Source organism: Hydrogenophaga aquatica, assembly GCF_054780915.1.
On record NZ_BAAGVK010000010.1, the window covers coordinates 1 to 56,910 of the forward strand.

The window sequence follows — 56,910 nt, forward strand, 5'->3', positions numbered from 1 at the left end:
GCGTGGCCGATGGCATGAGCGCCGACGGCAGCAAGAAAGCCGCCGAAGGCGGTGAAGCCGTGAACCAGACGGTGGGTGCCATGAAGGACATCGCGCAGAAGATCGGCATCATCGACGACATTGCCTACCAGACCAACCTGCTGGCCTTGAACGCAGCCATCGAAGCAGCACGCGCCGGAGAACACGGCAAGGGCTTTGCGGTGGTGGCCGCCGAGGTGCGCAAGCTGGCAGAGCGCAGCCAGGTGGCGGCGCAGGAGATCGGTCAGTTGGCCAGCAACTCCGTGGGGCTGGCAGAGCGCGCGGGCAAGCTGCTCGACGAGATCGTGCCGGCGACCAAGAAGACGGCCGAGCTGGTGCAGGAGATCACGGCGGCGTCGCAGGAGCAGAGCGCGGGGGTCACGCAGGTGAACTCGGCCATGGGGCAGTTGAACCAGATCACGCAACAGAACGCCAGTGCGTCCGAAGAGCTGGCCGCCACGGCCGAGGAGATGAGCTCCCAGGCCAACAACCTGCAGCAGCTCATGAGCTTCTTCAACCTCGGCAACGGGCAGGTTCGCTGAAGTGGGAGAGGGGTGAAATGAGGGCGACAGCGTCACTGACCGGAGTGGAACTGCACCATGTCGAATGCCTGGACCGCTTCAGCCACGCGAACACGAACTCCTTTCGGGCCAGCCTGCTGCTGTCTTTGCTGGTGGTCTTCGGTTTGTGGGGTCATCTGCCGCATGAGGGCCTTTTGATATGGCTGTTCACCGTCTGGGGGGTGCAGGCCGCGCATGAGGCCTATTCAAGGTACTACCGAAGGCACCGGGGTCAAGGCGCGGATGGGTACCGCCGTTGGCTGCACGGCTTCTGGCTGGGGGCGACAGCGGTGGGCGCTGCGTGGAGTCTGCCGTTCTACCTCTTCGGGGCCGTCAACAACGACGTGATCCTGCTTCTCGTCTTCGCCATCGCGGGTGTGACCGCCTATGGCGGGGTGGCACGGGCCAACGTGCTGTCGGTTGCGCTGATCTTCGAGTTCGCGGCGGTTTTGCCCATGTGCGCCTGGTTGTTCCAGCAGAATTCGGCCATCCAGCGCATCATGGGCGTCGCGTCGCTGCTGTACCTTGCCCTGCTTGTGCCGCTGCTGCGAAAGATGAACCAGATGGTGACGCGAACGCTGTTGCTGGACGGCGAGAACCACCGTTTGAGCGACGAGCAGAAAAGCCATCTCGAAAAACTGCGTCAACGCGAAGAGGAATACCGGACGCTGGCGGCCAACCTGCCCGTTGCGGTGATCCGCTATGACCTGGAACAGCGCCGCCGCTACATCAACCCGGCGGCGGAAAAGATGTTGCACGGTAACGTGAAACAGATGCTGGGCCAGGCTCCGGGCGAGGGTGGCGTTCCTGCCACGCCTGGGATGATAGAACGTTACCGCAGCACGATGGCAGAGGTGATGCTCAAGGGCGACACCCGGGAGTTCGAATTCACCCTGGATGCCCTGCCACAAGGTCAGCATGAACACTATCAGGTTCGCATGGCGCCGGAGTTCAGCGATGACGGACAGGTCGTGGGTGCGCTGGCCATCTGGTTTGACGTTACCGAACGAAAGCGCATGGAGGAAGAGCTCCGGTTGAAGGAGCGGGTGCTCGATCAGGCGCAGGAAGGGGTCTACCTGATCGACGAGCACGCACGTTTCGTCTATGTGAACGATGAAGCCTGCCGCGCCTTGGGCTACAGCCGGGAAGAGTTGCTGGGCATGGGGGTGCAGGACATAGACCACGCCTATTCAGTCGAAGACTCAAACGCCGTGGGCAAGCAAACCCGCGAAGAGGGCTCGTTCGTGTTCGAGACCCAGCACCGCAGGCGCGACGGCAGTCTGTTCCCGGCGGAAATCCAGGCATCGGCCCTGGTGTATCAGGGCAAGCACCTGGGCCTTGCCATGGTGCGCGACATCAGCGAACGCAAACGGGTCGAAGCGGCCATGGAAGCCTCAGCCCGTTTGCTGCGCGACGTGCTGCAGGGCATACCCGACCCGGTCTGGATGAAAGACGCCGACGGCGCTTTCGTGGTGTGCAACCAGGGAGTTGCGCGTCTGTTCAACATGCCGGTGGAAGAGATCATCGGCAAGGATGATTACGACTTCTTCCCGCCTGAGCAAGCCGAGTTCTACAGGAACAAGGACCGCTCGGCGCTGGAGGCTGGGCGCGTCCTCGTCAACGAGGAATGGTGGACCTTCGCGGACAACGGCGAACAGGTTTTGATGGAAACCCGCAAGACGCCCGTCAGGAGCCCGGAGGGCAAGCTGCTTGGCGTGCTGGGCGTGGCGCGAGACATCACCGAGCGCAAGGAAGTGCAGCGGCAGCTGGAGATGCTGAACCTTGCCATCAACCAGTCGTCCGATGCCCTGTTCGTGCAGGACGATTCGTTCCGCTTTGTCCGCGTCAACGATGCGGCCTGCCGGTCGCTCGGTTACAGCCGCGAAGAGCTGTCACACATGACACCGGTGGACATCGACCCCAATTTCACCAGAGAGCAGGTGGTGCATGCCTTTGTCACCGCCGAGCTTGGGAAACCCAACTGTTTTGAAACGCAGCATCGCGCCAAGGACGGGCGCACCATTCCTGTAGAGATCACGGGCACATTCTTCGAGATCGATGGCGTCCGTCACGTTGTGACTGTGGCGCGCGACATCACGCAGCGCAAGGCCATAGAAAAAGCGATGCGCGACAGCGAGAACATGTTGCGGGAAGCCCAGCGCATAGCGCACGTGGGCAGCTGGGACGTGGACATGGTCAACGACAAGCTCGTCTGGTCCGATGAGATCTTCCGCATCTGGGAGATAGACAAGACGAGCTTCAAGGCGGACTTTGCCGCGTTTCTTGAAACGGTGCACCCGGAGGACAGGGACCGGGTCAGCCTCGCTTACAACGAGGCGGTTGCCAACCACACGCTCTACGAGGTCGAGCACCGTCTGCTGTTCCCGGATGGGAGGATCAAACACATACTGGAGCGCGGGGAGCCCCAGTACGACGCGCAGGGCAAGCCTGTGCGGTTCATCGGCACGTCGCTGGACATCACCGAACGCAAGCGCCTGGAAGATGCGCTGGCCGGGCGCGAGCGCGAGTTCCGCAGTCTGGCGGAAAACCTGCCAGACAACATCGCGCGCTGGGATACGCAAGGGCGTTACCTCTACGTCAACCCCACGCACGAGCGCTTGCTTGGCATGTCGCTGGACGAGCTCATCGGCAAGTTCATCCCCGAGTCCCACGAGCACGTCAAGGCTGGGATTCAGCAGGTAGCATCCACAGGCCAGGCCATTCACGCCATGCGCCAAGCGGTGGTGGTCAATGGCGCAGAGGAACTGCACGATGTGAGCCTGGTGCCGGAGTTCGATGCGTCTGGCAATGTCGTCAGCGTGCTGGGCATGGGCCGCAACATGACGGCCATATACCGCATGCAGGAGGTAGTGGCCAACGAACGCGCGACGTTGCGGGCCTTCTTTGAAGCGATGCCCGATCTGGCCTGGATGAAGGACACCGAGGGCCGTTACCTGGCTTGCAATCCGATGTTCGAGCAGCTGTACGGTGCGTCAGAGGCAGCCATCCTTGGCAAGACAGATTTCGACTTCGTGGACGAGGAGCTTGCGGCATTCTTCCGGGAGAAAGACGCAGCGGCGGCCGCTGCAGGCCAACCTTGCGTCAACGAAGAGTGGGTGACGTTCGCCAGCGATGGCAGGCGCGCGCTGATTGAAACAGTGAAGGCGCCGGTGTTCAATGCCGATGGCAGGGTGATAGGCGTCATCGGTGTGGCGCACGACATCACCGAACGCAAGCAGGCGGAGACCCTGCTGCAGGAACGCTACGAGCGTATCGTCGAGCTGCACGCACACGTGCAAGAGAACGCCTGCACGCTGGAAGAACAGGCGGTGGAGCTGGAAGCGTCCAAGGAGCAGTTGATGCGGACCGAGGCGTGGTACCGCGGCATTCTGCAATCGGCACCAGACGGCATGGTGGTGGTGGATGGGCAAGGCGTGATCCGTCTTGTCAACGCGCAGCTGTGCCGGATGTTCGGTTACGAGGACCGCGAACTGACCGGGCAAGCCATCGAAATGCTCGTGCCTCTTGACTCACGCAACGGACACGAGGCCTTGCGTGCCAGTTTCATCGGTGCCGGCTCGTCACGACGGCCCATGACCAGCGGTGCGAGCAATTTGCGCGGCTGCCGCAAGGATGGAAGCGAGTTCTTTGTGGACGTCAGTCTGGCGCGTCTGCCAGACATGGATGGTGCCGTAAGCACCATCTGTGCAGCCATACGCGACGTGACCGAGCGCAAGCGCATGGAACAGGCCCTGGCGGAGCGCGAGCAGGAGTTCCGCACGCTGGTCGAGAACTCGGTGGATACGGTTGCCCGCTATGGGCGCGATCTGCGCCGGGTGTATGTCAACCCGGCCTTTGCGGCGCTCGTCGAGGGTGGTGCAGCCAGTTTGTTGGGGCGCACACCGTCGGAGTGCCCGGGCGGCGCCAATGCCGCGATGTACGAGAAGAAGCTGGCCGAGGTGCTTGCCGGAGGGCGAGGGGTGGAGTTCGAACTGAGCTGGCCAGACGGCTCGGGCCGGCAGATGTGCAGCCTGATCAACCTGACGCCGGAGCTTGACGCGCAGGGCCAGGTGGCCAGCGTGCTGGCGGTGGGGCGCGACATCACCGAGTTGAACGCCTTCCGGCAAAAGATCCACCAGATGGCGTTCTACGACCCGCTCACGTCGCTGCCGAACAGGGCCCTGTTCAACGACCGCCTGCGCCAGATGATCACCGATGCGGCGTGGCATGGGCAGCAGGCGGGCGTGATGATGCTGGACATGGACCGCTTCAAGGCGGTGAACGACACGCTGGGGCACCCGGCGGGCGACGAGCTGCTTCGTGAAACGGCTGCACGGCTGGGTACGTGCGTACGGGCTTACGACACGGTGGCCCGGCTGGGCGGAGACGAGTTCGCCATCCTGTTGCCTGAGATCCGTTGCGGCGACGACCTGGGACGCATCGCCAGCAAGGTGCTGGCGGTGTTCCAGAAGCCCTTCGTGCTGGAGGGCAAGGAAGTGTTCGTGTCTTGCAGCATCGGTATCGCGCTCTACCCGGGTGACAGCAATGAGCCGGACGACCTGCTGAAGTACGCCGATTCCGCCATGTATTTCGCCAAGCGTTCCGGCCGCAACAACTTCCGCTTCTATTCGCGCGACCTGACGGAAAGCGCGCATGAGCGCCTGTTGCTGGAGTCAGACCTGCGGCGGGCCATTGAGCGCGATGAGCTGGAGTTGTATTACCAGCCCAAGGTGAGCCTGGGCGATGGGGCGTTGACCGGTTCCGAGGCCCTGTTGCGCTGGAAGCACCCGGAACGCGGCATGGTGCCGCCGGATGTGTTCATCACCATCGCCGAGGACAGCGGACTGATCGTCGAGATCGGAGAGTGGGTGTTGCGCGAGGCGTGCCGCACGGCATGCCGCTGGAACGGCGACGGCAAGCCGCTGCACAAGGTGGCGGTCAATCTGTCGGCGCGCCAGTTTCAGTGGGGCGATCTTCCAGGCACGGTGTTGCGCGCGTTGCAGGAGAGCGGTTGCCGGGCGGAATGGATCGAGCTGGAGATCACCGAGAGCCTGTTGCTCGACGAGGAGAGCGAGGTGCTCGAGATGCTGAACACCTTCAGGGCGATGGGCATCACCATTGCCATCGACGACTTCGGCACCGGGTATTCGGCACTGAGCTACCTGGCGCGCTTCCCCATCGAGACGCTCAAGATCGACCGCTCATTCATCAGCCGTGTCACCACCGATGAATACCGCGCTGAGTTGGTGAAAGCCATTCTCTCCATCGCGCGCTGCCTGGGGCAGCAGGTGGTGGCAGAGGGCGTGGAGACGGAGGAGCAAGCTGCCTTCCTGCGTTCCCACGGATGCCAAGTGGTGCAGGGATATCTCTACGGCAAACCCATGCCGGTGGCGGATTTCGAGCGTTTGCCAGCGTCCTTTGAGTGGCTGGTCGCGAAGCTGTAGGGCGATTCCTACGCCGCTTGCCGACTGTCTGACGGAAAAATCAGGCAGGGACGATTTCGCCGAAAGGGCTTTGCACGCATCCTAAAGGGGGTGTGCAAGTGAGACCAACGACGGGAGACCCCCATGACCCTTACCCTGGGCGCAGCGCCCGGAATCAGCGTCCCTGTGTCAGGCATGACGCTGAAGCAGAGACTGACCACTGCCTTTGCCATCGTGTTGCTGTCCTTCATGGGCGGGCTGGCGTTGCTCGGCTGGAGCGTGGCAAGGCTGGTGGACAGTTCCACCTACCTCAAGGACGTGACGCTGCCTGCCGTGATGACCGTGGACGACATGAATGTCCAACGCGTCGACCTGCAGCAATACCTGACAGACGTGGCCGCCACGCGGGAGCGTTCGGCATACGAAGGGGCGCGTGCGGCCTCCGAGGGGTTTCTGGCCGGGGTCGAGTCATACCGGGCACGGTTCCGGCGCGATGGTGACGGTGCCGGACTGGCAAGGCTTGACCTGATCGAGTCCGAGTTCCGGCGTTTCGATGCTGCTGGCCGTGACATGGCGGAAACCTACATCCTGCAAGGGACCGAGGCGGGCAACGTCAAGATGCGGGAGTTCGATGCGGCCAGTCAGGCCATCGCAAAGACGCTGACAGCATTCCGCTCGGCGCAGTTGTCTGATGCCGAGTCCCGCGCGACCGCGACCGTGGCCGACGCGCGCTTCACCATGTGGATGCTGGCCGCCTGTGGCGTCTTCTCGTTGCTGCTGGCCTTGGGGGCGTCTGTGCGGATGGTGCGCACCCTGCAGAGCCAGCTGGGCGGAGATCCCCGCCAAGCCACTCTCGTCGCCCATGCCATCGCAGGCGGTGATCTGGACGTGCAGATCCACACCACGGACAACGACCATTGGAGCCTGATGGCGGCCATGAAGCGGATGGTGAACCACCTGACGGCATGCGAACGCGATGCAGCCCATGCCCAGCGCATCAAGGCCGCACTGGACTGCACGCCTGTGAACCTGATGATGGCCGACAACCAGGGGCACATCTTCTACGCCAATCAGTCGGCACTGGCACTGCTGCGCCGGGCTGCGCCCAATTTGCGCACGGTCATTCCCGATTTCGATCCCGAGCACATCGTCGGGCAGAACATCGACCGCTTTCACCGCAACCCTGCGCACCAGCGAGGCTTGCTGGCCAACCTGAATGGTGTGCTGGAGGCCAACATTCCGATTGGCAGCATGACGCTGCAGATCATTGCCAACCCGGTACGTGACGCTCGCGGCGAGCGCATGGGCATTGTGGTGGAGTGGGTGGACCGCACGGCCGAAGTGGCCGCCGAGCGCGAACTGGCCACCATGGTGCAGGCCGCGGCGAACGGCGACTTCTCCCTCAGGGTCGAGGCGGCGGGCAAGAAGGGGTTCTTTCTGCAGGTGGCCGAAGGGTTGAACCGCATTGCCGCCAGCGGACAGCAGGGGCTGGACGATGTCCTGGCCGTCATGCGCCGTCTGGAGCAAGGGGATCTCACTTCCCGGATGCAGGGTGAGTACCATGGCGCCTTTGCCGGCTTGCGTGACGCCGTCAACAACACCGTCGGCCGTCTGGGGCAGACCATGGCAGAAGTGACCATGACCGCCAACACGATAGCGGGTGCCACGTCGCAGGTGTCGTCCACGGCCCAGTCCTTGTCCCAGTCGTCCAGTGAGCAGGCCGCTTCGTTGGAAGAGACCACCGCCTCCATCGAAGAGATGGTGGTTTCCATCGGACGCAACACCGAGAACGCCCAGGTCGCCAACGGCATTTCCGCAGACGGGCTGGCCAAGGCCACCGAGGGCGGGGATGCCGTCAGCGAAACGGTGCGCGCGATGAAGGAGATCGTGGGCAAGATCGGCATCATCGACGACATTGCCTACCAGACCAACCTGCTGGCCTTGAACGCCGCGATTGAAGCAGCGCGCGCGGGCGAACACGGCAAGGGCTTTGCGGTGGTGGCCGCTGAGGTGCGCAAGCTGGCAGAGCGCAGCCAGTTGGCGGCACAAGAGATTGGGCAGCTCGCCGCCGACAAGATGCTGCTGGCCGAACAGGCCGGCCGGATCCTGGCGGAACTCGTACCCGCCACGCGTCAGACAGCTGATCTGGTCAGCGAAATTGCCAACGCGTCGCAAGAGCAGAATGTTGGCGCGGGTCAGATCGGTTCGGCCATGGAGCAGCTCAACCAGATCACGCAGCAAAACGCCAGTGCATCCGAAGAGCTGGCGGCCACGGCCGAAGAGCTGTCTTCGCAGGCACAGAGCCTTCAGCAACTGATGGCGGGGTTTGCCATCGCCCGCGAACGGTGACGGCGATGGCGCATGGCATCCGAAGCCAACTTGCCCCGCGCTTGCGGGCAGGGCTTTCGGTGGCATGCGCCCTGTCGTGTTTTGCGGCCGTGGCGCAGCCCATCGAGCCGGAGCTTGCGGAAGAGGCGTCTTGGTCGATCAAGGGCTTCGGCACACTTGGCGCGGTGTACCACGACCGTGCCGGCGTGAACTTCCGGCGCAACATTTCGCAGGCACAGGGCGCCCATGCAGGAAGGCCCTCTCTGGCGCCGGACTCCATGCTGGGGTTGCAGCTGTCGGCCAACTGGGGCCCCCGCTGGCAGGGCGCGCTGCAGTTGTTGAGTCAGGATTCCCTGGACAGGAGCTACCGGCCAGGGGTTGCCTGGGGCTATGTCAGGTTCTTGCCTCAGGAAAACATGGCGTGGCGTGCCGGGCGCCTGGGCATAGAACTTTATGCACAAGGTGATGGCGACCAGATCGGCTATGCCAGTCTGCCGGTGCGCCCGCCGCTCACGTTCTACCCCCGCACCATGGACGGCGTGGATGCGGAGACGACCCATCCCCTGGGCGACGGGACTGCCAGGTTCAAGGCAGCGTATGGCCGGGTGAGCGGCCGGTTGCAAAGCGGCGGGTACAACCCCTACAGTCTTGACGGATCGCGGTTTGCCATGGTGATGGCGGATTACGCATTTCGTTCCTGGACCTGGCGCTTGGGCGTGGGACAGCAGACGACGCGCCACGAATCGTCCACGCCGGCGCTGGACGAATTCCGCAACGTGCTGCTGGCGTTCGCTCCTAATGGGGCGGAGATTGTCGAGCGTTCGCTGATGCGTGGGCGCCGCATCCATTACCTGACGGCATCTTTGAGCTACGACGAGGGCCCGGTCCAGGCAGCGGCGAACTACGTGAGCTGGCGGTCATCCGGGTGGGCCCCGCAGGACGTGCTGTATGGTCACGCGGGCTACCGGGTCGGCAGGACCACGCCGTACGTGACTTTTCAGTGGAAGAAGTCAAGCCGCAACACGCTGCCCACGGGCATTCCTCAGGGCCTGTCGACGCAGACCGACCAACTCAACGAAGGCGCGGCATTGGTCCAGGCTGCTAGCCGGGCCAACATGTGGGGGCTGGGTGTGGGTGTCCGGCAGGAGTTGTCTCCCCGTTCTGCCCTCAAGTTGCAGTGGGACCACTTCAGGTACCGGGATCCAGATTTCATTGCTGACAGCGCGTTGATGGCTCAGCCCTACGCCAGCAGAAGCGTCAGGGCGCTCAACCTTCTGAGTGTGGCCTGGGAGTTCGTGTTCTGATGAGACACCGGACCGCCATCCGCCGCCGCGCCTTGCTGAAGGCGCTGGCCTGCGTACCCGTAGCCCTGACCGCGACAGCCGTGTCTGCGGAGCTGGTGGTCGTGGTGAACGCGCGCAGCGGGGTGAGCAGCTTGTCGCGTGAGCAGGTCGTCAACATCTTCATGGGGCGGCACCGCCTGTTTCCCCATGGTGGACGTGCCGTGCCGCTGGATGCTCCGCCGGGCAGTCCGGAGCGGTTGCGCTTCTACCGTCTGCTGCTCAACAAGGAGCCCGAGGACGTGGGCGCCTACTGGGCGAGGCTCGTGTTCACAGGGCGTACCGAGCCCCCCGTCGGGTTGCCCACTCTGCAGGACGTTCAAGCCAGGGTGGAGTCCGACATCCACGCCGTTGCCTATCTGGACGAGTCCGTCGTGACGCGCAGCATGCAGATAGTGATGGCCTTTGCTCCCAGGAGCACGCCATGAGCTGCCGGGCGTTGAGCCGGGGCTTGGTTGCCAAGGTGGTGTGGTCGGTGCTTCCGGTTGGGGCGGCGTTGGCTTTCCTGCTGTCGATCGTCGGGCTGTGTGCCATGAGGCTCCATGAAATTGACAGGCAGCTAGACAGCACGCAGCGCTTGCTGCAGGTGGTGGAGTCCACGGTGAGCATTGCGTGTTTCACCGAGGATGTGAGCCTGGCGCGCGAAATCGCCGATGGCCTGCTTTCCAGCCCCACGGTGGGTGCCGTGCGCATTGCCTCGCTGGGCACGTTGCTGGCGGACAAGCAGCGCAACGCCACCCGTCCGGTGGAGGAAGACCCCCGCTACCAGGTGCGCCGCAAGGTGTTCTCGCCGTTCGATCCTTCAGAGCCGGTGGGGGAGGTCATTCTGCAGGCCGATGCGGATGCCATACGTTCCGCGGCACAGGGGTATTCCGTCTTTGTGGCGCTGGTGCTCACGGCCCTGGCCTTGGGCGTGACGGCGGTGGTGGCGTTGGTGGTGTACCGCGTTGTGGTGCGCCCCATACGGCACTTCGCGCGGGACATGGATGCCCTGGCCGGTCAGGTGCACGGGCGCCTGGAAGTGCCCAGGGGGCATGCACACAACGAAATCGGCTCCCTGGTCACGGCGTTCAACCGGTTGATGGAGAGCATTGCGGGCATGCTGCGCCAGGAGTACGCCCTGCGGGAGCAGATGTCGCAAAGCGAGCAGCGCTACCGTACGCTGGCCGAGAATTCCCCCGACCTGATCGTGCGCCATGACCTGCGGCAGAACGTGGTGTATGCCAACCCGGTGTATTTGCAGAAGGTCGGCGCTGCAGCAGGACCCTGGAGGCCGTCGATGCCTCTGGTGCAGTTCCAGCAACATCTGAGGGAGGCTGTGCGGACAGGGCGGACAGACACGTTGCTTTGGGACTGGGTGGACGCGCAGGGCGACACGGTCTGCCACGAAATGCAGGTGGTGCCCGAGTACGACGCTGACGGCCGGCCCATCGGCACACTGACGATGGGCCGGGACATCACCGACCGCCTTGAGGCCCAAAGGCGCCTGCTCCATCAGGCCACGCACGACGACCTGACCGGCTTGTCCAACAGAGCAGCATTCCAGGAGCATCTGCAGCAGCGGCTGGCCCATGCCCGGCGCGACGGCACAGAGCTGGCCCTGCTGTTCATCGATCTGGACAACTTCAAGTCCATCAATGACACCCTGGGGCACGCCATGGGGGACGATCTGCTGCGGCTATTGGCCCAGCGCATGCAAGCCACGTTGCGGGAGACCGACATGATTGCCCGCCTGGGCGGCGACGAGTTCGTGGTGCTGCTGGACAGTGCGCCACCCCGGCACCAGCTGCCCGTGGTCGTGCAGAAGGTGTTCGATGCGGTTGCCGCACCTTGCGTGCTGGGGCATCAGCGCCTGTTCCCCAGTGCCAGCGTTGGCGTGGCTGTTTTTCCGGGGGATGGCCAGGACGTTGCCGAGCTGATGCGCAACGCGGACGTGGCGATGTACGCTGCCAAGGCGCAGGGGCGCCATGGCTACCGCTTCTATGCGGCGGACATGAACGAAGGCGCGCAGGAATGGCTGCGCCTGAGCCACGACTTGCGCTTGGCCATCGAGCGTGGGGAGTTTGAGCTGCATTACCAGCCCAAGGCAGAGGTAGCGACGGGTGCCTTCACCGGGATGGAGGCGTTGATCCGCTGGCGGCATCCAGAGCTTGGCGTCGTATCGCCTGTGCGCTTCATCGCCGTGGCAGAAGAATGTGGCCTGATCGCCGATATCGACGCCTGGGTGTTGAACGAGGCGTGCCGCCAGATGCGCGAATGGATCGACGCAGGCCTGGCACCTGGGCGCGTGGCGATCAACCTGTCGGCCGCGCAGTGTTCCGCCAGCGGGTTTGCCGAGCGGGTCAACGAGGCCTTGGGGCGGCATGGGGTGAATGCCCATTGCCTGGAACTGGAAATCACCGAGACCACACTGATGACCGAGGCCGCTGATGCCATTCGCGCCTTCTGGCGCCTGCGTGAGCAGGGTGTGCGCGTGGCGGTGGACGACTTTGGCACCGGCTATTCGTCATTGAGCTATCTGCGCCGCCTGCCGGTGGATCACCTGAAGATCGACAAGAGCTTCGTCGATGAGCTGGAAACCGACGCCAACGACCGAGAGATCACCAAGGCCATCGTGGCGATGGCGAGTTCGCTGGGGCTGGCTGCGGTGGCCGAAGGCGTGGAACGCGCCAGCCAGCTGGCGTTGTTGCGGGAAATGGGATGCCACCAGTTCCAGGGCTACCTGTGCAGCCGCCCCTTGCCGGCGGCCGAGATGACCCGGATGCTGGAGGCCGTGCCGGTGCCGAATGAGTCAGATGGCAACAAGAATGCGTGGAAAGGCCGAATGGCATGGGCAGCATGAATGAGCCAGGGGCATTCCGCCTGCTGGCTGAATGTTCTCCGGATGTGATCGCGCGGTTTGACCGCCAATGCCGGAGGATCTACGTCAATCCGGCTTTTGAACGCCTCTACGACGTGAGGGCCGAGGCGGCGTTGGGGCGCACGCCCGCTGAGCAACCCTGGGCCGCAAGCGTCACGCCACTCGAAGCCCGCCAGCAGCAGGCCAGGCTCCAGGCCGTGATCGATTCCGGTCAGGCAGCGTCCTTCGATCTGCAATGGACGGAGCCCGATGGCAGAAAGCGTTGCTTCGAGCTCAAGGCCGTGCCCGAACTGGATGCCTCGGGCAACGTGGTGGGTGCCATGACCTTTGCACGTGAGGTGACGGAGCAACGGCAGAACCTGAGGAAGCTGGAGCTGCTCAACTTTGCCCTGGACCACGTGGCCGAGGCCATGTACCTGATCGGCGAGGATGCGCGCTTGCTGAAGGTGAACGAGGCCGGATGCAAGGCGCTGGGGTACGCCCGCGACGAATTGCTGCAGTTGCGGGTGTGGGACGTTGATCCGGATTTTCCGATCGACCGTTGGGCAGGGCATTGGCAAGACCTGTGCCTGCAAAGAAGCCTCACCGTGCGCACCCGGCACCGGGACAAATGGGGCCGGGTGTTTCCCGTGGAGATTTGCGCGAACATCGTCGAGCATGACGGCCGGGCGTACAACATGGCGCTGGTACGTGACATCAGCGAGCAGGAGCAGGCGCGGCTGGCGCTGCAGCGGCGCGAGCAGGAGTTTCGCGCCCTGGTGGAGTCGTCGCCAGACTTCATTACCCGTTACGACCGTGATGCCCGTCTGGTCTATGCCAACCCGGCCTTCTTGAAGCAGGTGGGCGAACCGTTCGAGGTTTTGAATGGCCGGGTGCCTTCGCAGATACCCTGGATGGGGCGGGTGGGGCCTTTCGAGGTGGCGTTGCGCGAGGTGATTGCCAGCTGCTCGGACCGGGAACTGGAGCGTGACTGGATCGCCCGGGACGGCAGAAGCATCACGACCCATGTGCGCATGACACCGGAGTTTGACGCCGAGGGGCAGGTGGCGAGCGTATTGGTGGTGGGGCGGGACATCACCGAGCGCAAGGCCTACGAAAGGCGGCTGGAGCGAACCGAGCGGATGGCCCGCATCGGGCACTGGGAGTGGGACCACGCCAGACGCACCTCGCTGGTTTCTCCCATGCTGTGCCACCTGTTCGGCCAGCCAAGGGGATGGTCAAGCACCGTCGAGGAGACGCTGGCGTTGATGCCCGATGAAGACCGCCGCCGGGTGCAGGCGGAGTACCAGGCGGCTTACCTGAACCGCAAGCCTGAGTTGGCCTACCGCTACCGCAGCTGGACGGCGCGTGGCGAGTTGCTGCACTTCCACACGCACGTGCAGATCGACTATGACGGTGCGGGCAACCCCGTGCGGCTTTGCGGCACCACGCAGGACGTCAGTGAAATCGAGCACTACGAATCGCGCCTGCATGAGATGACCTTCCAGGACCCGCTCACGGGTCTGCCCAACCGTGTGCAGCTGTACGTCCGGCTGGAACAGGCCATCGAGGATGCGCAGCACCTGCAGTCCCTGGGGGGATTGCTGCTGCTGGATCTGGACCGTTTCCAGGAAGTGAATGACACGCTGGGGCATGTAGCGGGCGACCGCCTGTTGTGCGATTGCGCGGAGCGATTGCGCGGGCTCATGGGGCGGTGCGATCTGGTGGCCAGGCTGGGCGGGGACGAATTCGCGCTTTTGGTTAAAGGCGTGCAGGAGGCGGGCGAGCTTGTTGGTGTGGCGCAGGAGGTGCTACGGGTTCTGGCGCAGCCTTTCCGCGTGGACGGGCAGGAGCTTTATGTGTCAACCAGCGTGGGCATGGCGGTGTTCCCGTCGGATGGCCGAGACACCACGGCCTTGCTGCAGTACGCCGACGCTGCCCTGAACGATGCCAAGACACATGGGCGGGCGTGTTACCGCTTCTACTCGGCCGACCTGACGGCCAAGTCCCACGAGCGCGTGCAGATGGAAGCCGCGTTGCGCCGCGCCATTTCGCTGTCTCAGCTGGAGCTGCACTACCAGCCGAAGGTCGCGCTGTCGTGCCGGGAGTGGGTGGGGGCTGAGGCTTTGCTGCGCTGGCAACACCCCACGCTTGGTCTGTTGACCCCTGACCGCTTCATCGGGCTGGCCGAGGAAACCGGCCTCATCGTGGAGGTGGGCGCCTGGGTGCTGCAGGAGGCCTGTGAGGCGGCTTGCCGTTGGAACGCCGGGCGGGGCAGCGATTTCAAGGTGGCGGTGAACCTGTCTCCCGTGCAGTTCCGCCGTTCCGACGTGGTGGCAACCGTGCGCGAGACGCTTGCCGAAACGGGTTGCAAGCCGCGCTGGCTGGAGCTGGAGATCACCGAGAGCCTGCTTCTTGGCGATGATGATGGCGTGAAACAGGCACTCAAGGCGCTGCGCGATCTGGGCATCAGCATTGCCATCGATGATTTTGGCACGGGCTATTCCAGCCTGGCCTACCTCAAACGCTTCGCCATCGACGTTCTCAAGATAGACCGGTCCTTCACTCGCGACATTGGCCAGGACCACGACAGCACCGAGCTGGTCAAGGCCATCATCACCATGGCGCGCAGCCTGCGCATGGGGCTGGTGGCCGAGGGGGTGGAAGACGAAAGCCACGAACGCTTCCTTCAAGACCATGGGTGTCTGTTGGGGCAGGGGTTCTTCTATGCCCGTGCCATGTCCCGGCAGGCTTTCGAAGCCGCATGGCCAGAGCGCCGGGGCCTTGTGCTGGAGGGCTCATGTGCAGGACACCCCGGGAGCCCAGAGCAGCCGGGTTGTGGTGGCTGCCCAAGAACGGCAAATCTGAGCTGGCCGGTGCACGTTCTGGCTGGCGACGTGGAGGCGCGTTCATGAACACGCCCGTCATTGCTCCGCCAGCAGTGCCTGTGCACGAAATGCCCGACCACGACTTCCATCAATTCAGCAAGCTGATCTACAAGATCGCGGGTATTCACCTGACGCCCGCCAAGAAGACGCTGGTGGCAGGCCGTCTGGCCAGTCGTGTGCAGCACCACAAGGTGGGCAGCTACGGTGACTACTACCGGCTCGTGACCCGTGCGGGGAACGAGGCGGAGCTGCAGACCATGGTGGACTTGTTGACGACCAACGAGACCTACTTTTTCCGGGAGCCGCAGCACTTCGATTTCCTGCGGGAGGCGGCGATGCGGCACCGTGCGCGGGGCGGTGGTGCGATGTTTCGCGCCTGGAGCGCTGCGTCTTCCAGTGGTGAAGAGGCCTATTCCATGGCGATGGTGCTGGCGCACGTGCTTGGCGACACGCCTTGGGAGATCGTGGGCACCGACATCAGCACCCGGGTGCTCGCGCAGGCGGAGCGGGGGCTTTACCGCATGGACCGCATATCCGGCATTCCGCTGGAGTGGCTGCGCAAGTACTGCCTGAAGGGGCAGGACGAATACGAGGGCATGCTGCTGGTGGCGAAGGGGCTGCGTTCGAGGGTGCGGTTCCTGCACTGCAACCTGCTGGAGCTGCGGCAGGATCTGGGCGCGTTCGATGTCATCTTCCTGCGCAATGTGATGATTTATTTCGACAATGTGACCAAGGCGCGCGTGGTGGCCAACATGCTGCCCTGCCTGCGCGCCGATGGCCACTTCATCGTGGGCCATTCCGAGACGCTGAGCGGAATCTCACCCGCGCTGACCACCGTGCGGCCCACCATTTACCGCCGGCTGTGAGTTTGGTACTGCCCCACGCCCAGGCCCCCGGTGAAGTGTTCCTGCACCCGGGGGACCATTTCTTTGGCCGCGCACCCAGCCGCGTGCGCACGCTGCTGGGGTCTTGCGTGACCGTGACGGTGTGGCACCCGGGTTGGCGGGTGGGAGGCATGTGCCATGCCCTTTTGCCCAGCCGTGTCCGGCCACCAGGCGACGCGCTTGACGGGCGCTATGTGGACGAGGCCGTGGAGATGCTGGCGGCCGCCCTGCGGGTCCACGGGGTACAGCCTGGCGCGTGCCGGGCCAAGCTGTTTGGCGGGGGCAACATGTTCAACCCGCCAGCGTCCGATCTGGACGTGGGCCGCCGCAATGTGGATGCCGCGCGGCGTTGCCTGGCCATGTGGGGTTTTGTGGTCGTGCGCGAGGATGTGGGCGGCGACCGCCCGCGCCGGTTGAGTTTTGACCTGGCGTCGGGCCGCGTGTGGCAGGCCTTGACGGACCGGGCCGGCATCTGAGGAAAGGACGCCTGGTGAGGCAGAGTATCAAGGTCATGATCGTGGACGATTCGGCGGTGGTGCGGCAGGTGGTGGCGCAGGCCATTGCCCGCGAGCCGGCCATCGAGGTGATCGCCACCGCTCACGACCCCGTGTTCGCGATCGAAAAGATGAAGTCCGGCTGGCCCGATGTGCTGGTGGTGGACATCGAAATGCCCCGCATGGACGGCCTGACCTTCCTGCGCAAGGTGATGGCAGAGCGGCCCACGCCGGTGATCATCTGCTCCACCCTGGCGGAGCGCGGCGCCCAGGTGACGCTGGACGCGCTGGCGGCTGGCGCGGTGAGTGTGATCACCAAGCCCAAGCTGGGGCTCAAGGCCTTCCTGGAAGATTCGGCCAATGACATCGTGGGCGCCATCAAGGCGGCGGCGAGTGCCAACCTGGGGGCCCTGCGGCAGGCTGGTGCCCGTTTGCCGCTGGCGCCAGCCCCTGTGGTGCCAGCTGCGCCCATGGGCAAGGCCATGTACGCCACCACCGACCGGCTGGTCGCCTTTGGCACGTCCACCGGCGGCACGCAGGCACTCGAGCAGGTATTGCGCCAGCTGCCCTCCACATGCCCGGGCATCGTGATCGTGCAGCACATGCCAGAGAAGTTCACGGCCATGTTCGCCGAGCGGCTGGACGGTTTGTGCCAGGTGGAGGTGCGCGAGGCGCGCGACGGCGATCGCGTGCGCCCCGGGCTGGCGTTGATCGCCCCGGGCGGGCGGCACATGATGCTGCGGCGCAGCGGCGCGCAGTACCACGTGGAGGTGCGCGACGGGCCACTGGTGAACCGGCACAAGCCGTCGGTGGACGTGTTGTTCCGGTCGGTGGCGCAGGCGGCTGGGCGCAATGCCCTGGGCATCATCATGACCGGCATGGGTGACGACGGCGCGCGCGGACTCAAGGAAATGCGCGACGCGGGCGCCACAACCTTGGCCCAGGACGAGGCGACCTGCGTGGTGTACGGTATGCCCAAGGAGGCGGTGCGGCTGGAGGCCGCGTGCCGTGTGCTGCCTTTGCCCCACATTCCGGCCGAGGTGATAGCATGGGGCCGCTAAGAACTTGGCTATCTCTCACACGTCAGCGGCGAAACGGAATCGTGAAAGTTTTCAACCAGGGATTTGCAGGGCGATTCCTGGTTGCGGCGGGATCGCGGCTGCTCTTCGTCCGTGCCTGGGTCCGGCAATGGTGGTATCAGCTGGGCCTGACGGCGCGGTTGCTGGGCATTGTCGTGCTGCTGTTGCTGGGTGTGCAAGCCCTGGTGTTCTGGAGCGTGCGCACCACCATCAAGGGGCAGGCACGGGCCCAGATGGAGCACGAGCTGGCTTTGAGCGAAAGAGTCTGGCGCGACCAGCTGGCACGCGACACGCGCAGGCTGCGCGAAGGGGCGCAGCTGCTGGCGTCGGACTACCGTTTTCTCTCCACCCTGGCGCAGAACGACCTGGCAGGCACCCGTTCCGCGCTCAACACCAATGCCGAGCGCTTTGGCGCCCGCATTACCGCGTTGTTCGACAACCAGTTGCGCCTGAGCGCCACGCAGGAGTACGACGAGCTGTTCCTGCTGTGGCTGAAGTCGGCGTCCTATCCCCAGATGGGAACGGGGCTGTCGCCCCATGCGGCCGAGGTGGACACCGGGCGTGCCGCCACGGCACACCAGGAAGACACCGGTTCGTTGGCAGAAGGCCTGCGAGGCATTGCCCGCAGCCTGATCCGCCAGAAGCGGGGCGATGGCCTGATTCTGGTGGACGGCGCGCCTTTCCAGTTCGTGCTGGTGCCGGTGCGGCCTGACAAGCCCCTGGGGTGGTTGCTGATGGGTTTCCCCATCGACCAGGGCATGATCGACGACATGCGTGAACTGCTGTCGGTCCGCATGGCGGTGTTGGCCAGCGTGCGTGGCGAAGCTCCCCAGACCGTGGCCAGCAGCCTGCCTGACGCTGCGCTGCCCATGCTGGCGCTGCTCGCGTCATCCGGCCAGGTGCCGGAGGTGGAGATCGACGGCGAGCCGCATGCCGTGCGGCAGGTGCTGCTGGAGGCGCAGGGCGGGCAGGTGCGCACGGTGCTGATGCGTTCTTCCGCCGAAGTGATGGCGCCTTTCCGGCGCCTGCAATGGGCGCTGGGTCTCATCACCGTCTTGGGCTTGCTGATGTTCGGCATGGCTGGCTGGGCTGCGCTGCGGCGGGTGACCCGCCCCTTGCGGCAGTTGGAAACGGCGGCAGAGGTGCTCAGGGAAGGGCGTTTTGACGTGCAGATCGAGGCCGGGGCCTACCGGGACGAGGTGGGCCGCCTGGCGCAAGGGTTCGACACCATGCGCCAGAGCCTGGCCAGGCAGCGGCGCGAGATCCTGCACCTGGCCTACGAGGACACGTTGACCGGCCTGCCCAACCGGCGCAGCTTCATCGACTGGGTGCAGCGCGTGACCGGCGACGTGTGCGACAGCGCCGCCGTGGTGGTGCTCAGCCTGGACCGTTTCAAGCACGTCAACGAGGTGCTGGGGTTTGCACAGGGCGATGCCCTGTTGCGTGCCGTGGCCCATCGGCTGGCGGGCGAACTGTTCGATGCTGGGCACCGCGTGGCGCGCATTGGCGGCGATGAGTTTGCCGTGCTCATGCAGCCGGGCAGCGCGCAGCAGGCGCAGGACCTGGCGCAGCGTCTGCTGGAAGCCTTTGCCACGTCTTTCACGCTGGACGGGCAGACCGTTGACCTGGGGGTGAGCATTGGGCTGGCCTGCTGGCCGGCCGACGGAGGCGACGCCGAGACCCTGGTGGCCCGTGCCCAGGTGGCCATGCACGCCGCCAAGCGGCGCACCTGTGGCGTGCTGGCGTATTCGCCCGAGCTGGATGCCGCCAGCGCGCAGACGCTGTCGTTGCTGAGCGACCTGCGCCGCGCCTTGGCGCAGGACGAGCTGCGCCTGTACCTGCAACCCAAGTGCGCGGTGGCGGACGGCCGCCTGGTGGGTGCCGAGGCGCTGCTGCGCTGGCAGCACCCGGAGCGTGGGTTGGTGCCCCCCGGTGAATTCATTCCGTTTGCCGAGCAGACCGGCTTCATCCGCGAGCTGACCTGGTGGGTGATGGAGCAGGTGGTGAGCCAGTGGGCCGCGCTCCAGACGCCAGGGCAGCCACGAGTGGTGGCGGTCAACCTGTCCACCCGTGACCTGATGGACGCGGAGTTCCCCGCGCGCCTGCGCGAGCTGCTGGCGCGCCACGCCGTGCCCACCCACGGTGTGTGTCTGGAGATCACCGAAAGCGCGATCATGGACGACCCGCAGCGCGCCCAGCACACGCTGCAGGCGCTGTCCGACGCGGGTTTCAAGCTCTCCATCGACGACTTCGGTACGGGCTACTCGTCGCTGGCCTACCTCAAGCGCCTGCCGGTGGACGAACTCAAGATCGACAAGTCCTTCGTCATGGGCATGACGGCCGACCCGAACGACGCCAAGATCGTGCGCTCGACCGTGGAGCTGGCCCACAACCTGGGCCTGTCGGTGGTGGCGGAAGGCGTGGAAGACGAAGCCGTGCTGGCGGCGCTGCGCCAGCTGCACTGCGACGTGGGGCAGGGCTACTTCTGGAGCAAGCCGGTGCCGGTGGAGCCGTTCCTGCGGTGGGCGATGGCGCAGGATGCGGGGGTCACAGGAAGCCCACCGGCCGCTGCCCTTGCGCCCCAGGCTTGACGCGGTGTTCCGCCTCCAGCTGCTCCACGAAGGATTCGGGGCTCAGTGTCTCCTGCAGGATCTCGCACTGGCGCTTCACGGCGGCGAAGTCGCCCAGGCAGAGCTGGTCTAGCCGGTGCAGGCGGCGCAGGACGTCGGCGGGCAAGGTGGCGTCAGCGTGGCCCAGCGTTTCGCTGGAAAGCAGGGCCTCGCGTTGCTCCGGCCGCAAGGGCTTGAAGGCGATCTTGAAGGTGAAGCGGCGCAGCGCGGCGGCGTCTAGCCGGTCCATCAGGTTGGTGGTGCACACGAAGATGCCCCGGTAGCGTTCCATGCCCTGCAGCATCTCGTTGACTTCCGAGATTTCGTGGTGGCGGTGGGCATCGCGCCGGTCGAGCAGGAAGCTGTCGGCTTCGTCCAGCAGCAGCACGGCGTGTTCGGCTTCGGCCTCGGCGAACATGGCGGCCATGTTCTGTTCGGTTTCACCCACGTACTTGCTCATCAGGTCGCTGGCCTGGCGGATCATCAGCGGGCGCTCCAGCGCGTCGGCCAGGTGCTCGGCCAGGGCGGTCTTGCCGGTGCCGGGGGGGCCGTGGAAGCACAGGGTGCCGTGTCCGCGCGCACGCAGCGCCTCCAGCATGCGCGGCAAGTCGTGGCGTGACTCGATGTTGAGCCATTGCAGGCCATAGGCCAGCGGCGACAGCCGGGTTTGCGGGTGGTTGCGCCGGCCCAGGGCCTGGTCGGCCTGGCGCAGCTGGCGTTCCATCAGGGCATCGTAGCTACCGCTGTCCCCTTGCGCGGGCGCCACGAGGCGGGCAAAACGCAGCGCGGTGCTGATCTGCGCGGGTGTCAGGCCCTGGCGTTGCGTCAGGCGCGCGACCATGCCATCGGACACTGGGGCGCCTTCCAGCGCCTTGCGCACCAGTTGCTCGCGCGCGCCGGGCGGGGGGCTCTTGAGTTCCAGGTGGTAGGCAAAACGGCGGCGAAAGGCCGGGTCGATCTGCTCGATGCGGTTGGTGATCCACAGTGTGGGCACGGGGTTGTTCTCCAGCACCTGGTTCACCCAGGCCTTGCCGCTGATGCTCTGGCTGTGGCTGCCCAGGGGGCCGCGCGGCTGTGTGCCCAGAAATTCGGCCGGCGCGGGGGGGAACACGTCTTCCACCTCGTCGAACAGCAGCGCCGAGCCCGCCGTGCCCTTGAGGAAGACCTGCGCGATCTGCAGCGAACGGTAGCGGTCGCGTCCGCTGAGCGAGTGGCCGTCGCGGTCGGCGTACTCCACTTCAAACAGTTCCAGCCCGGCGGCCTGGGTGACCACGCGCGCCAGTTCCGTCTTGCCGGTGCCGGGCGGGCCATAGATCAGCACGTTCACGCCAGGTTCGCGCCGGGCCACGGCTTCGCTCAGCAGGTCGCGCAGCACCTGGGCATCCTCATGCACAAAGTCGAAGTCGCCCAAGGTGAGTGACGACCGCACGGCCGGGCGGGTGAACACGGCCATCAGTTCGTTGCGGTCGCGGTATTCACGCATCAGCACGGGGGGCAGGCGCTCGCTCACCTTCATCAGGTCGGCCAGGTCGGTGATGTTGTGTTCCGACAGCAGGTTTTCCACCAGGCCAATGCGCTCCAGCCGTGAGCCCGCGCGCAGCGCCTCGCCCAGCTGGGCCGGGTCCACCCCGGCCACGTCGGCCAGCGCGGCGTAGGCTTCGGGGGCATTGTTCACCTTGAACTCGACCAGCAGGTTGCGCAGGTCGCGCTGGTAGCGTGCCAGTGTGCCGTAGAGCAGCAGGGCCCGTTCGGCGCGGTTGAGTTGCAACAGGCTGGCCAGGGCGTCGATGTTTTCCTCCACCAGGGTGCGCCGCTGGTCCAGCGCGCGGGAAAGCCAGTCGCCGGTGGCCGCCAGCACCGCCAGCACGTCCTTGGGGGCTTCCTTGGCGTATTCGTCCAGGTGGAAGAACAGGGTGCCTTCTTCGTAGGGGCCCAGCCAGACGCCGAACCGTTCCAGGAAGCCGGTGTGGCTCAGGCGTGCCTGCCCGTCCCAGAGTTCGTTGTCGCGGCAGCGCTGCTCCAGAAAGCCGCGCAGGCGGCGCAACACCGTCATGGGCCAGACCAGGTGGCGGCCGGCCAGTGAGAGCAGGGTGTTGAGGTCGCGCCGCAGGTTGAAGCGCGGGCCCTGGCGGGCGGCGAGCGTGAGCACGAAGTGCGAGCACATCAGGTCCAGCAGCGGGGCATCGCGCACGCCGGAGGGCACCAGCAGCTGGCTCGGGGCATAGCTCGGCCGGCGCCCGTCACGCGTGTCGCCGCGTTCGGGCGCAGGAACCGCCAGGGGTTCGCGCAGCAGCTGCCCCTGGGACTTCGACGGACTCGATCGCCTGACCATCCGTTGACGCCTCCTGTGAGAGCCCCGGCCCGCGGGTGCGGGTCGGCCATGTGGGGCGAACCATAACCCAGCTTGGTGCAAGTGGGAAGGGGTGCCCGGCGAGCGGCAATCCTCTTGTCAAGTCGCAGCAGCCCGCCACAATGGCGGCATGATCACATTGCATGACATCGAACAGGCTGCGCTACGCCTGCAGGGGCAGGTATTGCGCACACCTTGCGTGGAATCGCGCACGCTGTCGCAGATCACCGGCGCACAGGTGTTCCTGAAGTTCGAGAACCTGCAGTACACCGCTTCGTTCAAGGAACGGGGGGCATGCAACAAACTCAGACAGCTCACCCCCGAGGAGCGCGCCCGCGGCGTGGTGGCCATGTCGGCGGGCAACCACGCGCAGGGCGTGGCTTACCACGCGCAGCGGTTGGGCCTGCGTGCGGTGATCGTGATGCCGCGCTTCACCCCCGGCGTGAAGGTGGAGCGCACGCAAGGCTTTGGCGCCGAGGTGCTGCTGGTGGGCGACACTCTGGAGGAGGCGCGTGCCCACGCCTACGAACTGGCCGAGCGCGACGGCTTGACCTTCGTGCACCCCTACGATGACCCGGCCATCGTGGCGGGGCAGGGCACCATTGCGCTGGAGATGCTGGACGAGCAGCCGGACCTGGAAACGCTGGTGATTGCCACGGGCGGCGGCGGGCTGATCGGCGGCATCAGCGTGGCGGCGCAGGCGATCAAGCCGGGCATCGGGGTGGTGGGGGTGCAGGCCTTGCGCTTTCCCGCCATGGTCAACGCGGTGACTGGCAGCCACTGGCCGCAGGGGCGCAACACCATCGCCGAGGGTATTGCGGTGGGCACTCCGGGCACCTTGCCGCTGGAGATCGTGCGGCGGCATGTGGCCGACTGGCTGCTGGTGGACGAGGGCGAGATCGAACAGGCCATCGTGATGCTGCTGGAGATCGAAAAGACCCTGGTGGAAGGGGCGGGGGCGGTGGGTCTGGCGGCGCTGCTGCGCCAGCCCGAGCGCTTCCGGGGCAGGAAGGTGGGGCTGGTGCTGTGCGGTGGCAACATCGACCCGCTGCTGCTGGCCTCCATCATCGAGCGCGGCATGGTGCGTGCGGGCAGGCTGACGCGCATCAAGGTGAGCGCGCGCGACGTGCCGGGCAACCTGGCACGCGTGGCCACGCTGGTGAGTGAGGCGGGGGCCAACATCAGCGAGGTGCACCACCAGCGCGCCTTCACCCTGCTGGCGGCCCAGAACGTGGAACTGGAGCTGGTGCTGCAGACGCGCGGGCCAGCGCATGTGCAGCAGGTTTTGCGGGTGTTGCGGGCCGATGGTTTCGAAGCTGACGCGGTTTGATTAAAATCAAGGCCATTTCTCGAATTCGACGAACCCTCCAGGAGCAGATTCCATGTCTCACGCCCCTCAGACCGAGCAGCACGACGCCGATCCCGCAGAAGCCATCGTGGGTTACATCCCCTGGGTGCTGCCCCTGGCTGGCGGCATCCTGATGTTCCTGCTGGCCTTCATCGCCGTGACGATGGCCTGATCACGCCGCGGCCAGCAGCCGACAAGCCGGCACCCCATCGGTGGCCGGCTTTTTCTTTGGGCGTGCCCTGGCGGGCTGAGCTTCGCTATGCTTGCGGCATGGCTGTTGCTGCTGTCAAACGATCGAATCCTCCCTTGTCCGCCTGGCCGCGCCGCCGGGCGCTGCTGGCTGCGCTGGGGTGGGGGGTGTCTGCCGCCCTGGCCCAGGCCCAGCCGGTGGCCACCGTGGCCGCCGCGTCTGACCTGAAGTTCGCGCTGGAAGAGTTGGCCGCCCTTTTTGAGCAGGAAAGCGGCCACAGGCTGCGCCTGGTCTTCGGCTCCTCGGGCAACTTCTACGCCCAGATACTGCAGGGGGCGCCGTTCCATCTTTTCATGTCGGCTGACGAGGGTTTTGTCTTCAAGCTGGCGGATGCGGGCAAGACCCAGGACCGGGGGCGGCTTTACGCCTACGGGCGCATCGGCATCCTGGTGCCCAAGGGCTCGCCGCTGAAGGCGGATGGTGAACTGCGCGATCTGGCCGCAGCGATGAAGGACGGGCGGCTGCAGAAGTTCGCCATTGCCAACCCCGAGCATGCCCCCTACGGCGCGCGTGCCAAGGAGGCGCTGGAGCACGCGGGCCTGTGGCAGGCCATCGCGCCCCGGCTGGTGTTTGGCGAGAACATCTCGCAGGCGGCGCAGTTCGCCACGTCCGGCTCCACCCAGGGAGGCATCGTGGCGTATTCGCTGGTTCTGGCGCCGCAGGTGGCACGGCTGGGCGACTTCGCCCTGATTCCGCAGGCGTGGCACCAGCCGCTGGCGCAGCGCATGGTGCTGATGCGCAACGCACCGCCTGCTGCACAGGCGTTCTACACCTACCTGGGCACCCCAGGCGCGCAAGCGGTGATGGCGCGCTACGGCTTCGTCATGCCGAAACCCTGAGCCGGGGACAATCGCCACATGGACTGGAGTGCCCTGCTGTTGTCGGTCGAACTGGCCGCCGTGACCCTGGCGGTGCTGCTGCCTGCCGGGTTGTGGCTGGGGCGGTGGCTGGCGTGGTCGGGCGTGCGCGGCAAGGCCTGGATCGAAGCGGTGGTGGTGCTGCCCCTGGTGTTGCCGCCCACGGTGCTGGGCTACTACCTGCTGGTGGCCTGGGGCGGCGCGTCGCCGCTGGGGGCGTGGCTGGAACAGGCACTGGGCCTGAAGCTGACCTTCACCTTCGCCGGGCTGGTGGTGGCTTCGGTGCTGTTCAACGTGCCCTTCATGGTGCAGCCTATTCAGCGCGCGTTCGAGGCCATCCCGCGCAACCTTATCGAGGCGGCCACCGTCAGCGGCCTGGGGCCGTGGCAGACCTTCTGGCGGGTGGAACTGCCCCTGGCCTGGCCGGGCGTGCTGTCGGCCATGGTGCTCACCTTCGTGCACACGCTGGGTGAGTTCGGCGTGGTGCTGATGGTGGGCGGCAGCATTCCCGGTGAAACGCGCACCATCGCCATTGCCATCTACGACCGGGTGCAGGCTTTTGATCTGGCTGCCGCAGACCGCATGGCGCTGTTGCTGCTGGTGTTGTCGCTGGGGGCGGTGGCGGCGTCCTTCTTCGCCTCGGCGCGGCTGGCGGTGCGGCGATGACGGCGGCCAACCTTTCCCCGGCGTTGCAGGTCAGCGTCGAGCAGACTCACCCCATGCCCTTGCGTGGCGCTTTCTCCTGCCAGGCCGGGGAGATGCTGGCGCTGGTGGGCCCGTCCGGCGCGGGCAAGACTTCCATGCTGCGCGTGCTGGCCGGGCTGATGCGCCCGCAACAGGGCCGCGTACAGGTGGGGGGCGAGCTGTGGTGCGACACCGAAGCCAGCCTGTGGTTGCCGCCGCACCGCAGGCACGTGGGCATGGTGTTCCAGAACTACGCGCTGATGCCGCACCTGTCGGCCTTGGAGAACGTGGCCCTGCCCCTGCTGCACCTGCCGAGTGGCGAACGTTTGGCGCGGGCGGCCCGCTGGCTGGACCACGTGGGCTTGCTGCCCGAGCAGCAGCAACGCCGCCCGGCGGCGCTTTCCGGCGGGCAGCAGCAACGCGTGGCCGTGGCCCGGGCGTTGGCGCGCGAACCGGCGCTGCTGCTGCTGGACGAGCCGTTCTCCGCCGTGGACCAGATGAGCCGCCAGGGCCTGTACCGCTTGCTGGCGCAGTTGCGCGAAGAGCTGACCATTCCCATCGTGCTGGTGACGCACGACCTGCACGAAGCCCGCCTGCTGGCCGACACGCTGGTCGTCATGGATGGCGGCCAGGTGCTGCAGCAAGGGGCACCCGCCACGCTGTACCGCTCGCCGCGCAACGCCCGGGTGGCCGACCTGGTGGGCATTCAGAACCGTTTTCACGGCCGTTGGCTGGGCCCGGCGGACGAACCCGGCGTGGGCTGGCTGGAGTGGCTGGCGGCCCCGGCCACGTCCGGTGCGCCTGTGGGTGCCAGCCTGCGGCTGAAGGTGCGAGACAAGAAGCGCCTGGACGTTGGGCAGGCCGTGACCTGGGTGATACAGGGCGACGGGCTGCATGTGCGCACCGATGCGCCTTTGCCGTTGGACCAGCCCTGCCCCCAGGGCGACCGGCTGCTTTGCGTCAGGCTGGCGGAATGGCGTCACCTAGGTGACATCTCGCTGGCCACCCTGGCGCTGGAGGCGCTGCCCGGCGTGAAGCTGCAATTGACCCTCTCTGGCCCCGTGCGCCAGCAGCTTTCCCCGGGGCAGCGCCTGGGTGTGGAGGTGGATTGCGACTGGGTGCACGTGATGCCGACCCGCACCGCCTGACATTTGCTCATAGGGTTATGCGGATTTTGCATGTAACCCTCTGGTAACTCTGGCGCTGCTTTTTTAAAATACGCCACCCTGGCCGACACGCGGCTGGGTCCGGGCCCACCCGCCGCGGACCCCAGCGCCGCGCTGCTTCCTACCCCCAGCAGTCCTTCACGGGCGCCGATCCAGCCAACCTCAGCAGTCCCTTGGCAGAGAAAGGGATATGGAGAGAAATTTGCCTTCGCGAGGTCTCTCCACATCCACTTTCTCAACTTTCGGAGCTGACCCCATGAATTCACCCGTGATGCAGGGCTTGACCATCAACGCCCCCGCTTACGTGAAGAACGCCAGGCTGATTGCCTGGGTGGCAGAAATGGCCGCGCTGTGCAAGCCCGCTGCCATCCACTGGTGCGACGGCACCGACGAGGAGTACAACCGCCTGTGCGACCAAATGGTCCAGGCGGGCACCCTCAAGCGCCTCAACCCCGCCAAGCGCCCCAATTCCTACCTGGCCTGGTCCGACCCGTCCGACGTGGCGCGCGTGGAAGACCGCACCTTCATCTGCTCGGAAAAGCAGGAAGACGCTGGCCCCACCAACAACTGGATGGCCCCGGCCGAGATGCGCGCCACCCTGAACCCGTTGTTCGACGGCTGCATGGCGGGCCGCACGATGTACGTGATCCCCTTCAGCATGGGGCCGCTGGGCTCGCACATTGCCCAGATCGGCGTGGAGCTGAGCGACAGCCCCTACGTGGTCACGAACATGAAGATCATGACCCGCATGGGCAAGGCCGTGTACGACGTGCTGGGTGTGGACGGCGAGTACGTGCCCTGCGTGCACACCGTGGGCGCTCCGCTCCAGGCCGGCCAGCAGGACGTGGCCTGGCCCTGCAATCCCACCACCAAGTACATCGTGCACTACCCCGAAACGCGCGAGATCTGGTCTTACGGCTCCGGCTACGGCGGCAACGCCCTGCTGGGCAAGAAGTGCCTGGCGCTGCGCATCGCCTCCACCATGGGGCGTGACCAGGGCTGGCTGGCCGAGCACATGCTCATTCTGGGCGTGACCAACCCCGAGGGCAAGAAGTACCACGTGGCCGCCGCCTTCCCCAGCGCCTGCGGCAAGACCAACTTCGCCATGCTGATCCCGCCGTCGGGCTTCAACGGCTGGAAGGTCACCACCATTGGTGATGACATCGCCTGGATCAAGCCGCACGCCGATGGCAAGCTCTATGCCATCAACCCCGAGGCGGGTTACTTTGGCGTGGCACCCGGCACCAACACGCTGACCAACCCCAACTGCATGCGCAGCCTGGACCGCGACGTGATCTTCACGAACGTGGCGCTCACCGACGACGGTGACGTGTGGTGGGAAGGCATGGGCGACGCGCCTGCCCACGCCATCGACTGGCAGGGCAAGGACTGGACGCCCGAAGACGGCAAGGCCGGCCGCAAGGCAGCGCACCCCAATGCCCGCTTCACCGTGGCCGCCACCAACAACCCCGCGTTGGACGACCAGTGGGACAACCCTGCTGGCGTGGCCATCGACGCCTTCATCTTCGGCGGCCGCCGCTCCACCACCGTGCCGCTGGTGACCGAGGCCCGCACCTGGATGGAAGGCGTGTACATGGCCGCCACCATGGGCTCCGAAACCACCGCCGCCGCCTTTGGCGCGCAAGGCGTGGTGCGCCGCGACCCGTTCGCCATGCTGCCCTTCTGTGGCTACAACATGAGCGACTACTTCCAGCACTGGCTCGACATGGAGCACAAGCTGGAAGAGTCCGGCCACAGCCTGCCGCGCATCTTCTGCGTGAACTGGTTCCGCAAGGGCGCTGACGGCAAGTTCGTGTGGCCGGGCTACGGCGACAACATGCGCGTGCTGAAGTGGATGCTCGACCGCATTGAGGGCAAGACCCAGGGCCACGACAACGTCTTCGGCATCAGCCCCAACTACGAAGAGATCGAGTGGAGCGGCCTGGACTTCAGCCGTGAGCAGTTCGCCACGATCACGGACATGAACCCCACCGACTGGGAACAGGAACTCAAGCTGCACGAGGAGCTGTTCCAGACCCTGGCCTACCACCTGCCGCAAGAACTGGTGGAGACCAAGGCACGCATGGAGCAGCGTCTGGCTGCGAAGTGATGCTTGCCGCACCGCTTTGGCGGTGATGCCCACAAGCCCGCTCGGTTCCTCCCAGCGGGCTTTTTTTATCTTCGTCGCGGCGGCACCAGCCCCAGCGGGGCTGCACTTACAATTTCGCGTCAGTTTCACCATTTCAGCCTGGTGCGCCTGCCGTAACCCGGGGGGCAAGGCTTGCAAGCATGGACACAACAAACAAGAAGCCGGCGGCGCAATCCTGCGACGTGCTGGTCATCGGGGGGGGGCCGGCGGGCTCCACAGCCGCATCGCTGCTGGCCGACAAGGGGCACAGCGTGGTGCTGCTGGAAAAAGCCCGCCACCCGCGTTTTCACATAGGCGAGTCGTTGCTGCCAGCCAACCTGCCGCTGCTTGAGCGGCTGGGGGTGGCCGATCAGGTGCGTGCTATCGGCATGTACAAGCCTGGGGCCGAGTTTGTGTCGCCGCACCACAGCCATGTGCAGACCTTTCAGTTTGCAGACGCCTGGGACAAGTCCATGCCGCACGCTTACCAGGTGCGCCGTGCCGAGTTCGACGAAATCCTGATTCGCAACGCCGAAAAATGCGGTGCGCTGGTTCACGAGGGGTGCAAGGCGCGTTCGGTGGACTTCCTGCCGGATGGCGGCGTGGAAGTGCTGGCCGAGCGTGACGATGGCACCCAGACCTGCTGGCGCGCCCGGTTCCTGGTCGATGCGTCAGGGCGGGACACTTTTCTGTCCAACCGCTTTCGCATCAAGGAGCGCAACCCCAGTCACAACAGTTCCGCTGTCTACGGGCACTTCGCCCACGCGCAGCGCAACCCAGGCGATGCCGAGGGCAACATCAGCATCTTCTGGTTCGATCACGGGTGGTTCTGGTTCATCCCGCTGCACGACGGCACCACCAGCGTGGGTATGGTGACCTGGCCGTACCACATAAAGACCAAGGGTGCGCGCAGCCTGCAGCAGTTCCTGATGGACAACATCGCCACCTGCCCGGCCCTGGCGCAGCGGCTTAGCCAGGCCAGCCTGGTCAATGAAATCGAAGCCACGGGCAACTTTTCGTACACGTCGGCGCGCAACCATGGGCAGAACTATCTGATGCTGGGGGACGCGTTCGCCTTTGTGGACCCGGTGTTTTCCTCCGGTGTCTGGCTGGCCATGCACGGTGCTGTCGTCGGCGCGGACACCATTGACACGTGCCTGCGAGATCCCGCCCGCCGCACGGCGGCGCTGAAGCGTTTTGACCTTGAGATGCGCCGCGGCCCCCGCGAGTTTTCCTGGTTCATCTACCGGGTCACCAACCCCATCATGCGGGACTTCTTCATGCACCCGAAGAACGTGTTCCGCGTGAAGGAGGCGCTGCTCTCGGTGCTCGCGGGCGACATCTTCGGCAAGACGCCCATCTGGCGCTCGCTGTGGATGTTCAAGGTGCTGTACTACCTGGCCAATGCCGCGCAGCCCGTGCGTGCATGGCAAGCCTGGCGGCGGCGGCGCTTCAACATCCGCAAGGTCGACGACCCGGCCCTGTACAACGCGTGATGGGGTTGCGTTACGCCTATTGGCAGGGCCAGCCTGCACCTGTGTACGCGGCGGGCGTGCTGGGGGGCAGCGTGCTCAACCCCGGGGCGGGCGGCCAGACGGACTGGCCCTTGCAGCACCTGCGCGGGCGTCGGCTGGGCCGAACAGCTTCGTTGCAGGAGTGCTGGCTGAGTGACGGCCCCGTCCAGGAAGGGCGTTTCGAAGGCATTCATTGGCGGCGAAACGCCAGTTGCCTGTACGGAGTGATCGAGCTGGACGAGCAGGCCATGGCCGTGGTTGAGGGGGAGACCCCCTTGCAGGTTGCCAGTCGCCTGGCCTACGAGCGGCTGTTCCGGCTGATGCACGAGCAGCGCGTACCGCACCTGTGGCGCGTGTGGAACTACGTCGGTGGCATCAACGCCGAATCGCACGGGCTGGAGCGTTACCGCCAGTTCAACCTGGGACGCCATCAGGCGTTTGAGCGCATGCAGCGCGGCACCACCGGCCAGGTGCCTGCGGCCTGCGCCCTGGGCTGGCAGGATGGCGGGCCGTTGTCGATTGCCTTCCTGGCAGGCCTGCAGGCGCCGCAGCCCATCGAGAACCCGCGCCAGGTCAGCGCTTACCACTACCCAGGCATCTATGGCCCGCGCGCGCCCACGTTCTCCCGTGCTGTGCTGGTGCGGCCCCCGGGGCAGGACATCCTGTTCATTTCTGGCACTGCCAGCATCGTGGGGCATGAAACATTGCACCAAGGCGACGTGGTGGCGCAGTGCCACGAGACTGTGCGCAACCTGGCATGCGTGGTGGATCAGGCCAATCTGGCAGCCGGTTCACAGCGCTTTTCCTTGAAGACGCTGGAACACCGCGTGTACCTGCGCCACGCAGACGACGAGGTACGGGTGCGCGAGGCACTGGCTCTTCTGCTGCCCGGCGCCCACACCGAGTTCGTGCTGGCCGATGTGTGCCGCGCCGACCTGCTGGTCGAGATCGAGTCCATGGGTATTTGCGCCATGGCCGATGCCTGATGAAGCCCAGCCGCGCCACAGCCGAAAAGCGTCGCCTTCTCTGGGTGGTGTACGAGTGTGTGGCCATGGTCATCGGCCTGGGTTCCCTGGCCTTGATCTGCCTGAGCTGGCTGCCCGTTGCCCTGTTGATGCAGCGGGTGCTGCCAGCGAGGCCCGGCCGCTGGATCGGGCGGCGGGTTATCGCGTGGGGCTTTCGCGGCTACCTGGTCATCCTGCGCACGCTGTGTGCCTGTCACTTCGACCTTAAGGGGCTGGAAGGCTTGCATCGCCAGGGGCCGATGGTCGTGGTGGCCAACCACCCCTCGCTGCTTGATGCGGTCCTGGTGCTGGCCTACCTGCCGAACGCCGTGTGCGTGATGAAGGCCAGCCTGATGGACAACCTGCTGTTCGGTGCAGCAGCGCGGCTGGCGCGATACGTGCGCAACGACAACGTGCTTGGGCTGCTGCTGCGCTGTCGCCGTGAGCTGGATCAGGGGGCCCAGGTGCTGCTGTTTCCCGAAGGCACGCGTACCCGGCATTTTCCCGTGGATGACTTTCTGCAGAGTGCTGGTCTCATCGCGTCGCGTGCGGGGGTGCCGGTGCAGGCACTGGTCATTGAATTTTCCACACCTTATCTGGGCAAGGACTGGCCCATATGGCGCCGACCGGTGCTGCCGCTGAGGGTGAGCATCCGGCTGGGCCGCCGCTTCGAGCCCCCCCAGGACGTGCCCGGTTTCACCCGCCAGCTTCAGGCCTATTTCCAGAGCGAGGTTGGCCACCCGCAACGATGATGCCTGTCATGAACCCATCGACCACCCATCTAGTCCTCATCCCCAGTTACAACCCAGGCACCAGGGTGCTGGAAACCGTGCGTGCCGCCCGCGAGCAGTGGAGCCCCGTGTGGGTCGTGGTGGACGGCAGCACCGACGGCTCCACCGCCGCGTTGCAGACGCTGGCGCAGCAGGACCCGCAGTTGCGCGTCATCGTGCTGGAGCGCAACCAGGGTAAAGGGGCTGCGGTGCTGGAAGGCATCACCCAGGCGGCGCAGGCGGGGTACACCCATGCGCTTACCATGGACGCCGACGGGCAGCACCCGGCGCACTTGATCGGTGAGTTCATGGCGGCTTCGCAAGCGGCCCCCGATGCGATGGTGCTGGGCAAGCCGGTGTTCGGGCCAGAAGCGCCCGCGTTGCGCGTGAATGGCCGCAAGGTGTCCAATGCCTGGGCCAATCTGGAAACGCTGGGCATGGGCATTGGTGATTCACTCTACGGTTTTCGCGTCTACCCCATCGCGCCATTGGTTCGCGTCATGCAGCGCACGCGCTTCATGCGCCGCTTCGACTTCGACCCCGAGGCCGTGGTGCGCCTGTGCTGGGCGGGTGTGCACCCGGTGAACCTGGACGCGCCAGTGCGTTACTTCGCGCCGGAAGAGGGCGGGGTGTCGCACTTTCGCTACCTGCGTGACAACACCCTGCTCACCTGGATGCATACCCGCCTGTTCCTGGGTTTCCTGTGGCGCCTGCCCGTTCTGCTGGCGCGCCGTCTGGCCAAAGGGGGGAGGCGGTGAACACCACGGAACTGTTCCTGATCGCCATGATGGTGATCTTCACCGTGCCCTGGCTGTTCTGGCGCCTGACCCGCTGTGATTACCTCGCGCCGCTGGTGGTGGTGCAGATCGTTGCGGGCATTCTGCTGGGGCCCGGCGTGCTGGGCCAGGCCTGGCCCGAGGCTTACCACACCGTCTTTGCGCCGCCGGTGATCCAGGCACTCAACGGCATTGCCTGGTGGGCGGTCATGCTGTTTGTGATGATCGCTGGCGTGGAGCTGGACTTGCGGCAGGCTTGGCAGCACCGGCGCGAAAGCGGCATCACTGCCGGGCTGGCCCTGGGCACGCCCTTGCTGCTGGGGTGTGCGGCCGCCCTGCTGTTGCTGGGGCCGGTCGGGTGGGTGGGCGCGAACGCCACGCCCTGGCAGTTCGTGCTGGGCGTGGGCATGGCCTGCGCCGTCACAGCCCTGCCCATCCTCATTCTGCTGATGGAGAAGCTGGGCATCCTGCGGCAGCCGCTGGGCCAGCGCATCCTGCGCTACGCCAGCCTGGACGACATCGCCATCTGGGGCGTGCTGGCGCTGATCCTGATGGACTGGCAGCGTGTCGGCAGGCAGGCAGTGTTTCTGGTGGCTTTCGCGGGGGTTGCATGGGCCTTTCGACGCCTCATGCGCCGCCTGCCAGCGGCCGACCGCTGGGCCGTGAGCCTGATCTGGCTGGCCGTATGCGCCTTTGGGGCCGACTGGTCGGGGCTGCACTTCATGGTGGGGGCCTTCCTGGCGGGCGCGGTGATGGACGCCGAGTGGTTCGATCAAGAGCGGCTGGACCAGCTGCGCCATCACGTGTTGCTGGTGTTGATGCCGGTGTTCTTCCTGTCCACCGGCTTGCGTACCGATTGGGCGGTGGGTGGCGCGGCCGTGTTCCTGGTGGCGGGTTTGCTGCTGGCCGCCTCCGTGGGCGGCAAGCTGTTGGGGGTCCAACTGGCTGGGCGTTGGCTGGGCTGGCCCAGAGGGGATGCCGCGGTGATCGGCTGGCTGCTGCAGACCAAGGCGCTGATCATGATCATCTTCGCCAACATCCTGCTCGACAAAGGCGTTATCACCAGCGACACCTTCACCGCGCTGCTGTTGATGGCGGTGGCCAGCACCATGCTGACGGTGCCCATGGTGGAGCCTCGCCTGCGCCGTGCGCAGACCAGCGAGGGCGCGGCCCTGGCGCTGGAGGCGGGGCGCTGAGCCGTCGCCCTCAGATCATCGCGCCGTTGATGGAGATGACCTGCCCGCTGATGTAGGCCGCCTTGTCGGACGCGAGGAAGGCCACGAGTTCGGCCACTTCTGTGGGTTGGCCCGCGCGCTGCATGGGCACCATGCGCTTGATGGCGTCGGCGTCGAAGCTGCCTTCGATCATGCCGGTTTCAATGATGCCCGGTGCCACCACGTTCACCGTCACGCCCCGGCTGGCCAGCTCCAGCGCCAGTGACTTGCTGGCCGCATGCAACGCGCCCTTGGCCGCCGCATAGTTGACTTGCCCCCGGTTGCCTGCCACCGCCGCCACCGACGAGATGTTGACAATGCGGCCCCAGCGTTTGCGCAGCATGGGCAGCGTCAGCGGTTGCGTGACGTTGAAGAAGCCGTTGAGTGACACGTCGATCACGTTGTCCCACTGTGCGGGCGTCATGCCTGGAAACACCGCGTCGTCGTGAATGCCCGCGTTATTGACGAGGATCTGCACCGCACCCTGTTCCAGCAGGGCTTCCAGCGCCACGGCGCAGGCTTGCCGGTCGGTCACGTCGAACACCACCACCTCGGCGCTGCCGCCTTCGCGGACGATGGCGGCCACCACGTCAGTGGCGCGTTCAGGGGAGCGGTTGGCGTGCACCAGCACGTGGTGGCCGTCGGCAGCCAGACGTTGGCAGATGGCTGCGCCAATGCCGCCACTGCCGCCAGTGACCAGAGCGCGTTTGAGGGTGGATATGTTCATGGCTTGGGCTCCAGTGCGTCTGCGTCCAGCACCACGGCCGCGCGGCCTTGCAACAGCAGGCGTTGTTCGTGAAAGATGTCGAAGCCGTACAGCACGCGCAAAGCGTCGCCCGACAGACGTTGTGCCGTCACGCGCAGCGGGCCGTTGCAGGTGTCCAGTCGCGGTACGGGCATGTTCACACCGCGCACGCTGGCCAGGTAGCCTGCGCGCGGCCGCTCGCTGCTGCCCGCAAGCAGCGCGCCGTGCACCGCCATGGCCTGTGCCGCGTACTCGATGCCATGCACGGTGCTCAGCTGTCCGTTGGCGCGCAATGGGTGGTCTGCCGCCGTGTGGCTGGTGGCTTCGCACACGACGTGTTCCGGTGACCATTCCAGCACCTTGCTCAGCAGGCACATGTTGCCCTGATGCGGGATGCGCGAGGCGATCCAGTCGTGGTTCAGCATGGCGTGACCTTGATGGCCAACGGCATGCCGGGCAGGTGGGCGATGTGCACGGTGCCCGCCTGCCCTGACGCGAGTTGCTCCAGCATGGGCAGGCAGCGCAGCGCGGGAATGGCTTGGCGCAAGGGTTCCAGCGCGGCGTGGCGCAGCGGTTGTGGCGTCTGGCTGGACACGGCCAGGGCAATGTGCGCCTGCGCGCCATCAGTCGCCTGCGGCGTCAGCAGCAGCGCCACGCCGGCGCAGTCGGGCACGGGCCGCGCAGCATGCAGGGGCTCTGGGTACTCACTGTCGTAGGCCACCAGCAGCACCGGGCGCTGCGTAGTGGCGACCTGCGCGAGCGCGTCCAGCAGCCCGGCGCCGAAACTGGCGTCGTAGGCGCACAGTACCTGGCAGGGCTCCATGGAGCGGCTGGCGATGCCCCAGTAGCCTGCGGCGGCGTTGTGCACCGAGTTGTGGAAACGCGTGGGTGAGATGTGGCGGTCTTCTCCGGCCAGTTGTTCGCACAGGGCGTGGCAATTGTGTCCGTCGGCGCCGGAAGAGGAAAACACCGTGGCCAGTGTGGTCAGATCACGTTGGCCAGCGGCTTGCACCCCCAGGGCAAGGGCCAGCTTCACCACGCGGCTGGCGCGGCGACGCTCGGCGGCGGGCAGCAGGTCGGGGGCGGGCAGTGCCGAGGGGGTCATTTCCCAGGCACCCTCTCCTTGCAGCACCGCGCGGGCGGTGTCCCAGCTGGGCAGCCCAGGGGCAATGAGTCCGATGCCTTCGATCCAGGCTTGCAAGGGCGTGTTCATGAGGCTTTTCCGAGGATGAGGCTGCAGTTGCTGCCGCCGAAACCGAAAGAGTTGGTCAGCGCGCGCGTGAGTGGCTGGCCAGTCTGGGCCTGGATGCGGTAGTCCAGTGTCAGTGCCGGGTCCAGTTCGCGGGTGCCGGGGCTGCCGGGCAGCAGGCTGTCCGTCAAGGCCAGCGCGCAGAAAACGGCCTCGACCGCGCCAGCGGCACCCAGCGTGTGGCCCGTGGCACCTTTGGTGGACGAGCACGGCACGCCCTTCCCGAAAAGGCTGGCCACGGCCAGGCCTTCGGCTGCGTCGTTGGCGGGTGTGGCTGTGCCGTGCAGGTTGATGTAACCGATGTCGCCGGGTTGCAGGCCGGCAGAGCGCAGCGCCGCCTCCATGGCCAGGCGCGCGCCCAGCCCTTCGGGGTGGGGTGAAGACATGTGGTACGCGTCGCTCGACTCACCCACGCCCAGCAGGTGGATGGCATCGGTGGGGTTGTCTGCGGGACGCTCCAGCAGCGCAAAGGCCGCGCCCTCGGCCACCGAGATGCCCTTGCGTCCGCCGTCGTAAGGGCGGCAGGGTTCGTCTGACGTGAGCTGCAGCGAGGCAAAGCCGTACAGCGTGGTCAGGCACAGCGAATCAACACCGCCGACGATGGCCGCGTCGATGGTGCCCAGGGCCAGGTGCCGTGCCGCTGCGGCAAATACCTTGGCGCTGGACGAGCAGGCGGTGGACACCGTCATCGCCATGCCCTGCAGACCGAACCAGTCGCGCACGAAGGCCGCCAGCGAGAAGGGGTTGTGCGTCGTGTCGTAGCGGAAGCCTGGCGGCAGGGCACCGTTGTGGGGGTCGCGCTCGCGGTAGGCCAGCTCTGTCTGCAGGATGCCCGAGGTGCTGGTACCCATGAACACGCCAACCCGTTGCGCGCCATGGCGCCCGATGGCGGCGCGCACCTGGGTGTCGAATCCGTCGGCCAGCAGGCCCATCTGCGCCAGACGATGGTTGCGGCAGTCGTAGGCGGCCAGTGGGGTGGGCAGTGCCTGGGCATCAACGCTTTCCACTTCGCCCACCCAGGTGGGCAGTTGCACGGTTTCGAAGGCGCAGGGGCGAAGGCCGCTGCGCTGGTTGCGCAGAGCGAGGCGGTGGGCGTCAAGGCCCACGCCCAGGCAGGTGGTGGCCGTGTAGGCACTCAAGGACAACGGTGTCACGTCAAACGTTCCTTTGTGTCTGGTGTGTGGACATGGGGTTCAGGCAGGCACGCGGCAATGGAGCATGACGTTGGCGAACGGCTTGCGCCCGCTCATGGGCGTGCTTTCGACCTGGAAGTCCAGATCCCGCAAGACGCCTTTCCATTCGTCCAGCGGGCGGCAGTACAGGCGGGGCAGGCGGTGCCCGCGCGAAAAGGTGACGATGTGGTCCACCGCGTTGCAGACGTGAAAGGGCCAGCCCGCCGCGGCGTCGCCGATGCGCGTGAGGAACACACCGCCCGGCGGCAGCGCCTCGCGTATCCGGCGCAGGACCGTCAGCTGCTGTGAGTGCTCGAAATAATGCAGCGCGTCGAGGATGGAGATGGCGTCCGGCTGACCGAAGTCGGCGGCGTTCATGTCGCCCAGCTCCACGCAGACACGGGGGTCGTTGCCGAAGGCCCTTGCAGCGCGTTCAACGTCGCGGGGCATCAGTTCGATGCCGCGAAGGTGCGTGGGTTGAGGGGGCGTTGCCCAGCCTGACGGCCAGGTGCCTTGGTTGTGCAGCTCGCTGGCTGCCAGCAGCCAGGCAAACAGGCTGCCCTGGCCGCAGCCCAGGTCTAGGAAATGGCCCTGGGCAGGGAGCAGGCCGCGCCGCAGGATGTCGGTAAAGATGCCGTCGTGGCCCAGTTTGCCACGGGCGTAGTGGTAGGCAAACCGGCCGCTGGCCAGGAACCGTTCGGATGCCCGGTTCAGGAGCAGGCGATGGAAGGGGCGTGTCATGGCTGAGCGTGGACAAGGGTGACGGTGCGCCAGCGTTGCCGCTGGATGCTCTGCAGGAGCTGTGGCAGCACCGCGAGTATCACGGGTGTGCCGCCAGGCGTGCGGGCGCTGTGCCCGTCGTGCAGCAACACGATGTCGCCTGCCCCCCAGCTGCGCGTGATGCGCGACAGGACAGTGGCCGGATCGCCTGTGCGTGTGTCATAGGCTCGCCGGTTCCAGCTGGCCAGCCGCAGCCCCAGCTGGTGCAGGACGGGGTCGAGGAAGGGGTTGCGCAGACCTGCCGTGGCGCGAAAGAAGCGGGGCGCCTGTCCGGTGATATCGCTGAGCGCAGCCTGGGCCTGGGCGATGTCCTGCCTCATGCGTGAGGGGCCGAAGAGTGAGAAGGCGTTGGAATGGGTGTGGCCGTGGTTTTCCACGCGATGGCCACGTGCCACGATTTCGCGGCACAGTGTGGGGTGCTTCAGCGCCCGGCGGCCGATGCAGAAAAAAGACGCTTGGGCGCCCGCTTGGTCCAGAAGGTCCAGCACGCGGGGGGTCACTTCGGGGTCGGGGCCGTCGTCGATGGTCAGCGCGATTTCACCGCGCTGGCGGGCGGCCTCGGGCAGGCGGTTTAGGTTGGGGCCCAGCCACGTAGACCGGGGCCATAGCCCGGCGCCCGCCAGCAGGGCGTGGTTGGCTGCGATAGCGCCCGCGGCCCAGGGCCAGCTTTGAGGCGTTGCCAGTGCGGCGGCAGCGGCCGTGCTGTGCAGAAGCAGGCTGGCCTTCAGCAGAGGCGGTGCTTTCCAGGGGGGGGTCATGCCACGTGCTCCAGCTCGGGGATGGCCAGGAAACGGCTCCACAGGGCCAGCCACGTTGCCCAATCGTGGCCGCCATCGACTTCCACGCAAGTGGCGGCGGGCAGCCGCTGCGCCATGCGCTGGTGGCTGTCCGCGAAGCGGTCGCTCTTGCCGTGGCCCAGGAATATGGGCGGTGAAACCGGGCGGGCCTGCAACCACTGCCATGCAAGGAACTCGACATCGTTCTGTTGTTCGGGCGTGGCCTGCCAGGCGTCCAGGCCACCGGCGCGCTCGATGGCGTTCCGCGTCACGCGCGAGCCAGGGTAAGGGGCCAGGAGGCAAAGCCCATCCAGGGCGGGCCGGCAGGCGGCGTGCGCCATTGCCAGCATGCCGCCATACGAGATGCCACCCAGCCACACCCGCCTGTGCCGTTGGCGGGCGGGCGCCAGGACTTGCTCGTCCAGCGCATGCAGCAAAGCAACGCTGTGCGGTGGCGGCGGGGTGTCCAGCGTGATCAGCCGCAGGGAGCGCCCCTGGGTTCGGAGCGCTGTGTCCAGCCCGGCGTCCAGCAGCTGCGCCGCCGTCATGGCCGCGCCTGGCAGCAGCACGATCGCGTCGCACGCGTCGTCCGGTGTGCAGAACGTTGGCAGGGGGCTCATGCCGGTTCCTTCGGGGGAGCGGCCATGGCGGCGGATAGCAGCAAGGCCAGCCAGGTGCCGGGTGCCACGGTCATGCCCACGGCCTGCAGCACGGGGGTTGATGACCAGCAGAGCACGCCGAAGCCGATGACCGTGGTGGCGTTGGCCAGGACGATGGACAGCAGGGTGTCGGCGCCCGGCAGGCTGCCGCGCGACGCGCGCTCGAAGAACAACGCGTAGTTGGAGCCGACGGCCACTATGAGCAACATGCCCACCAGATGCAGCAGGTGCAGCCGCACGCCCAGCAAGTGCAGGCCCGCAACCACCAGCACCACCGACATGGCCAGCGGCAGCAAAACGCGGACCAGTCGCGACACGCTGCGCAGGCTGGCAGCCAGCAGCACCACGATCGCCAGCAGGCCTGTGCTTGACAGGGCGATGGCTTCGTCTATGTAGCTGGCGTAGAGTGCATCGAATTCGGTCTTCAGATCAATGAACACGCCGTCGGTGCCTTGCAGCGCAGCGCGAACGGCGGCCGCATCGATGGCGGGCCCCTGTGTGCCAGAAGGGGTTGGCCGCAAAGGCACGAGCACGCTCCAGCCGCCACCGTGCTGCACCAGGAGCGAATCGACCAGCAACGCCAGACCGGTGCCGTCCAGGTCCTGGCGCGTCAGGTGTGCTGCCATGCGTGCCTGGGCCACACCGTCCAGGAAAGGCTGCAGGCGGTGGGTAGACAAGGGCGAGTCCGCCAGCGCCTGCTCCAGCCGTGCGCGCAAGACGTCTGGAGGTGGCAGGCTGTTGCGCCGCGCCGCTTGGGTGGCGGCGCTGGGCATGAAGCGCGTAGGGGTGTCGTAGCCGCCGATCATGCCTGCGGATACCAGCGAGTCGAGCACGGGGGTGACGCGCTCGGCGGCCTGCAGGGCACCGTCGCGCTGCGGTGCCGTCACGACCACCAGATAACGGGCGTCCGGCGCGCCAAGGTCGGCGCGCAGCTGGCTGTCGAGTTCGCCTTCCTCGGCGCTCACTGTGGACAGGGCCGACAGGTTGGGTGCCCACCAGTCGCCGCGCTGTGCGGCCAGGTAACCCGCCGCCGCGAGGGCAAGGGCCAGGGCTGGCCAGCGGAGCATGGCCGCCTGTTGCAGGCCTTTTGGCAGCCATTGGCCAAGCCGGGATTCACGGTGCTGGTGCACGCGGCTGCCTGCCAGTTCGGGCAGCACCAGGCGCGTCACCATGGCCGCAGTCACCACGCCGGCCAGCGCGTACAAGCCCAGCTGGGCCAGGCCCGGGAAGCCCGAGAAAAGCAGTGCCCCGAAACCGAACACCGACGTCATCACCCCCAGCCGGATGGTGGGCCAGAAGCGTTCGCGCCACCCCGCCACGCCCAGCTTGCCGGACTGCACGAAGTAGTAGATGCCATAGTCGACAGCCTCGCCGATCAGCGCGGAGCCGAAGCCGACGGTGATTCCAAAGACCGTGCCGTGTACCAGACTCACAGCGACGATACCGGCCAGTGCGCCGCTGAGCACCGGAACGAGCGTCAACAGCACCAGGCTGAGGCGGCGGTAAACCAGGGCCAGCAGAGCGGCAATGGCCAGCATGCTGGCCAGGGACAGGCGCCCCACTTCCTCTTTGACCCTGGCACGCGACTCCACCGCGAACAGGCCAGGGCCCGACATCCGCAGCGTCAGCGCGGGCGAAGGCTGGCTGGCGAGGCCGGCAAAGGCTGCGCGCACACTGGCAATGGCAGCCTCCTGGCCGTCGGTGTCCGAACCCTTGGCCTGCGTCTGCACGAGCAGGATCGCCCGTTCGCCGTTCTGCGACGTCCAGACGCCTTCGCTCACGCGGGGCTGTGCGCCAGCCTGCAACCCCATCAGCAGTTCGATCAGCTCCCCCGTCGGGTCTTGCAGCAGGTAGGGCTTGAGCAGCATGCCCGCAGCCGAACTGACCAGGTCGATGCTGTTGCCAACGGCCTCCTGCAGTCCCGCCACACTGAAACGCTCGGGGTTGACGGCTGGACTCAGCGCATAGCGGTGGGCCAGCAGGAAGTTGCGCTCCGCCTCCAGTCCTTGCAGTTCGCCGTTTTGCACCATGGCGAAATCGGGCGAGGCCGCCAGCTTCTCTCGCAGTTCGTGCGAAAGCGCTGCCCGCTGGACGGCGTCGCCGCCTTCGATGGCCAGCATCAGCAGGCGCGACGCCGCGCCTTCGCGCAGCTGGTTCACCAGCACCTGCTGTTCCACCGTGGGTCTGGAAGGCAGGAAGAACGACAGATCGGCCGTGAAGCGGCTGTTGGCGACCACCGTCACACCGGCGGCGACGGCCAGCAGCCAGAGCAGGAGCACGCGCAACGCAGAACGGGTCATGGCTGGCCCAGGGGTTCGATGGTCAGTTCGGTCCGGTCGCCGTCGGCCTGCTGGTATTCGATGTGGCGCACCTGGCGTTGCGAACCACTGATCGTCACACGTTGCAGCATGCTGGCAATGCGGGCGTCGCTGGGCACCAGGGTCAGCGTCCAAGTGTCAGCAGTGCCGCTGAGCTGCAGGCGGTAGCTGCGCTCCAGCGCGGCGCGGTCACCTGCCAGTGTGCCCCGGATGCTTTCCACGAAGGCCAGGGCCTCGGGGCGCTGGTTCAGGTTGATGGAGAGTTTGCGCCGGTCGCGTTCTACCGTCAGCGTCTCCTTATCGAGCAGCAGGGTCTCGGCTTTCGGGGCGAGCGTGCGTTTTTCGAGCCTGTCAGGTGCCGAGTAGGTCATTTCGCCCGACGCCACCACAGGTTTGTCGAGCAAAGCCAGGTGGCGTTTTTCCACGAAGCGCGCCTGTCCTCCCGGGTGTTGCGCCAGTTCGCTCATGAGCTGGTCGAGTGTCAGCCCGGCCTGCGCGCACATGGCAAAGCTGCCGAGCATCCAGGCGGATATCCACCGTTTCATCATGCTTGTTTCCAGAAATCGAAGAAGTTGAACCAGTTGTACGGGGTCTCGCGGCAAAGAGCTTCGAGCCGGCGGACATAAGTTTCGCGGGCCGTGTCGGCGCACGCCAGCCGTTCGCTGCGGGGCACGTCTGAAAAGTCCACCAGGGGCTCGAAGACCAAGCGGTAACGGTTGCCACCCAGGTACTGTCCGGCCATGAAGAACACGGGGCGCCGCATCAATGCCGCCAGCCGCCACGGCCCAAGCGGGAAGGGGGCGGGTGCGCCCAGCAGGTCATGTGTCGCGGTTGCGTCCTGTGCCAGAGAGCGGTCGGCGAGCACGCCCACCAGGAAGCCGTCGTCGAGCTTCTCCTGCAGCTCGATCATCGAGCTGGCACGTCCCAGCGCCACCACGTCCTGCGTGGCCTGGGGGTTGATGGCCTGCAGCGCGGCGTTGATCTTGCGCGCGTTCTCCTCGTACATCAGCATCGCCACACGCAGGTCTGCCCGGTTTCGTCCGGCCGCGCGCAGCACTTCGAAGCTGCCCAGGTGAGCGCCCATCAGCAGCACGCCGCCCTGACGCTTGACCGTCTCGTGCAAGGCTTCGCTGCCATGCACTTCGATGTCGAAGAGGTCGTCACGGCCGTTGAGCAGATAGACGCGGTCGTGCACGGTGCTGGCGAAGGCCAGCATGTGCCGGTAGGTGTCGCCCCAGGTGGCGGGCCGACCCAGGGCACGCAGGAGGTAGGTGCGGCTGGCATGCCTTGCGCCAGCGGCGAAGAGGGTGAAATACAGAGCGATGCCGTGCAGTACCAGGCGGCTGGCTGGCCGGCCGGCCGCGAGTGACAGCCAGGTCATGAAACGCAGGGCGGGCAGGTTGCTGCGTTCTCGTGTGCGCAGCCACTGCGGGCGGGACGCGGTCTTCATGTTGCAGGTGGTGTCAGGTTGCCGGATGCGACCACCGCTCCGTCACACGTCACCTGGAACGACAGGCCTTTGGGCCCGGCTTCCCGAAGCTCGAACCGCAGAGTGTGGCCGGGCAACGCCGGGCGCAGGAACTTCGCGCTGCCAATCTGCCACGGGCCAGCGGCATGTGGGCGTGCGGCGCGGGCCAGTGTCATCACCCTGTCCAGCAGCACGACGCCCGGGACGATGGGCAGGCCGGGAAAGTGTCCCGCCAGCGCAGGCAGGCTGGCGGGGACGGTCCAGTGCTCTTCAACCGGGGACATGCGCTTGCCTTTCCAGGTAGAGCGCCTGCAGCGTCTGCCGCGGCAGCTTGCCGGTGCTGTTGCGTGGCAGGGCATCCAATCGCAGCAGCGGCCTTGGCAGGAAGATCGCATCCACACGCTGGCGCAGCGCAGTCATCAGGGTGCGGTTGTCCAGCGCTGGTGCCACCACAAATGCCGCCAGCCGGGTGACGCCGTCGGGCGACGTTTCGTCGGGCAGGAAGAACGCGGCATCCAGCACACCTTCGATGGCGCAGATCTGGTGGTTCAAATACGCCAGCGAGGTGCGCTTGCCCGCGATGTTGACAAGGTCGCTGTGGCGGCCGTGCAGCAGGAACTGGCGGCCGCCGTCCAGCAGCTCGATGCTGTCCGACAGGGGTACCCGCTGTTCCACATGTCCGCCGCTGGCGTGGGTGATCTCGCCGGACTGTTCCAGCGTGACACCAGCCATCAGCTGCCAGGTGGCGCCATCCAGCGTGCGGCGGCAGGCCAACGCCGAAGACTCGGTGGACCCATAGATTTCGTGCAGTGGCGCCTGCAAGGCCTGTTCCGCACGGCGTGCCAGGTCCAGGCTCAGCGGTGCGGTGGCCGACAGCAGCAGGTCCACGGCAGGGAGCGGCAAGCTGGCCGCTACCAGGTTGGACAGGTGAAACGGTGTGGTGACCAGCATGCGCGGTTGCGGCACGGCCGCCAGCGCTTGCGCGATGTCCTGCGCGTAGAAGGGCTTGCCGCTCCAGAAGCTGCAACCGCCATGCAGGGCGATGAGGAAGGTGGACTCGAAGCCGTAGCTGTGCTGTGCCGGCACCGTGCCGACGATGGCGTGCGGCCGCTGCGCAACGCCCAGTGCTTCGGCTTCGGTTCGCCCATTGCGCACCAGCTTGCCCCAGGTCTTGCGGTGAGCCTGCGGCATGCCGGTGGAGCCTGATGTGAACAGCATGGCCACCGTGGCCGAGTCGTCGATCCGGGGGATGTCGTGCACGGGGTGTGCTGGCAGATCGTCGACGGCCGGAAACAGGCACGGGCGCAGGCGCGTGTCCGTCACCGTGATGTGTTCCGCCAGGCAGACAGCGCCGGGGTGGTCGCTGGTCAGCCAAGCCAGTGTCTCTGCCGATTGGGACGCGGGTTGCAGACTGACACGGCCGCTCATGGCGCAGGCCGCCAGGGTCAGCGCGAAGTGGTAGCGGTCCTCGCAAAGGTTGATCACCCACCGCGTGGCGGGCAGCGAGGCAGCAATCGCCTGCGCCTTGCCGATGAACTCCCGGACGGTGACCGGGCCGGCGGGGCGCCATACCAGCACGTCGTCCAGTTGGTGGCGGGTGACCAGTGGCGAAGTGCTCATGGTTGCTTCCCTGCGTGGCGGTGTGCGGCTCGGTCGCGCTGGTAGGCCCGAACCACGGCTGCGATGGAGGGACGCTCCTCTGGCGGGAGGACGGCTTTGCGCCACAGGTGTTCCAAAAGGAACATCAGGCCGACCAGTGGCCCGGTCAGCACGTTGGCGTGCAGTGACCACACGTGCACTGGCGCCCAGGTAAAAAGTGCCGTGGAGACGAGCGCGTTCAGCAGAAAGTAGACGGTCCAGGCCAAGGTGACCTGGCGTGTGTAGCGGACTTTTCGCACAGACAGGTGCTCACCCATGATCTGTCTGGCCAACCGGGTGACCAAGGCGTCGCCCGGGCCGCGCAGCGAAAGCCCAAACAGCGCAGCCAGCGCCAGGTGGATACCCAGATGCTGGAGGTAGTACAACAAGTTCACGTTGCCGCGCAGCACGGGCCACAACGCCTGCAGGGCCAGAGCGGTGGCCAGCATGCCGGCCACGAGCCATGTCCGCCCCCGCATTGCCAGCGCTGGCGCCAGAGCCAGCACCACCGGTGCCACGGCGACGGCGACGTTCATGTCCGGGTGGCCCCGGCCGGTGCTGCCCAGGTGCGCGCCCACGATCCAGGCCAGCAGCAACAGCGCCAGCCCCAGGCCGCGCAGCACGCGCAGGGTCATTTCGTGCGGTTGGCGGCGATATGGCCGGCCAGCGCGCGCACCGAGGCAAAGATCTTTTCGTTGTCCTCGTTGTCGGAGCGCATCTGGAAACCGTAGTGCTTGGAGATCACCAGCGAAATCTCCAGCATGTCGATGGAGTCCAGGCCCAGGCCGTCGCCGTAAAGCGGCCCGTCGGGGTCCACCTCGGATGCGGGGACTTCAAGGTTCAGTGCTTCGACGATCAGTTCGGCCACTTCGGGCCACAGCGCGTCAATCACATCGGGTTGGATGGCTTCGGGCATGGAGTCAATCTCGGGAAACGACAGGGGGCGGGGCGCGGAACGCCAGCACGGCGTTGCTGCCTCCGAATGCAAAGGAGTTCGACAGCGCGGCGCGCAGCTCGATGCCGTGGCGGCCTTCCAGGACATGATCGACGCCTTCGCAGGCGGGATCGATGCGACCGCTGAGGTGGGCTGTGGGCGGGATGGCCTGTTCGCGCAGGGCCATCACGGTCACCACGGCCTCGATGGCGCCAGCGGCGCCGAGCAGGTGGCCGTGCATCGACTTGGTGGCGCTCACCGGCAGCCTTTCGGCAAGTGGGCCGAACACCTCGCGGATGGCGCCGATTTCGGTGGGGTCACCTTCGGCCGTGGCTGTGCCGTGGGCGTTGATGTAACCGATGTCCGATGTGGCGAGACCGCCATCGGCCAGCGCTGCGCGCATGGCGCGCGACTGTCCGTCCCGGTCTGGCCGGACCAGGTGGGTATGGTCACAGCTGCTGCCATAACCCACCAGTTCGGCGTGGATGCGCGCGCCGCGCGCCTGGGCATGTTCCCAGTCCTCCAGGACCAGTGCCGCACCACCTTCGCCCAGCACCAGGCCGGTCCGGTCCTTGGCGAACGGGCGGCAGGCGCTCGGCGCGGTATCGGCGTCTCCGGTAGCCATCACGCGCATGGCCTCCCAGGCGCGTATCACGCCATACGACTGGCACATGTCCGAGCCGCCGGTCATCATGACGTCGGCCTCGCCACTGCGCACGCGCCGGAACGCTTCGCCGATGGCGATGGCCGACGATGCGCAAGCCGCTGTGTGGCTGGTGCTGACACCGCCGAGCCCCAGCTGGATGGAGATGTGGGCGTTGACGGCGTTGTTCATGCCCAGCACCACCGACAGGGGGGACAGGCGCTCACGTCCCTTGAGCCACATCTCGCGGCTGCCGCGTTCGTAGGCGGCCACGCCGCCCAGGGCCGTGCCCCATATGCAGCCCCAAGTCTGGCGTGCAGGTCCGCTGTCCCCGGCCGGGCGCGGCAGTGCCGCGTCGTCCCACGCCGCGAACGCCGCAGCCGTGCCGAGTTGCGCGAAGCGCTCCATCATCAGGGCCAGGGGTTTGCCGAGGACGGCCTCAGGCTCAAACCGCATGCAGCTGACAAAGGGCGTGGAAAGTGGCTTTGGCGGCTCGTCTGAAACGAACTGGCGCACGGCCGATTCGCCCGCCAGCAGGCGGGCGAAGAAGTCGGCAGTGTCACCGCCGTAAGGGCTCACCAGCCCGATGCCGGTGATGGCGACGCGGCGCGGGTGCATGTCAGCCTCCGCCGAGCCGCCTCAAGGAGGCTGAAGCCCCCTCGGGGGGGCGCGAACAAAGTGAGCGTGGGGGCCGCGTCATGTCAGGCTGTGCGTGCGGCTGCCAGGTTGTCGATGATGGACATCATGTCGCCAACCGTCTTGGGCGGCGTCTGGTCAGAGGAAATTTCTATGCCCAGGCGGTCCTCGGCTTCGAACATCAGCTCGGCCAGCATCAGGGAGTCGACGCCCAGGTCGGCCAATTGGGCGTCGGCCAGAATCTTCTCGGGCTCAACACCCAGGCGTTCGGTCAGGAAATTGCGGATCAGGTCAATGGAGTTCATGCTGGTCGGTCGACGAAAGCGCCGCCGCTACGCACCCCATGACGGGCAGTGGCACGGCAAATCAACAAGGGATCCCTCACTTCACGTGGCCGCTCTTGTGGATGATTCCGACGGCCTTGACGTATGCGTTGGTGGTTTGGTGCCTCTACAAGCCTGCGGGCCTGAAAAGCACCTAAATTATACAAATGACATTTGCGCGCGTGGAGTCTGCACCAGTATGTGTACCTGGGGTGCAACGGTAGTGTTGAGTTAAATTCGGACGGACGGTTTGCATACGTTTTGCGACTTCAAACAAACGATTCATGGCATCAATCACTGAAACAGGGTGGCGCAAGCACGTGCTATCGAGGCTCTGGGTACTGTGGCCTGTCAAGGCCGCGGGTACCATGGCCTTCATGACGCTGTTCTTCTGGGCGTACTTCTGGCTTCTGCGCAACCCCAGGACGGAGCCGTGGACCATGCCCGTTTTGCGGGTGGACGAGTGGGTGGCGTTCATGCCAGCGGGATTTCTGGCCTATGCGTCGCTGTGGGTGTATGTGTCGCTCCCCCCCGCGTTGATGCCTGACTTCAAGTCGCTGGTGCGTTTCGGCAGCTGGACGGCCGGGTTGTGTGTGTTCTGCCTGGGTATTTTTTGGCTGTTTCCAACCCAGACACCGCCCTTCGCCATCGACTGGGCGCTGCATCCCGAATTGGCGTTCATGAAGAACCTGGACGCCGCAGGCAACGCCTTCCCTTCGCTGCATGTGGCCACGGCGGTCTATTCGGCCATCTGGCTGCGGCACCAGCTCAGAGAGATGTCGGCGCCGCCGCTGCTCAACGGCCTGAGCGTTTTGCATTGTCTGGCCATCGTCTGGTCCACGATGGCCGTGCGCCAGCACGTGTTCCTGGACGTATTGGCGGGTGCCATCGTCGGATGGGCCTTTGCCTGGGCGGCTCTGCGTGGTGAGCGTGCTGCAAGCGTCGGTGGTGCCAGCCTGTTGGCTGCTGTGCCTGCGAGAGACTGACAGCCAAAAAGCCACCGGGGAAACCGGTGGCTTTTTGCTTCAAGAGAGCCTTACTCCGGCTTGAAGCCTGACGCCCGCAGCAGCTCAGCGCTGTGCTGCACGTCGTTTTCGATGAAGCGCCGGAACTGCGGGATGCCTTCCGCGACCGGCTCCAGGCCGATCGGGCCGAGCGAGCCCGCCCGGTTCAAGTCGCTCATTGCCGCGTTGATGGCCTGGTTCCAGGCGGTGGTGGTTTTTTCCGCAGTGCCATTGGGCGCCCACACCCCGTACCATGACGAATACACCAGACCCGGGAAGCCGCTTTCGCTGGCGGTGGGAATGTCGGGCGCAATGGCGGATCGTTTGGCAGAGGTCGTGACGATGGCCCGCACCTTGCCGTCCTTGGCCATGGGCAGCAGGGAGACGATGGAGTCCACCAGGATCTGTGTGTGTCCACCGGCCACGTCCGCCAGCGCAGGCGCGGTGCCGCGGTAGGCAACTGTCGTCAGCTTCAACTGGCCTTGCCGGGCGAGCATCAATGTGCCGATGTGGCTGGCCGAACCATAGGCGGGAAGGGCGGCCGTCCATTTGTCGGGCTGCTGGCGGGCGTTGTCAACAACGTCCTGCAACTTGCGCTGGGGCAGGTTGTTCGCAATGACCATGAGCAACGGGGCCTCGGCGACGCGGGCCACAGGCATGAAGTCGGTCACGGGATCGTACGGGGCCTTGGCCAGAACTTCCTTGGCCAGCACGTGGGTGGACGCCGAAAACAGCAGGGTCTGTCCATCTGCCGCCGCGTTCTTGACCGCCAACCCGCCAATGGTGCCGCTGCCGCCTGCCTTGTTTTCCACGATGACCGTGATGCCGGTGTTCGCCTGGAGCTGCTTGGCCAGCAGGCGCGCAGCCGTGTCCACACCGCCGCCCGGGGCGAACGGCACCACGAGTTTGACGGGGCCTTTGGGCAGGTTGGCTGCCTGGGGCGTGTTTTGTGCCGATGCAGGCAGGCCCGCCAGCAGTACAAGGGCTGCTGCTGCGAATGATTTGACCGGGTATTTCATGTCTGTCTCCTGATGGTAGTGTCGGTCGTATGTCCTGTGGGCGGGAAGGGCCCGGCAGCCCTGGTGACGAGGTCAAGCCTCGACCAGGGGCGCCGGGCCGGCGCAGCTTCAGGCCACCTTGCCCAGGCCTGCCGCGGCCATGGCCTCGGCGATTTCCTTGTCTGCCCCTTCGGCCAGCGGCAGCAGCGGCGAACGCACGGTGGCGTGGTCGAGCAGGCCGCGCGCAACCAGTGCCCATTTCAACGCCACCGAGCCTTCCATGTGCGAGCCACGGTGATAGACGTTTGCCGTCACCGGCAGCAGGCGGTCGTGCAGTTCGCGCGCTTTCTTGTAGTCCTTGGCTTTGCCCGCAGCGATCATTTCCACCAGCGGTTCCGGTGCAATGCAGCCGTAGCCCACCAGCGCGCCGTCCACGTCGAACATGGTGTGCAGCAGGTATTCGTCGTGGCAGGTCAGCACCGGCACGTTCGGGCGCTCCTTGCGGAACACCGGGATCTCGCGGTCCCAGCGCTTCATGTTGCGCACACCGTTCTTCATGGCCACCACGCCAGGTTGCGCGGCGATGTCAAGCAGCGTCTCCAGGTCGTAGCTGGCCTTGGTGGCATCGGGGTACTGGAACAGGATCATCGGCAGGCCGCTGGCTTCGTAGATGGCCTTGTAGCGGTCCTGCGGCGCACCCTTCTGGTAGCCGAAGCGCAGCCAGCCGTGCGAGGGGTAGATCAGGCCAGCGGAGGCGCCTGCCTTGACGGCACGTTTGGCCTCTTCTGCGGCCACCTGGGTGCCTTCGAGCGTGATGCCCGCGATGATGGGCAGCCGGTCGCCCACGGATTCGCGAAAAGCCTCGATCACTTTGAATTGCTCGTCGCGTTCCAGGAACGTGCCCTCGCCAGCGTGGCCAAGCACGGTCAGGCCCTTGACGCCCTCGACGCTGCCGAGCCATTTGCCGATGCGGTTGATGGCGGCGTAGTCAACGGCGCCGTCGCGGGTGAAGGGGGTCACGGGGGCGGGTACCAGGCCGCGCAGGTCAAGGGTTGTCATGGCAATCTTCCTCTGAATAAGTCAAATTCCGCGGTGGCATGTGCCACCTGCGGGGTGGCGGGCCGGGGTCGGGTGGACCTTGTCAACCGGCTTGGATGTGACTTTAGGGAGGTGTGAGCTATATTTGAACTGTCAAAGCATGCATTTCAGTCATGCAGTATTCGTATGGCTCGAGGGGCAAAACATGATGGACCAGGCAGCCTGGCGGCTGTTTCTTGACGCGGTGGAGCAGGGCAGCCTGAGCAAGGTCGCACTGGCCCGGGGCACCAGCCAGCCCCACGTGAGCCGCCAGATCAGTGAGCTGGAAGACAAGTGCGGCGGCCGCCTGTTCGTCCGCACGGGCCGCGGCGTGGCATTGACGGAATTCGGCCAACGCATTGCACCCAGGGTGCGCGCCTGGCTCGAAGGCACGGACCAGCTCGAAAACGACATCCTTTCCTCGGCGGCCAGACCCGTCGGCCGGGTGCGTCTGGGCATCCTGCCGTCGCTGGCACATCCTTTTGTGAGCACCTTGCTTCGGCGGCTGCATGAGCGTTACCCGCTGATCCAGCTGCAGGTGCGCGAAGGGCAGGGGGCGCAACTGGAAACCTGGCTCGACGACGGAGGCATTGACCTGGCTTTTCTGTTCCGCCATGGTTTGCCGGGCAACCGTGACGCCCTGGCGCTGGTGGAAACGCAGACCTACCTGGTGGGCGCGGTGGGCGATCCTTTGACCAGCCAGGCCACCGTGGAGTTTGCCCAGCTGCACGGCTTGCCGCTCGTGACCTTTTGCCGCCCCAGCGGCTGGCGCGATCTGCTGGAGCAGGTGTCGAGGGAGCGGGGGATTCGCCTGAACGTGGTGATGGAGGCGGACTCGCTCGCCTTGCAGATGGGCGTGGTGGAAGGCGGGGATGCCTACGCACTGCTGGGTTTCTACGCCATTTCAGAGGGGCTGGCGCAAGGGCGCATCCAGGCTGCGCGCGTGGAGTCCCCGCAACTGCCCCGCCATATCGCCATGGCACTGGCCAGGACAGGGCAGTTGACACCGGCCGTGCGGACGGTGATGGACGAGGCGCGCGATCTGGCCAAGGAGCTGGCCGGTCTTTTCAGCCAGTCGGGCCGCCCATGAAAAAACCGCCCCAGGTGGGGCGGTCAATGCACGGGTCGGCAGGCGTCCGCGTTCAGACGTAGTAGACGTTGCGGTAGCGGCGCAGCCAGGTGTTGGCGTACTCGATGTCCTGGTCGACGTTGGCGCTGCGGGCAGCGTCGGCGTCGTAAGCCGGGGCGTCTGCAGCGGCCTTTTCGGTAGCGGCTGCAGCAGCCTGGATTTCGTAACGGTCACGGGCGGCCTGCAGGTCGGCCATCACGCGGGCGTCGGACTGGGCCAGGGCCAGGTAACGGGCTTCGGCGCGGGCTTCGGCACGGCGGCGGGCCCAGGCGTCCAGGCCAGCCATCACACGCTGCGACATGCGGCGGGCCGTGCCTGCCAGCAACAGCGTGCCGGCAAACACCACGGCCCACATGGCCACCCAGGCGGCCATCAGATGGCCGTCGGCCCAGGTGGCGATCAGCTGGTCGGCCACCACGGCCAGGGCTGCGACGGCGGCAGCCAGCAGCAGGGCTGCCAGCGGGCGGGAAGATTCGGTGCGGCGCGCCTTGGGGGCGGCGGCGTTGGCGGCAGGGCGGTTCAGACCACCGGCGGGAAGGGATGCGATCGTGCTCATGGGTAACCTCCGTAAGTGTTGCGGTGCAACATCAATGGGGCGAATATTAGGGTAAACCCCAGATGTGTGCCAATTTATTTTTGTGATGACTTACATTCACATCCAGTATGAATGAGTTGAACTTCCGCACACTGGACCTCAACCTGCTGCGCGTTTTCGACGAGGTGATGGCCGAGCGCAACCTGACGCGCGCCGCGCACAATCTGGCGACCACGCAGCCTGCGGTGAGCAACGCCCTGAGGCGCCTGCGTGAACTGGTGGGCGACGACCTGGTGCGCCGGTCGGGGTATGGCGTGGAGCCCACACCGCTGGCGCTGACCCTGTGGCCCACGGTGCGCGATGCCTTGCGGCAGTTGCGGGAATCGCTGGCACCAGGGGGCTTCGACCCAGGGCACGCGCAGAACCACTTCGTGCTGGCCATGGCGGACGCCACGGCGGCCAAGATCATCCCCGGGCTGGTGGACATCCTTGACCGCGAGGCGCCGGGCGTGACGCTGCGCGTGCTGCCGCTGACCACCCGCGACCCGCGTGCCTTGCTGGACCACGGCGACGTGGATCTGGCCATTGGTCACTTCCCCGGGGTGCTGGCCGAACTCAGCGCCACGCATCTGCAGGAAAGCGCGCCCCGCTTCATGTCGCGGCGGCTTTACGACGGTGAGTACGTGGTGGTCATGCGCAAAGACCACCCGCTGGCGGCCAAACCCCTGACCCTGGACGAATACTGCGCGGCGCGCCACCTGCTGGTGAGCTTTTCCGGGCGCCCTTTCGGTTTTGTGGACGAGGCGCTCGCGGCAGCGTCGCGCCGCCGCCGCGTGGTGCTCACCGTGAACCAGTTCTTCACGGCGGGCCAGGTGGTGGCCACTTCCGATCTGCTCACCGTGCTGCCACGCCACTTCCTGGGCAGCACCGGGCGCGAGAGCGAACTGGTCTGCCGCCCCATTCCGCTGGATGTGCCCACCGTGCACGTGGACATGCTCTGGCACCGTCAACAGCAGGGGTTGAGCGCGCAGCAATGGCTGAGGGATGCGGTCTGGCGCGCGGGGCAGGACGTGCCGCAGGCGAATGGGGGGGCAGCGTGAGGATTCAGCTCCTGAGCGACCTGCACCTGGAGGCCAACCCAGGTTACGTGGCGGAGCCGGCGCCCGGCGCCGATCTGCTGGTGCTGGCGGGCGACATCGGGTCATACCAGTTGCGCCGGGACGGCACCTGCATGGAAGAGCCCGACTGGGCCCTGCAGCGCTTCTCGCCGCTGGCAGCCTACGCGGGCTGGCCGGTGCCCGTGGTGTTCGTGCCGGGCAACCACGAGTACGACGCGCTGGACTTTGACGAGACCCATGCCCGCTTGCGGGCCACCTGCGAACGCCTGGGGCTGATCTGGCTGGAGCGCGAGTCCATGGTTCTGGACGGCGTGCGCTTCATAGGCACCACCTTGTGGAGCGATTACGACGCCCTGGCCGATGCCGCGCCCAGGAAGGCAGTCAAGAACCAGGAGGCGCCCGACCCCCTGGCCCGGCGGCTGCGCCAACGCCACAAGGCGTTTCGCGCGGCCAACTTCTACCTGGAAAAAATGGCCACCCAACGCGCCGGTGCGCTGTTCGACGCGGAAGCCATGCGCATGGAGGCGCTGCGCTGCCAGAACTGGTTGCACGAGCAGCTGGTGCAGCGGCACGACGGCCCGACCGTGGTGGTGACGCACTTTGCGCCCAGTCTGCGAAGCGCCGACCCGCGCTACGGCCTCACGCCGGGCACGGCGGGTTTCTGCAATGCCCTGGATGCCTGGCTCGATCACGCCGACCTGTGGTTGCACGGGCACCTGCACTGCCCGCACGACTACCGCGCCGGGCGTTGCCGCGTGGTGGCCAATCCCATGGGGTACGCCGACAAGGGCGAGCAAGGGGGCTTCCTGCCCCAGGGCTGCGTGGACGTGCACTGGGAGCGGGCGTAAACTCCCCGGAGGAATACCCGGAAGGAGACCTCCATGCGCATACTCCTGGCTGTCGATGGCAGCAAGCACAGCAAGAAGATGCTGGCCTATCTGGCCAACCACCCCGAGTTGCTGGGCTCCGGCAACGATTTCACGGCGCTGACGGTGTCCGTGCCGTTGCCGCCGCGCGCCCGCCTGGCCATCGAAAAGGCGGTGCTTGATGGCTATTACGCCGAGGAAGCCGAGAAAGTCCTGGCGCCTGTGCTCAAGTTCCTCAAGCGCCAGGGGGTGGCCGCCCAGCGGGTCGCCAAGGTCGGCCGCCCGGGCGAGGTGATCGCCAAGGTCGCCGAGGTGGACAAGTTCGACCTGGTCGTGATGGGGTCACACGGGCACGGGGCCCTGGGCAGCCTGCTGATGGGCTCGGTCGCCACGCAGGTGCTGGCGCATTGCCGGACGCCGGTTCTGCTGGTGCGCTGACCGCCCCCGTCAACCCTGGGCGAGCGCGCGCGCGGCTGCGCCGCGCAGCGCCTGGCTCAGCGTGTCCAGCACGTCGGACGCCAGATTCCAGCAGTGCCAATAGAGCTTGACCTGCTGGGTGTGGCGCTTCGCCACGTTGACCAGTTCCCCGCGCTTGAGCAGGTCCTGCACCAGCAGTTCAGGCACCACGGCCACGCCCCAGCCCGCCAGCGCAGCCCGCACCTGCCCTTCCGATGAAGGCACATACAGCTGCTTGAGCATGACCTGTGGCAGACCGAACGCACCGGCCACGAAGTCCCGCTGCAGGTCGTCCTTGCGGTTGAAGGCGATGAACGGCACCTTGTGGAAGTTGTGCCGGGTCAACGATCCGCTCAGGGAATGGTCAGCGTACTCGGGCTGTGCCACCGCCACGTAGCGCATGGCACCCAGGGGTTCCATCTTGCAGCCGCGCAGGGCCTGGCCCAGCGAAGTGACGCAGCCCAGCACCTGGCCTTCGCGCAGCCATTCGTGCGTGAAGTCCTGGTCGTCGTGGATGATTTCCACGGGCAACCCGCTGTGCGCCAGTGGTGTGAGCGCAGGCAGCGCCCAGGTGGCGATGCTGTCGGCGTTGATGGCGATGGAGATGCGGTCCTCGTCGCGTTGGCCGTGGGTGGAGTTGGGCGCCAGCTCGCGCAGGTCGCGCTCCAGGTCGGCGCGCAGCAGCCGCATCATCTTGGCGTGCTTGAGCATCAGCTGTCCGGCGGCTGTGGCCTTCAGGGGCCGGCTTCGCACGATCAGCACCGTCCCCACCTGCGCCTCCAGTGAGCGCAGGCGCTGCGACACGGCGGACTGGGTGATCGAAAGGCGTTGGGCGGCGCGCTCGAAGCCGCCTTCCTCAATGATCGCGGCCAGGCATTCCAAGGCGTCGGGGTCGAATGTGCTCATGTTGTCTCCATCAGTTATTCTGATGATATCCGTTTTGGTTTAATTTCACTTCATTTTGTGCGCAGCCTTTTGCATACTCGGCGACAGTTTTCTGTTCATCCAAAGGGGCACAGCATGAGAGTCGCGGTTCTGGGCGCAGGCATCATCGGTACGAGCACGGCATGGCACCTGCTGCAGCGCGGGCACGAGGTCACCCTGATCGACCGCCAGCCCGACGCGGCGCTGGAGACCAGCTTTGGCAACGCGGCGCAGATCTCGGTGAGTTACTGCGAGCCCTGGGCCAACCGCGAGGCGCCGCTGAAGGCGCTGAAGTGGATGTTCGACAAGCAGGCGCCGCTGCTGTTCCGCCCGCAGCTGGACTGGGCCCAGTGGAGCTGGGGCCTGAAGTTCCTGGCCCAGTGCAACGACGCTGCCTTCGAGCGCAACGTGGCGCAACTGGTGGCATTGGGTGCCTACAGCCACGAGGCCCTCAAGGCCATGGTGGCGCAGACAGGCATCGAATACCAGCGCATGCAGCGGGGCATTGCTCACTTCTATTCCGACCAGAAGTCCTTTGACGGCGCAGCCGAGGCCGCGGAGGTGATGCGCCGTCACGGCGTGCAGCGCCGCGTGGTGAGCCGGGAGGAACTGCTGCGCATCGAGCCTGCGCTGGCGGGTTATGGCCAAAGCATCGTTGGCGGCACCTACACCAGCACCGACGAGCACGGCGACGCGCGGGTCTTCACGCAGAAGCTCGCGGCGCTGTGCGGCGAGGCGGGTGCGCGCCTGTGGTTCAACCACGACATTGAGCGCATCGAGGTGGCGGGCGGTGAGACCCGCGCCGTGCAGGTGCGTGACCGCCACAGCGGTCAGGTCAAGACGGTGCAGGCAGACGCCTACGTGGTGGCCTGCGGCTCTTACACCACGCCGCTGCTCAAGACCGTGGGCGTGAACGTGCCCATCTACCCGGGCAAGGGC

At 66.2% G+C, this 56,910-nt stretch carries 49 protein-coding genes (1 of these 49 only partly in view); 28 read left to right on the top strand and 21 right to left on the bottom strand.

Annotation, left to right across the window (positions count from 1 at the left end; genetic code table 11):
* From ACYVHH_RS06965 to ACYVHH_RS07015, 11 genes are all read left to right on the top strand, one after another.
* Positions 1-560, top strand: a 560-nt coding sequence (locus tag ACYVHH_RS06965) for a methyl-accepting chemotaxis protein (RefSeq protein WP_460564411.1), incomplete at its 5' end; no start/stop codon positions are given.
* A 17-nt stretch (positions 561-577) separates the two neighbouring features.
* Positions 578-6,022 carry a PAS domain S-box protein gene (locus ACYVHH_RS06970; RefSeq protein WP_460564412.1) on the top strand — a complete coding sequence of 1,815 codons (5,445 nt, stop codon included), beginning with the start codon at positions 578-580 and terminating at the stop codon, positions 6,020-6,022.
* A gap of 123 nt (positions 6,023-6,145) precedes the next feature.
* Positions 6,146-8,350 (top strand): methyl-accepting chemotaxis protein, encoded by a 2,205-nt coding sequence (locus tag ACYVHH_RS06975; RefSeq protein WP_460564413.1) that lies wholly within the window; start codon positions 6,146-6,148, stop codon positions 8,348-8,350.
* An 89-nt stretch (positions 8,351-8,439) separates the two neighbouring features.
* The gene (locus ACYVHH_RS06980) at positions 8,440-9,633 is read left to right on the top strand and encodes a hypothetical protein (protein ID WP_460564414.1); all 1,194 of its coding nucleotides are present in this window, start codon (positions 8,440-8,442) and stop codon (positions 9,631-9,633) included.
* A complete protein-coding gene (locus ACYVHH_RS06985) occupies positions 9,633-10,097 on the top strand; it encodes a phosphate ABC transporter substrate-binding protein (protein WP_460564415.1) in 465 nt (154 codons plus the stop codon). Before ACYVHH_RS06980 ends, ACYVHH_RS06985 begins: the two co-directional genes overlap by 1 nt.
* Complete coding sequence (locus ACYVHH_RS06990; RefSeq protein ID WP_460564416.1) at positions 10,094-12,511, top strand: putative bifunctional diguanylate cyclase/phosphodiesterase; 2,418 nt, start codon at positions 10,094-10,096, stop codon at positions 12,509-12,511. Before ACYVHH_RS06985 ends, ACYVHH_RS06990 begins: the two co-directional genes overlap by 4 nt.
* A complete protein-coding gene (locus ACYVHH_RS06995) occupies positions 12,499-15,423 on the top strand; it encodes an EAL domain-containing protein (protein WP_460564417.1) in 2,925 nt (974 codons plus the stop codon). The genes ACYVHH_RS06990 and ACYVHH_RS06995 overlap by 13 nt, the downstream gene beginning before the upstream one ends.
* Positions 15,420-16,262, top strand: coding sequence for a CheR family methyltransferase (locus tag ACYVHH_RS07000; RefSeq protein WP_460564418.1), 843 nt, complete (start codon positions 15,420-15,422; stop codon positions 16,260-16,262). The genes ACYVHH_RS06995 and ACYVHH_RS07000 overlap by 4 nt, the downstream gene beginning before the upstream one ends.
* Positions 16,259-16,756: a chemotaxis protein CheD gene (locus ACYVHH_RS07005; protein ID WP_460564419.1), complete on the top strand. Its 498-nt coding sequence runs from the start codon at positions 16,259-16,261 to the stop codon at positions 16,754-16,756. The genes ACYVHH_RS07000 and ACYVHH_RS07005 overlap by 4 nt, the downstream gene beginning before the upstream one ends.
* A 35-nt stretch (positions 16,757-16,791) precedes the next feature.
* Positions 16,792-17,835 (top strand): protein-glutamate methylesterase/protein-glutamine glutaminase, encoded by a 1,044-nt coding sequence (locus ACYVHH_RS07010; protein WP_460564509.1) that lies wholly within the window; start codon positions 16,792-16,794, stop codon positions 17,833-17,835.
* A gap of 41 nt (positions 17,836-17,876) precedes the next feature.
* Positions 17,877-20,444, top strand: a complete 2,568-nt coding sequence (locus ACYVHH_RS07015; RefSeq protein ID WP_460564420.1) for a bifunctional diguanylate cyclase/phosphodiesterase — start codon at positions 17,877-17,879, stop codon at positions 20,442-20,444.
* Here the strand turns inward: ACYVHH_RS07015 and ACYVHH_RS07020 are convergent.
* On the bottom strand, positions 20,401-22,794 hold the full coding sequence (locus ACYVHH_RS07020) for an ATP-binding protein (RefSeq protein ID WP_460564421.1): 2,394 nt from the start codon (positions 22,792-22,794) through the stop codon (positions 20,401-20,403). The genes ACYVHH_RS07015 and ACYVHH_RS07020 overlap by 44 nt on opposite strands.
* Before the next feature lie 148 nt (positions 22,795-22,942).
* Here ACYVHH_RS07020 and ACYVHH_RS07025 point away from each other — a divergent pair, with 148 nt between their 5' ends.
* From ACYVHH_RS07025 to ACYVHH_RS07075, 11 genes are all read left to right on the top strand, one after another.
* Positions 22,943-24,142 (top strand): threonine ammonia-lyase, encoded by a 1,200-nt coding sequence (locus ACYVHH_RS07025; RefSeq protein ID WP_460564422.1) that lies wholly within the window; start codon positions 22,943-22,945, stop codon positions 24,140-24,142.
* Between the two features lie 52 nt (positions 24,143-24,194).
* Complete coding sequence (locus ACYVHH_RS07030; protein ID WP_460564423.1) at positions 24,195-24,332, top strand: hypothetical protein; 138 nt, start codon at positions 24,195-24,197, stop codon at positions 24,330-24,332.
* Between the two features lie 134 nt (positions 24,333-24,466).
* Complete coding sequence (gene modA / locus ACYVHH_RS07035) at positions 24,467-25,249, top strand: molybdate ABC transporter substrate-binding protein (RefSeq protein ID WP_460564424.1); 783 nt, start codon at positions 24,467-24,469, stop codon at positions 25,247-25,249.
* Positions 25,250-25,267: 18 nt separating this feature from the next.
* Positions 25,268-25,933, top strand: a complete 666-nt coding sequence (gene modB / locus ACYVHH_RS07040) for a molybdate ABC transporter permease subunit (RefSeq protein WP_460564425.1) — start codon at positions 25,268-25,270, stop codon at positions 25,931-25,933.
* Entirely contained in the window at positions 25,930-27,099 is a 1,170-nt protein-coding gene (locus ACYVHH_RS07045) for an ABC transporter ATP-binding protein (protein WP_460564426.1), read from the top strand. The genes modB and ACYVHH_RS07045 overlap by 4 nt, the downstream gene beginning before the upstream one ends.
* A 274-nt stretch (positions 27,100-27,373) precedes the next feature.
* Positions 27,374-29,227 carry a phosphoenolpyruvate carboxykinase (GTP) gene (locus tag ACYVHH_RS07050; RefSeq protein ID WP_460564427.1) on the top strand — a complete coding sequence of 618 codons (1,854 nt, stop codon included), beginning with the start codon at positions 27,374-27,376 and terminating at the stop codon, positions 29,225-29,227.
* 179 nt (positions 29,228-29,406) lie between these two features.
* On the top strand, positions 29,407-30,741 hold the full coding sequence (locus ACYVHH_RS07055; protein WP_460564428.1) for an NAD(P)/FAD-dependent oxidoreductase: 1,335 nt from the start codon (positions 29,407-29,409) through the stop codon (positions 30,739-30,741).
* Complete coding sequence (locus tag ACYVHH_RS07060; protein WP_460564429.1) at positions 30,741-31,745, top strand: chorismate transformation enzyme, FkbO/Hyg5 family; 1,005 nt, start codon at positions 30,741-30,743, stop codon at positions 31,743-31,745. The genes ACYVHH_RS07055 and ACYVHH_RS07060 overlap by 1 nt, the downstream gene beginning before the upstream one ends.
* A complete protein-coding gene (locus tag ACYVHH_RS07065; protein WP_460564430.1) occupies positions 31,745-32,515 on the top strand; it encodes a lysophospholipid acyltransferase family protein in 771 nt (256 codons plus the stop codon). Before ACYVHH_RS07060 ends, ACYVHH_RS07065 begins: the two co-directional genes overlap by 1 nt.
* A complete protein-coding gene (locus ACYVHH_RS07070; RefSeq protein WP_460564510.1) occupies positions 32,515-33,291 on the top strand; it encodes a glycosyltransferase family 2 protein in 777 nt (258 codons plus the stop codon). Before ACYVHH_RS07065 ends, ACYVHH_RS07070 begins: the two co-directional genes overlap by 1 nt.
* Positions 33,288-34,505 (top strand): cation:proton antiporter, encoded by a 1,218-nt coding sequence (locus ACYVHH_RS07075; RefSeq protein WP_460564431.1) that lies wholly within the window; start codon positions 33,288-33,290, stop codon positions 34,503-34,505. Before ACYVHH_RS07070 ends, ACYVHH_RS07075 begins: the two co-directional genes overlap by 4 nt.
* 10 nt (positions 34,506-34,515) lie before the next feature.
* Here the strand turns inward: ACYVHH_RS07075 and fabG are convergent, their stop codons facing one another.
* The 16 genes from fabG to ACYVHH_RS07155 form a co-directional block, all read right to left on the bottom strand.
* Positions 34,516-35,250, bottom strand: a complete 735-nt coding sequence (gene fabG, locus ACYVHH_RS07080) for a 3-oxoacyl-ACP reductase FabG (protein WP_460564432.1) — start codon at positions 35,248-35,250, stop codon at positions 34,516-34,518.
* Positions 35,247-35,693: a 3-hydroxylacyl-ACP dehydratase gene (locus ACYVHH_RS07085; RefSeq protein ID WP_460564433.1), complete on the bottom strand. Its 447-nt coding sequence runs from the start codon at positions 35,691-35,693 to the stop codon at positions 35,247-35,249. The genes fabG and ACYVHH_RS07085 overlap by 4 nt, the downstream gene beginning before the upstream one ends.
* Positions 35,687-36,481, bottom strand: coding sequence for a beta-ketoacyl synthase chain length factor (locus ACYVHH_RS07090; RefSeq protein ID WP_460564434.1), 795 nt, complete (start codon positions 36,479-36,481; stop codon positions 35,687-35,689). Before ACYVHH_RS07090 ends, ACYVHH_RS07085 begins: the two co-directional genes overlap by 7 nt.
* Complete coding sequence (locus tag ACYVHH_RS07095) at positions 36,478-37,671, bottom strand: beta-ketoacyl-[acyl-carrier-protein] synthase family protein (protein WP_460564435.1); 1,194 nt, start codon at positions 37,669-37,671, stop codon at positions 36,478-36,480. Before ACYVHH_RS07095 ends, ACYVHH_RS07090 begins: the two co-directional genes overlap by 4 nt.
* A gap of 39 nt (positions 37,672-37,710) precedes the next feature.
* The gene (locus tag ACYVHH_RS07100) at positions 37,711-38,430 is read right to left on the bottom strand and encodes an SAM-dependent methyltransferase (RefSeq protein ID WP_460564436.1); all 720 of its coding nucleotides are present in this window, start codon (positions 38,428-38,430) and stop codon (positions 37,711-37,713) included.
* Positions 38,427-39,227 carry a polysaccharide deacetylase family protein gene (locus ACYVHH_RS07105; RefSeq protein WP_460564437.1) on the bottom strand — a complete coding sequence of 267 codons (801 nt, stop codon included), beginning with the start codon at positions 39,225-39,227 and terminating at the stop codon, positions 38,427-38,429. Before ACYVHH_RS07105 ends, ACYVHH_RS07100 begins: the two co-directional genes overlap by 4 nt.
* Positions 39,224-39,865 (bottom strand): alpha/beta fold hydrolase, encoded by a 642-nt coding sequence (locus tag ACYVHH_RS07110; RefSeq protein WP_460564438.1) that lies wholly within the window; start codon positions 39,863-39,865, stop codon positions 39,224-39,226. Before ACYVHH_RS07110 ends, ACYVHH_RS07105 begins: the two co-directional genes overlap by 4 nt.
* Positions 39,862-42,204 carry an MMPL family transporter gene (locus ACYVHH_RS07115; RefSeq protein WP_460564439.1) on the bottom strand — a complete coding sequence of 781 codons (2,343 nt, stop codon included), beginning with the start codon at positions 42,202-42,204 and terminating at the stop codon, positions 39,862-39,864. Before ACYVHH_RS07115 ends, ACYVHH_RS07110 begins: the two co-directional genes overlap by 4 nt.
* Positions 42,201-42,770: an outer membrane lipoprotein carrier protein LolA gene (locus tag ACYVHH_RS07120; protein WP_460564440.1), complete on the bottom strand. Its 570-nt coding sequence runs from the start codon at positions 42,768-42,770 to the stop codon at positions 42,201-42,203. The genes ACYVHH_RS07115 and ACYVHH_RS07120 overlap by 4 nt, the downstream gene beginning before the upstream one ends.
* Positions 42,767-43,672: an LpxL/LpxP family acyltransferase gene (locus tag ACYVHH_RS07125; protein WP_460564441.1), complete on the bottom strand. Its 906-nt coding sequence runs from the start codon at positions 43,670-43,672 to the stop codon at positions 42,767-42,769. Before ACYVHH_RS07125 ends, ACYVHH_RS07120 begins: the two co-directional genes overlap by 4 nt.
* Positions 43,669-43,974, bottom strand: a complete 306-nt coding sequence (locus ACYVHH_RS07130) for a 3-hydroxyacyl-ACP dehydratase FabZ family protein (protein WP_460564442.1) — start codon at positions 43,972-43,974, stop codon at positions 43,669-43,671. Before ACYVHH_RS07130 ends, ACYVHH_RS07125 begins: the two co-directional genes overlap by 4 nt.
* A complete protein-coding gene (locus ACYVHH_RS07135) occupies positions 43,961-45,310 on the bottom strand; it encodes an AMP-binding protein (protein WP_460564443.1) in 1,350 nt (449 codons plus the stop codon). The genes ACYVHH_RS07130 and ACYVHH_RS07135 overlap by 14 nt, the downstream gene beginning before the upstream one ends.
* Positions 45,307-45,963, bottom strand: coding sequence for a COG4648 family protein (locus ACYVHH_RS07140; protein WP_460564444.1), 657 nt, complete (start codon positions 45,961-45,963; stop codon positions 45,307-45,309). Before ACYVHH_RS07140 ends, ACYVHH_RS07135 begins: the two co-directional genes overlap by 4 nt.
* Positions 45,960-46,244, bottom strand: a complete 285-nt coding sequence (locus tag ACYVHH_RS07145) for a phosphopantetheine-binding protein (RefSeq protein ID WP_460564445.1) — start codon at positions 46,242-46,244, stop codon at positions 45,960-45,962. The genes ACYVHH_RS07140 and ACYVHH_RS07145 overlap by 4 nt, the downstream gene beginning before the upstream one ends.
* Positions 46,245-46,248: 4 nt before the next feature.
* Complete coding sequence (locus ACYVHH_RS07150; RefSeq protein WP_460564446.1) at positions 46,249-47,523, bottom strand: beta-ketoacyl-[acyl-carrier-protein] synthase family protein; 1,275 nt, start codon at positions 47,521-47,523, stop codon at positions 46,249-46,251.
* A gap of 83 nt (positions 47,524-47,606) precedes the next feature.
* Positions 47,607-47,846, bottom strand: a complete 240-nt coding sequence (locus ACYVHH_RS07155) for an acyl carrier protein (RefSeq protein ID WP_460564447.1) — start codon at positions 47,844-47,846, stop codon at positions 47,607-47,609.
* A gap of 302 nt (positions 47,847-48,148) precedes the next feature.
* Here ACYVHH_RS07155 and ACYVHH_RS07160 point away from each other — a divergent pair, with 302 nt between their 5' ends.
* A complete protein-coding gene (locus ACYVHH_RS07160) occupies positions 48,149-48,850 on the top strand; it encodes a phosphatase PAP2 family protein (RefSeq protein WP_460564448.1) in 702 nt (233 codons plus the stop codon).
* Positions 48,851-48,900: 50 nt separating this feature from the next.
* On the opposite strand, the gene ACYVHH_RS07165 is transcribed toward ACYVHH_RS07160, so the two are convergent.
* Positions 48,901-49,887, bottom strand: coding sequence for a Bug family tripartite tricarboxylate transporter substrate binding protein (locus ACYVHH_RS07165; RefSeq protein WP_460564449.1), 987 nt, complete (start codon positions 49,885-49,887; stop codon positions 48,901-48,903).
* A gap of 108 nt (positions 49,888-49,995) precedes the next feature.
* Positions 49,996-50,925 (bottom strand): dihydrodipicolinate synthase family protein, encoded by a 930-nt coding sequence (locus tag ACYVHH_RS07170; protein ID WP_460564450.1) that lies wholly within the window; start codon positions 50,923-50,925, stop codon positions 49,996-49,998.
* A 184-nt stretch (positions 50,926-51,109) separates the two neighbouring features.
* Here ACYVHH_RS07170 and ACYVHH_RS07175 point away from each other — a divergent pair, with 184 nt between their 5' ends.
* Positions 51,110-52,033 carry a LysR family transcriptional regulator gene (locus tag ACYVHH_RS07175; RefSeq protein WP_460564451.1) on the top strand — a complete coding sequence of 308 codons (924 nt, stop codon included), beginning with the start codon at positions 51,110-51,112 and terminating at the stop codon, positions 52,031-52,033.
* Between the two features lie 52 nt (positions 52,034-52,085).
* Here ACYVHH_RS07175 and ACYVHH_RS07180 read toward each other — a convergent pair whose 3' ends face one another.
* Positions 52,086-52,628, bottom strand: coding sequence for a hypothetical protein (locus ACYVHH_RS07180; protein WP_460564452.1), 543 nt, complete (start codon positions 52,626-52,628; stop codon positions 52,086-52,088).
* 107 nt (positions 52,629-52,735) lie between these two features.
* Here ACYVHH_RS07180 and ACYVHH_RS07185 point away from each other — a divergent pair, with 107 nt between their 5' ends.
* Genes ACYVHH_RS07185 through ACYVHH_RS07195 form a run of 3 tightly spaced genes read left to right on the top strand, consistent with a single transcriptional unit; the run spans position 52,736 to position 55,029 of the window.
* Positions 52,736-53,707: a LysR family transcriptional regulator gene (locus ACYVHH_RS07185; RefSeq protein ID WP_460564453.1), complete on the top strand. Its 972-nt coding sequence runs from the start codon at positions 52,736-52,738 to the stop codon at positions 53,705-53,707.
* On the top strand, positions 53,704-54,573 hold the full coding sequence (locus ACYVHH_RS07190) for a metallophosphoesterase (RefSeq protein ID WP_460564454.1): 870 nt from the start codon (positions 53,704-53,706) through the stop codon (positions 54,571-54,573). Before ACYVHH_RS07185 ends, ACYVHH_RS07190 begins: the two co-directional genes overlap by 4 nt.
* 33 nt (positions 54,574-54,606) lie before the next feature.
* Positions 54,607-55,029, top strand: coding sequence for a universal stress protein (locus ACYVHH_RS07195; protein ID WP_460564455.1), 423 nt, complete (start codon positions 54,607-54,609; stop codon positions 55,027-55,029).
* Positions 55,030-55,038: 9 nt separating this feature from the next.
* On the opposite strand, the gene ACYVHH_RS07200 is transcribed toward ACYVHH_RS07195, so the two are convergent.
* A complete protein-coding gene (locus ACYVHH_RS07200; RefSeq protein WP_460564456.1) occupies positions 55,039-55,953 on the bottom strand; it encodes a LysR family transcriptional regulator ArgP in 915 nt (304 codons plus the stop codon).
* Between the two features lie 114 nt (positions 55,954-56,067).
* On the opposite strand from ACYVHH_RS07200, the gene ACYVHH_RS07205 reads away from it, so the two are divergent.
* A protein-coding gene (locus ACYVHH_RS07205) for a D-amino acid dehydrogenase (RefSeq protein WP_460564457.1) crosses the window boundary here: on the top strand, positions 56,068-56,910 show its 5' portion. It continues 495 nt past the right edge of the window; the window shows 843 of its 1,338 coding nt (coding positions 1-843); its start codon is at positions 56,068-56,070; its stop codon lies beyond the right edge, outside the window.

What these genes read in the sequence shown, in the direction of transcription:
- fabG (WP_460564432.1), bottom strand. Translation starts at nt 35,250, where the DNA reads ATGAACATATCCACCCTCAAACGCGCTCTGGTCACTGGCGGCAGTGGC.
- ACYVHH_RS07105 (WP_460564437.1), bottom strand. Translation starts at nt 39,227, where the DNA reads ATGACCCCCCCCTGGAAAGCACCGCCTCTGCTGAAGGCCAGCCTGCTT.
- ACYVHH_RS07010 (WP_460564509.1), top strand. Translation starts at nt 16,792, where the DNA reads ATGATCGTGGACGATTCGGCGGTGGTGCGGCAGGTGGTGGCGCAGGCC.
- ACYVHH_RS07060 (WP_460564429.1), top strand. Translation starts at nt 30,741, where the DNA reads ATGGGGTTGCGTTACGCCTATTGGCAGGGCCAGCCTGCACCTGTGTAC.
- ACYVHH_RS07195 (WP_460564455.1), top strand. Translation starts at nt 54,607, where the DNA reads ATGCGCATACTCCTGGCTGTCGATGGCAGCAAGCACAGCAAGAAGATG.
- ACYVHH_RS07085 (WP_460564433.1), bottom strand. Translation starts at nt 35,693, where the DNA reads ATGCTGAACCACGACTGGATCGCCTCGCGCATCCCGCATCAGGGCAAC.
- ACYVHH_RS07030 (WP_460564423.1), top strand. Translation starts at nt 24,195, where the DNA reads ATGTCTCACGCCCCTCAGACCGAGCAGCACGACGCCGATCCCGCAGAA.
- ACYVHH_RS07050 (WP_460564427.1), top strand. Translation starts at nt 27,374, where the DNA reads ATGAATTCACCCGTGATGCAGGGCTTGACCATCAACGCCCCCGCTTAC.
- ACYVHH_RS07090 (WP_460564434.1), bottom strand. Translation starts at nt 36,481, where the DNA reads ATGAACACGCCCTTGCAAGCCTGGATCGAAGGCATCGGACTCATTGCC.
- ACYVHH_RS07125 (WP_460564441.1), bottom strand. Translation starts at nt 43,672, where the DNA reads ATGAAGACCGCGTCCCGCCCGCAGTGGCTGCGCACACGAGAACGCAGC.
- ACYVHH_RS06975 (WP_460564413.1), top strand. Translation starts at nt 6,146, where the DNA reads ATGACCCTTACCCTGGGCGCAGCGCCCGGAATCAGCGTCCCTGTGTCA.
- ACYVHH_RS07160 (WP_460564448.1), top strand. Translation starts at nt 48,149, where the DNA reads ATGGCATCAATCACTGAAACAGGGTGGCGCAAGCACGTGCTATCGAGG.
- ACYVHH_RS07130 (WP_460564442.1), bottom strand. Translation starts at nt 43,974, where the DNA reads ATGTCCCCGGTTGAAGAGCACTGGACCGTCCCCGCCAGCCTGCCTGCG.
- ACYVHH_RS07145 (WP_460564445.1), bottom strand. Translation starts at nt 46,244, where the DNA reads ATGCCCGAAGCCATCCAACCCGATGTGATTGACGCGCTGTGGCCCGAA.
- ACYVHH_RS07100 (WP_460564436.1), bottom strand. Translation starts at nt 38,430, where the DNA reads ATGACACGCCCCTTCCATCGCCTGCTCCTGAACCGGGCATCCGAACGG.
- ACYVHH_RS06995 (WP_460564417.1), top strand. Translation starts at nt 12,499, where the DNA reads ATGGGCAGCATGAATGAGCCAGGGGCATTCCGCCTGCTGGCTGAATGT.
- ACYVHH_RS07065 (WP_460564430.1), top strand. Translation starts at nt 31,745, where the DNA reads ATGAAGCCCAGCCGCGCCACAGCCGAAAAGCGTCGCCTTCTCTGGGTG.
- ACYVHH_RS06985 (WP_460564415.1), top strand. Translation starts at nt 9,633, where the DNA reads ATGAGACACCGGACCGCCATCCGCCGCCGCGCCTTGCTGAAGGCGCTG.
- ACYVHH_RS07110 (WP_460564438.1), bottom strand. Translation starts at nt 39,865, where the DNA reads ATGAGCCCCCTGCCAACGTTCTGCACACCGGACGACGCGTGCGACGCG.
- ACYVHH_RS07185 (WP_460564453.1), top strand. Translation starts at nt 52,736, where the DNA reads ATGAATGAGTTGAACTTCCGCACACTGGACCTCAACCTGCTGCGCGTT.
- modB (WP_460564425.1), top strand. Translation starts at nt 25,268, where the DNA reads ATGGACTGGAGTGCCCTGCTGTTGTCGGTCGAACTGGCCGCCGTGACC.
- ACYVHH_RS07175 (WP_460564451.1), top strand. Translation starts at nt 51,110, where the DNA reads ATGATGGACCAGGCAGCCTGGCGGCTGTTTCTTGACGCGGTGGAGCAG.
- ACYVHH_RS07020 (WP_460564421.1), bottom strand. Translation starts at nt 22,794, where the DNA reads ATGGTCAGGCGATCGAGTCCGTCGAAGTCCCAGGGGCAGCTGCTGCGC.
- ACYVHH_RS06990 (WP_460564416.1), top strand. Translation starts at nt 10,094, where the DNA reads ATGAGCTGCCGGGCGTTGAGCCGGGGCTTGGTTGCCAAGGTGGTGTGG.
- ACYVHH_RS06970 (WP_460564412.1), top strand. Translation starts at nt 578, where the DNA reads ATGAGGGCGACAGCGTCACTGACCGGAGTGGAACTGCACCATGTCGAA.
- ACYVHH_RS07150 (WP_460564446.1), bottom strand. Translation starts at nt 47,523, where the DNA reads ATGCACCCGCGCCGCGTCGCCATCACCGGCATCGGGCTGGTGAGCCCT.
- ACYVHH_RS07000 (WP_460564418.1), top strand. Translation starts at nt 15,420, where the DNA reads ATGAACACGCCCGTCATTGCTCCGCCAGCAGTGCCTGTGCACGAAATG.
- ACYVHH_RS07070 (WP_460564510.1), top strand. Translation starts at nt 32,515, where the DNA reads ATGCCTGTCATGAACCCATCGACCACCCATCTAGTCCTCATCCCCAGT.
- ACYVHH_RS07170 (WP_460564450.1), bottom strand. Translation starts at nt 50,925, where the DNA reads ATGACAACCCTTGACCTGCGCGGCCTGGTACCCGCCCCCGTGACCCCC.
- ACYVHH_RS07180 (WP_460564452.1), bottom strand. Translation starts at nt 52,628, where the DNA reads ATGAGCACGATCGCATCCCTTCCCGCCGGTGGTCTGAACCGCCCTGCC.
- ACYVHH_RS07115 (WP_460564439.1), bottom strand. Translation starts at nt 42,204, where the DNA reads ATGACCCGTTCTGCGTTGCGCGTGCTCCTGCTCTGGCTGCTGGCCGTC.
- ACYVHH_RS07140 (WP_460564444.1), bottom strand. Translation starts at nt 45,963, where the DNA reads ATGACCCTGCGCGTGCTGCGCGGCCTGGGGCTGGCGCTGTTGCTGCTG.
- ACYVHH_RS07045 (WP_460564426.1), top strand. Translation starts at nt 25,930, where the DNA reads ATGACGGCGGCCAACCTTTCCCCGGCGTTGCAGGTCAGCGTCGAGCAG.
- ACYVHH_RS07200 (WP_460564456.1), bottom strand. Translation starts at nt 55,953, where the DNA reads ATGAGCACATTCGACCCCGACGCCTTGGAATGCCTGGCCGCGATCATT.
- ACYVHH_RS07025 (WP_460564422.1), top strand. Translation starts at nt 22,943, where the DNA reads ATGATCACATTGCATGACATCGAACAGGCTGCGCTACGCCTGCAGGGG.
- ACYVHH_RS07135 (WP_460564443.1), bottom strand. Translation starts at nt 45,310, where the DNA reads ATGAGCACTTCGCCACTGGTCACCCGCCACCAACTGGACGACGTGCTG.
- ACYVHH_RS07120 (WP_460564440.1), bottom strand. Translation starts at nt 42,770, where the DNA reads ATGATGAAACGGTGGATATCCGCCTGGATGCTCGGCAGCTTTGCCATG.
- ACYVHH_RS07165 (WP_460564449.1), bottom strand. Translation starts at nt 49,887, where the DNA reads ATGAAATACCCGGTCAAATCATTCGCAGCAGCAGCCCTTGTACTGCTG.
- ACYVHH_RS07055 (WP_460564428.1), top strand. Translation starts at nt 29,407, where the DNA reads ATGGACACAACAAACAAGAAGCCGGCGGCGCAATCCTGCGACGTGCTG.
- ACYVHH_RS07155 (WP_460564447.1), bottom strand. Translation starts at nt 47,846, where the DNA reads ATGAACTCCATTGACCTGATCCGCAATTTCCTGACCGAACGCCTGGGT.